The sequence below is a fragment of the Brevundimonas sp. SPF441 genome, assembly GCF_009661015.1.
Classification (GTDB): domain Bacteria; phylum Pseudomonadota; class Alphaproteobacteria; order Caulobacterales; family Caulobacteraceae; genus Brevundimonas; species Brevundimonas vesicularis.
Genome location: NZ_WJWX01000001.1, coordinates 55,537 through 111,862, shown reverse-complemented (window position 1 = coordinate 111,862; position 56,326 = coordinate 55,537). Strand labels below are relative to the sequence as shown.

General features: G+C 64.3%; 54 protein-coding genes, 3 tRNA genes and 1 riboswitch (2 of these 58 running past the window's edge). Of the genes, 28 read left to right on the top strand and 29 right to left on the bottom strand.

Translation table 11 applies throughout. The features are described from left to right. From GGC30_RS00540 to GGC30_RS00505, 8 genes are all read left to right on the top strand, one after another. A protein-coding gene (locus GGC30_RS00540; protein ID WP_194943492.1) for a thiamine pyrophosphate-binding protein crosses the window boundary here: on the top strand, positions 1–1,585 show its 3' portion. Its footprint begins 164 nt before the window's first position; 1,585 of the gene's 1,749 nt are visible here — the last part of the coding sequence; the start codon falls outside the window, past its left edge; its stop codon occupies positions 1,583–1,585. A gap of 16 nt (positions 1,586–1,601) precedes the next feature. Continuing rightward, on the top strand, positions 1,602–2,843 hold the full coding sequence (locus GGC30_RS00535) for a CaiB/BaiF CoA-transferase family protein (protein ID WP_228763508.1): 1,242 nt from the start codon (positions 1,602–1,604) through the stop codon (positions 2,841–2,843). Beyond that, positions 2,840–3,745 (top strand): CoA ester lyase, encoded by a 906-nt coding sequence (locus tag GGC30_RS00530; RefSeq protein WP_153921780.1) that lies wholly within the window; start codon positions 2,840–2,842, stop codon positions 3,743–3,745. Before GGC30_RS00535 ends, GGC30_RS00530 begins: the two co-directional genes overlap by 4 nt. 67 nt (positions 3,746–3,812) lie before the next feature. After that, complete coding sequence (locus tag GGC30_RS00525; RefSeq protein WP_153921777.1) at positions 3,813–6,674, top strand: TonB-dependent siderophore receptor; 2,862 nt, start codon at positions 3,813–3,815, stop codon at positions 6,672–6,674. A 62-nt stretch (positions 6,675–6,736) separates the two neighbouring features. After that, a complete protein-coding gene (locus GGC30_RS00520) occupies positions 6,737–7,681 on the top strand; it encodes a ThuA domain-containing protein (RefSeq protein ID WP_153921774.1) in 945 nt (314 codons plus the stop codon). A gap of 33 nt (positions 7,682–7,714) precedes the next feature. Beyond that, entirely contained in the window at positions 7,715–9,688 is a 1,974-nt protein-coding gene (locus GGC30_RS00515; protein ID WP_153921771.1) for a PQQ-binding-like beta-propeller repeat protein, read from the top strand. Positions 9,689–9,759: 71 nt separating this feature from the next. Then, positions 9,760–11,046, top strand: a complete 1,287-nt coding sequence (locus tag GGC30_RS00510) for an MFS transporter (RefSeq protein WP_153921768.1) — start codon at positions 9,760–9,762, stop codon at positions 11,044–11,046. Next, positions 11,043–11,609, top strand: coding sequence for a cytochrome c (locus GGC30_RS00505; protein ID WP_153921765.1), 567 nt, complete (start codon positions 11,043–11,045; stop codon positions 11,607–11,609). The genes GGC30_RS00510 and GGC30_RS00505 overlap by 4 nt, the downstream gene beginning before the upstream one ends. Before the next feature lie 487 nt (positions 11,610–12,096). On the opposite strand, the gene GGC30_RS00500 is transcribed toward GGC30_RS00505, so the two are convergent. The 6 genes from GGC30_RS00500 to GGC30_RS16395 all read right to left on the bottom strand — a co-directional run bounded on the left by GGC30_RS00500 (position 12,097) and on the right by GGC30_RS16395 (position 18,767). Next, positions 12,097–12,891 carry an acyl-CoA thioesterase gene (locus GGC30_RS00500; protein WP_370451802.1) on the bottom strand — a complete coding sequence of 265 codons (795 nt, stop codon included), beginning with the start codon at positions 12,889–12,891 and terminating at the stop codon, positions 12,097–12,099. Continuing rightward, entirely contained in the window at positions 12,888–13,949 is a 1,062-nt protein-coding gene (locus GGC30_RS00495) for a methionine synthase (protein WP_153921762.1), read from the bottom strand. Before GGC30_RS00495 ends, GGC30_RS00500 begins: the two co-directional genes overlap by 4 nt. Positions 13,950–13,978: 29 nt before the next feature. Continuing rightward, positions 13,979–14,965: a DUF1852 domain-containing protein gene (locus GGC30_RS00490; protein ID WP_153921760.1), complete on the bottom strand. Its 987-nt coding sequence runs from the start codon at positions 14,963–14,965 to the stop codon at positions 13,979–13,981. A 107-nt stretch (positions 14,966–15,072) separates the two neighbouring features. Further along, positions 15,073–15,281, bottom strand: a riboswitch (cobalamin riboswitch). Between the two features lie 74 nt (positions 15,282–15,355). Continuing rightward, entirely contained in the window at positions 15,356–17,869 is a 2,514-nt protein-coding gene (locus tag GGC30_RS00485; protein ID WP_153921757.1) for an ABC transporter permease, read from the bottom strand. Next, on the bottom strand, positions 17,866–18,558 hold the full coding sequence (locus GGC30_RS00480; RefSeq protein WP_153921754.1) for an ABC transporter ATP-binding protein: 693 nt from the start codon (positions 18,556–18,558) through the stop codon (positions 17,866–17,868). The genes GGC30_RS00485 and GGC30_RS00480 overlap by 4 nt, the downstream gene beginning before the upstream one ends. Positions 18,559–18,599: 41 nt before the next feature. After that, on the bottom strand, positions 18,600–18,767 hold the full coding sequence (locus tag GGC30_RS16395) for a hypothetical protein (RefSeq protein ID WP_228763507.1): 168 nt from the start codon (positions 18,765–18,767) through the stop codon (positions 18,600–18,602). Positions 18,768–18,798: 31 nt separating this feature from the next. Between GGC30_RS16395 and GGC30_RS00475 the strand changes: the two genes are divergently transcribed. Further along, on the top strand, positions 18,799–19,338 hold the full coding sequence (locus tag GGC30_RS00475; protein ID WP_370451801.1) for an arylesterase: 540 nt from the start codon (positions 18,799–18,801) through the stop codon (positions 19,336–19,338). A 708-nt stretch (positions 19,339–20,046) separates the two neighbouring features. Here the strand turns inward: GGC30_RS00475 and GGC30_RS00470 are convergent. After that, positions 20,047–20,706 (bottom strand): HPP family protein, encoded by a 660-nt coding sequence (locus GGC30_RS00470; protein ID WP_153921752.1) that lies wholly within the window; start codon positions 20,704–20,706, stop codon positions 20,047–20,049. A 232-nt stretch (positions 20,707–20,938) separates the two neighbouring features. Here GGC30_RS00470 and GGC30_RS00465 point away from each other — a divergent pair, with 232 nt between their 5' ends. The 3 genes from GGC30_RS00465 to GGC30_RS00455 are packed head-to-tail and all read left to right on the top strand — an operon-like array spanning position 20,939 to position 23,445. Then, positions 20,939–21,322, top strand: coding sequence for a DUF305 domain-containing protein (locus GGC30_RS00465; protein WP_228763506.1), 384 nt, complete (start codon positions 20,939–20,941; stop codon positions 21,320–21,322). A gap of 3 nt (positions 21,323–21,325) precedes the next feature. Beyond that, positions 21,326–22,765 (top strand): YncE family protein, encoded by a 1,440-nt coding sequence (locus GGC30_RS00460; protein ID WP_153921745.1) that lies wholly within the window; start codon positions 21,326–21,328, stop codon positions 22,763–22,765. Positions 22,766–22,776: 11 nt separating this feature from the next. Next, entirely contained in the window at positions 22,777–23,445 is a 669-nt protein-coding gene (locus tag GGC30_RS00455) for an MBL fold metallo-hydrolase (protein WP_153921737.1), read from the top strand. 149 nt (positions 23,446–23,594) lie between these two features. On the opposite strand, the gene GGC30_RS00450 is transcribed toward GGC30_RS00455, so the two are convergent. Next, the gene (locus GGC30_RS00450; protein WP_153921733.1) at positions 23,595–23,819 is read right to left on the bottom strand and encodes a hypothetical protein; all 225 of its coding nucleotides are present in this window, start codon (positions 23,817–23,819) and stop codon (positions 23,595–23,597) included. Between the two features lie 713 nt (positions 23,820–24,532). Here GGC30_RS00450 and GGC30_RS00445 point away from each other — a divergent pair. Next, on the top strand, positions 24,533–24,766 hold the full coding sequence (locus GGC30_RS00445) for a helix-turn-helix domain-containing protein (protein WP_153921730.1): 234 nt from the start codon (positions 24,533–24,535) through the stop codon (positions 24,764–24,766). Positions 24,767–24,772: 6 nt separating this feature from the next. Here GGC30_RS00445 and GGC30_RS00440 read toward each other — a convergent pair whose 3' ends face one another. The 6 genes from GGC30_RS00440 to GGC30_RS00415 all read right to left on the bottom strand — a co-directional run bounded on the left by GGC30_RS00440 (position 24,773) and on the right by GGC30_RS00415 (position 32,553). Further along, a complete protein-coding gene (locus tag GGC30_RS00440) occupies positions 24,773–25,210 on the bottom strand; it encodes a hypothetical protein (RefSeq protein WP_153921727.1) in 438 nt (145 codons plus the stop codon). A 25-nt stretch (positions 25,211–25,235) separates the two neighbouring features. Then, positions 25,236–27,557, bottom strand: a complete 2,322-nt coding sequence (locus GGC30_RS00435) for a hypothetical protein (RefSeq protein ID WP_153921724.1) — start codon at positions 27,555–27,557, stop codon at positions 25,236–25,238. Then, positions 27,554–29,029, bottom strand: a complete 1,476-nt coding sequence (locus GGC30_RS00430) for a site-specific integrase (protein ID WP_153921721.1) — start codon at positions 29,027–29,029, stop codon at positions 27,554–27,556. The genes GGC30_RS00435 and GGC30_RS00430 overlap by 4 nt, the downstream gene beginning before the upstream one ends. Next, positions 29,029–30,000 (bottom strand): site-specific integrase, encoded by a 972-nt coding sequence (locus GGC30_RS00425; RefSeq protein WP_194943491.1) that lies wholly within the window; start codon positions 29,998–30,000, stop codon positions 29,029–29,031. The genes GGC30_RS00430 and GGC30_RS00425 overlap by 1 nt, the downstream gene beginning before the upstream one ends. Before the next feature lie 418 nt (positions 30,001–30,418). After that, positions 30,419–31,219, bottom strand: coding sequence for a DUF1365 domain-containing protein (locus GGC30_RS00420; protein ID WP_370451800.1), 801 nt, complete (start codon positions 31,217–31,219; stop codon positions 30,419–30,421). Beyond that, on the bottom strand, positions 31,216–32,553 hold the full coding sequence (locus tag GGC30_RS00415; RefSeq protein ID WP_153921715.1) for an NAD(P)/FAD-dependent oxidoreductase: 1,338 nt from the start codon (positions 32,551–32,553) through the stop codon (positions 31,216–31,218). Before GGC30_RS00415 ends, GGC30_RS00420 begins: the two co-directional genes overlap by 4 nt. Before the next feature lie 79 nt (positions 32,554–32,632). Between GGC30_RS00415 and GGC30_RS00410 the strand changes: the two genes are divergently transcribed. Genes GGC30_RS00410 through GGC30_RS00400 form a run of 3 tightly spaced genes read left to right on the top strand, consistent with a single transcriptional unit; the run spans position 32,633 to position 34,736 of the window. Then, complete coding sequence (locus GGC30_RS00410) at positions 32,633–33,298, top strand: sigma-70 family RNA polymerase sigma factor (protein WP_228763505.1); 666 nt, start codon at positions 32,633–32,635, stop codon at positions 33,296–33,298. Then, positions 33,295–33,933: a ChrR family anti-sigma-E factor gene (locus GGC30_RS00405; RefSeq protein WP_066551554.1), complete on the top strand. Its 639-nt coding sequence runs from the start codon at positions 33,295–33,297 to the stop codon at positions 33,931–33,933. The genes GGC30_RS00410 and GGC30_RS00405 overlap by 4 nt, the downstream gene beginning before the upstream one ends. Next, complete coding sequence (locus tag GGC30_RS00400; RefSeq protein WP_153921712.1) at positions 33,933–34,736, top strand: DUF1295 domain-containing protein; 804 nt, start codon at positions 33,933–33,935, stop codon at positions 34,734–34,736. Before GGC30_RS00405 ends, GGC30_RS00400 begins: the two co-directional genes overlap by 1 nt. A 7-nt stretch (positions 34,737–34,743) precedes the next feature. Here GGC30_RS00400 and GGC30_RS00395 read toward each other — a convergent pair whose 3' ends face one another. The 9 genes from GGC30_RS00395 to GGC30_RS00355 all read right to left on the bottom strand — a co-directional run bounded on the left by GGC30_RS00395 (position 34,744) and on the right by GGC30_RS00355 (position 40,047). Continuing rightward, on the bottom strand, positions 34,744–35,700 hold the full coding sequence (locus tag GGC30_RS00395) for a rhodanese-related sulfurtransferase (RefSeq protein ID WP_153921709.1): 957 nt from the start codon (positions 35,698–35,700) through the stop codon (positions 34,744–34,746). Between the two features lie 27 nt (positions 35,701–35,727). After that, positions 35,728–35,804, bottom strand: a tRNA-Arg gene (locus tag GGC30_RS00390). Between the two features lie 19 nt (positions 35,805–35,823). Continuing rightward, entirely contained in the window at positions 35,824–36,129 is a 306-nt protein-coding gene (locus GGC30_RS00385; RefSeq protein WP_039245189.1) for an ETC complex I subunit, read from the bottom strand. 77 nt (positions 36,130–36,206) lie between these two features. Continuing rightward, positions 36,207–36,283 (bottom strand) — tRNA-Pro (locus GGC30_RS00380). A gap of 45 nt (positions 36,284–36,328) precedes the next feature. Then, entirely contained in the window at positions 36,329–36,808 is a 480-nt protein-coding gene (locus GGC30_RS00375) for a DUF192 domain-containing protein (protein WP_052689615.1), read from the bottom strand. Between the two features lie 21 nt (positions 36,809–36,829). Continuing rightward, complete coding sequence (locus GGC30_RS00370; RefSeq protein ID WP_045811719.1) at positions 36,830–37,369, bottom strand: cold-shock protein; 540 nt, start codon at positions 37,367–37,369, stop codon at positions 36,830–36,832. A 221-nt stretch (positions 37,370–37,590) separates the two neighbouring features. Next, positions 37,591–37,665 (bottom strand) — tRNA-Glu (locus GGC30_RS00365). A 78-nt stretch (positions 37,666–37,743) separates the two neighbouring features. Further along, a complete protein-coding gene (gene recJ, locus GGC30_RS00360) occupies positions 37,744–39,558 on the bottom strand; it encodes a single-stranded-DNA-specific exonuclease RecJ (protein WP_153921703.1) in 1,815 nt (604 codons plus the stop codon). A 39-nt stretch (positions 39,559–39,597) separates the two neighbouring features. Beyond that, complete coding sequence (locus GGC30_RS00355) at positions 39,598–40,047, bottom strand: hypothetical protein (RefSeq protein WP_153921701.1); 450 nt, start codon at positions 40,045–40,047, stop codon at positions 39,598–39,600. 84 nt (positions 40,048–40,131) lie between these two features. Between GGC30_RS00355 and phaC the strand changes: the two genes are divergently transcribed. Further along, on the top strand, positions 40,132–42,072 hold the full coding sequence (gene phaC, locus GGC30_RS00350) for a class I poly(R)-hydroxyalkanoic acid synthase (protein WP_153921699.1): 1,941 nt from the start codon (positions 40,132–40,134) through the stop codon (positions 42,070–42,072). Beyond that, a complete protein-coding gene (locus GGC30_RS00345) occupies positions 42,069–42,446 on the top strand; it encodes a hypothetical protein (protein ID WP_153921696.1) in 378 nt (125 codons plus the stop codon). The genes phaC and GGC30_RS00345 overlap by 4 nt, the downstream gene beginning before the upstream one ends. On the opposite strand, the gene msrB is transcribed toward GGC30_RS00345, so the two are convergent. The 4 genes from msrB to rplM form a co-directional block, all read right to left on the bottom strand. Further along, a complete protein-coding gene (gene msrB, locus GGC30_RS00340; protein WP_153921693.1) occupies positions 42,443–42,946 on the bottom strand; it encodes a peptide-methionine (R)-S-oxide reductase MsrB in 504 nt (167 codons plus the stop codon). The two genes, GGC30_RS00345 and msrB, sit on opposite strands and share 4 nt — an antisense overlap. Before the next feature lie 39 nt (positions 42,947–42,985). Beyond that, a complete protein-coding gene (gene argC / locus GGC30_RS00335) occupies positions 42,986–43,936 on the bottom strand; it encodes an N-acetyl-gamma-glutamyl-phosphate reductase (RefSeq protein ID WP_153921690.1) in 951 nt (316 codons plus the stop codon). 101 nt (positions 43,937–44,037) lie between these two features. Then, positions 44,038–44,532 carry a 30S ribosomal protein S9 gene (gene rpsI / locus GGC30_RS00330; protein WP_017503896.1) on the bottom strand — a complete coding sequence of 165 codons (495 nt, stop codon included), beginning with the start codon at positions 44,530–44,532 and terminating at the stop codon, positions 44,038–44,040. Positions 44,533–44,534: 2 nt separating this feature from the next. Then, the gene (rplM, locus tag GGC30_RS00325) at positions 44,535–45,011 is read right to left on the bottom strand and encodes a 50S ribosomal protein L13 (RefSeq protein WP_017503897.1); all 477 of its coding nucleotides are present in this window, start codon (positions 45,009–45,011) and stop codon (positions 44,535–44,537) included. Between the two features lie 261 nt (positions 45,012–45,272). Between rplM and GGC30_RS00320 the strand changes: the two genes are divergently transcribed. Continuing rightward, the gene (locus tag GGC30_RS00320) at positions 45,273–46,658 is read left to right on the top strand and encodes an alkaline phosphatase PhoX (protein ID WP_153921686.1); all 1,386 of its coding nucleotides are present in this window, start codon (positions 45,273–45,275) and stop codon (positions 46,656–46,658) included. Here GGC30_RS00320 and GGC30_RS00315 read toward each other — a convergent pair. Further along, positions 46,627–47,727, bottom strand: coding sequence for a COX15/CtaA family protein (locus GGC30_RS00315; RefSeq protein ID WP_153921683.1), 1,101 nt, complete (start codon positions 47,725–47,727; stop codon positions 46,627–46,629). The two genes, GGC30_RS00320 and GGC30_RS00315, sit on opposite strands and share 32 nt — an antisense overlap. A 134-nt stretch (positions 47,728–47,861) precedes the next feature. Between GGC30_RS00315 and GGC30_RS00310 the strand changes: the two genes are divergently transcribed. The 8 genes from GGC30_RS00310 (at position 47,862) to GGC30_RS00275 (ending at position 54,757) form a co-directional block, all read left to right on the top strand. After that, positions 47,862–48,113 (top strand): transglycosylase, encoded by a 252-nt coding sequence (locus GGC30_RS00310; protein ID WP_153921681.1) that lies wholly within the window; start codon positions 47,862–47,864, stop codon positions 48,111–48,113. Next, positions 48,113–48,307, top strand: a complete 195-nt coding sequence (locus GGC30_RS00305) for a DUF2842 domain-containing protein (RefSeq protein WP_017503901.1) — start codon at positions 48,113–48,115, stop codon at positions 48,305–48,307. Before GGC30_RS00310 ends, GGC30_RS00305 begins: the two co-directional genes overlap by 1 nt. A gap of 288 nt (positions 48,308–48,595) precedes the next feature. After that, positions 48,596–50,038 (top strand): site-specific integrase, encoded by a 1,443-nt coding sequence (locus tag GGC30_RS00300; RefSeq protein ID WP_183217307.1) that lies wholly within the window; start codon positions 48,596–48,598, stop codon positions 50,036–50,038. A gap of 57 nt (positions 50,039–50,095) precedes the next feature. After that, positions 50,096–51,517, top strand: coding sequence for a GrpB family protein (locus GGC30_RS00295; protein ID WP_153921674.1), 1,422 nt, complete (start codon positions 50,096–50,098; stop codon positions 51,515–51,517). Positions 51,518–52,106: 589 nt separating this feature from the next. Beyond that, positions 52,107–52,916, top strand: coding sequence for an AAA family ATPase (locus GGC30_RS00290; RefSeq protein ID WP_221233698.1), 810 nt, complete (start codon positions 52,107–52,109; stop codon positions 52,914–52,916). After that, entirely contained in the window at positions 52,903–53,373 is a 471-nt protein-coding gene (locus GGC30_RS00285; protein ID WP_153921668.1) for a hypothetical protein, read from the top strand. The genes GGC30_RS00290 and GGC30_RS00285 overlap by 14 nt, the downstream gene beginning before the upstream one ends. Continuing rightward, positions 53,373–53,876, top strand: a complete 504-nt coding sequence (locus GGC30_RS00280) for an HORMA domain containing protein (RefSeq protein WP_152950375.1) — start codon at positions 53,373–53,375, stop codon at positions 53,874–53,876. Before GGC30_RS00285 ends, GGC30_RS00280 begins: the two co-directional genes overlap by 1 nt. Then, positions 53,873–54,757: a CBASS oligonucleotide cyclase gene (locus GGC30_RS00275; protein WP_153921665.1), complete on the top strand. Its 885-nt coding sequence runs from the start codon at positions 53,873–53,875 to the stop codon at positions 54,755–54,757. The genes GGC30_RS00280 and GGC30_RS00275 overlap by 4 nt, the downstream gene beginning before the upstream one ends. Here GGC30_RS00275 and GGC30_RS00270 read toward each other — a convergent pair whose 3' ends face one another. Continuing rightward, positions 54,758–55,708 carry an S-4TM family putative pore-forming effector gene (locus GGC30_RS00270; RefSeq protein WP_153921663.1) on the bottom strand — a complete coding sequence of 317 codons (951 nt, stop codon included), beginning with the start codon at positions 55,706–55,708 and terminating at the stop codon, positions 54,758–54,760. It abuts the gene before it with no gap. A 186-nt stretch (positions 55,709–55,894) separates the two neighbouring features. Here GGC30_RS00270 and GGC30_RS00265 point away from each other — a divergent pair, with 186 nt between their 5' ends. Then, on the top strand, positions 55,895–56,326 hold the 5' portion of the coding sequence (locus tag GGC30_RS00265) for a GcrA family cell cycle regulator (RefSeq protein WP_153922254.1). The gene runs 180 nt beyond the window's last position; the window shows 432 of its 612 coding nt (coding positions 1–432); it begins with the start codon at positions 55,895–55,897; the stop codon falls past the right edge of the window.

The following is a 56,326-nucleotide window of genomic DNA, read 5'->3' as shown; positions in this document are numbered from 1 at the left end:
CGTCCATGCCGCGGACGCCTATTACCGCGTCTCGAAGAAGCTGGCGGTGATCAATGTCCACCTGTCGCCAGGCCTGACGAATACGGTCACTGGCGTGGCGTCCGCCGCAATGGACGGCACACCCATGGTGGTGATCACCGGCAATACGCCGAGCTACCACCATCCTCGCGAAGCCCATCAGAGCATGAGGCTGCATGCTGACGCCTCGCAGGGCGACATCTTCAAGCCCATCTGCAAGCGGGTCTGGCGGGTTGATGACGCCAAATTCCTGCCCGAGGTCATGCACCGGGCCCTGAACATCGCCCAGACGGGCCGCCCCGGCGCCGTGCTGCTCGATATCCCGATGGACGTCTTCTCGCAGAAGATCGAGGCCGAGCCGGTCACGCGCTCGCGTCGCCCCAACTTCCCGCGCTCGATGGGCGACGCGCAGGGCGTCGCCGAGGCGGCCAAGCTGCTGTCCGGCGCCGCCAATCCCGTCATCTTCGCGGGCAACGGCGTGGCCATGTCGGGCGCTTTTGACGAACTGCGCTTACTGGCCGAGCGGCTGCAGGCCCCGGTCGCGACCACCCTGGTCGGCAAGGGCGTCTTTCCCGAAACCCACCCCCTGTCCGTCGGCACGACGGGCATCTGGGGCGCGCGCGTGGCCAATGACACGACCCGCAACGCGGATGTCATCCTGGCGGTCGGCACCGCCTTCGGCGAGGCGGACTGCAGCTCCTGGCGGTCGGACCACACCTTCGACATCCCCGGCTCGACCCTGATCCAGATCGACATCGATCCTCAGGAGATCGGCAAGAGCTATCCGGTCGACATCGGCATTCTCGGCGACGCCAAGGCCACCCTGGCCCAGCTCGCCGAGACACTTGGCGCCTCTCCCCGCGCGGCGGCGGTCGTTAAGGCGCAAGCCGACACGATCGCCGCCAGAAAGGCGGCATGGCGTGAGGAGTTGAAGGACACCCAGCTGGTCGACACCAAACCGATCCACCCGGCCCGGCTGTTGATGGAGTTGTCGAAGGCGGCGCCCGCCGACGCGGTCTTCGTGACCGACGTCGGCTGGAACAAGAACGGTGCCGGTCAGCAGCTCGAGATCGCCAGTCCGGCAGGCTTCCTCACCTCAGGCGGCATGGCCACCATGGGCTATTCGCCCGGTGCGGCCGTGGGCGCCAAGATCGGCGCGCCGGATCGGAAGGTGCTGGGCCTGGTCGGCGACGGGGGCCTGATGTCGGTGCTGGGCGCGCTGACCACCGCGGTGGAGCTGGATATCCCAGTGCTTTGGGTCCTGTTCAACAACTTCTGCTACTCGACCATCCGCACCGTCGGCACGACCTATTTCGACAACAAATACGGCACCGAGTTCCGCACGCCGGACGGCGAGCTCTACAATCCAGACTTCCAGATGCTGGCCAAATCCTTCGGCATTGCTTCGGCTCTGATCGAAGAGCCGGACGATCTGGAGGCGGGCATAAAGGCCGCCCTGGCCAAGGACGTGCCGTTCCTGCTCGAAGTCCGCACTCGCGGCGACGTGCCCATGCCGCGGACCGGCTATTGGGACATCGCCGACTTCCTGGCCAACGGCAATGACTGAGGCGCGGGCGCCCTCGATGCTTCGGCGTCGCGAGTATCAGCCCAAGGCCGTCGGGCCGCTCGACGGCGTGCGTGTTCTGGACCTGTCCAGGCTGTTCGCCGGCAATGTGTTGACTCAGGTGCTGGGCGACTTCGGCGCCGAGGTCATCAAGGTCGAGCCGCCTGCGGGCGATACGCTGCGCGGCTGGAAGACCCAGGGCGTCTCGACGCATTGGAAAATCTACGCTCGGAACAAGAAGAGCCTCTGTCTGGACCTGCGCTCCCAGCGCGCCAAGGATCTGCTGCTGGGTCTGGTCCCATCCGCAGCCATTCTGGTCGAGAGCTTCCGGCCGGGCGTTCTGGAAGACATGGGGTTCGACGCCGACGCCCTTCTGGCGCTGAACCCCAAGCTCGTCATCGTTCGCATTTCCGGCTGGGGCCAGGACGGTCCCTACCATCAACGCCCCGGCTTCGGCACGGTCATCGAGGGTATGTCCGGTTTCGCCGCGATCAACGGCTTTGAGGATCGCGAGCCGGTTCTCCCGCCGATGTATCTGGCCGATGGCGTCGCCGGTCTCTACGGCGCCTCCGCCGCCATGATCGCCCTGCGCGAAGCCGAGCGACCGGACGGCCGCGGGCAGGTGATCGATTTGCCGCTCTATGATCCGCTGTTTGCACTGCTTGGTCCGCAGGCGGCGAACTATCGGCTGACAGGGGAGGGCCGTAAGCCGACCGGCAGCCGGTCAAGCAACTCGGCGCCGCGCAACGCCTACCGCTGCCAGGACGGCAAATATGTCAGCCTGTCCGGCTCGACCCAGAGCATGGCCGAACGCATCTTTCGCGCCATCGGACGGCCGGAGCTGATCGCCGATCCCCGGTTCCGCACCAATGATGACCGGTTGAAGAACGTCACAGCGCTGGACGCCATCATCGGGGGCTTCATCGCCACTCACGATCAGGCGGACCTCGTCGGGCTTATGGAGCAGGCCGAGGTCACGGTGGGCCCCATCTATGACATCGCCCAGATTCTCGACGATCCGCACGTCATCGATCGTGAAATTCTGGCGGACTATCCCGACCCGGAGCTGGGTCGACTGCCGATGCACCACGTCGTGCCGCGCCTGCAGGAAACGCCCGGGGCCATCCGCGCCGCCGCGCCGGGTCTGGGACAACACAACAGGGCCCTGCTGGGTGAGCTGGGCATCGGGCCTGCCGATTACGACGCCTTGATCGCACAGGGCGTGGCGTTCGAGCCCCTGACCGCCGAGGTCGCGCCGTGATCCCCGCCTGGCGCTCGCTGCTTTATGTGCCGGCGCATATCGACAAGTTCGTCGACAACCCCCGGCTGGCGGAGGCCGACGCCGTCATCCTCGATCTGGAAGACAGCGTCCCGGCCGATCGCAAGGCGCAGGCGCGGGATCAGTTGGCCGGCGCGATCAGCAAGGTGGCCGCCGCCGGGCCGAACGTTCTGGTGCGCATCAATGACGGCGCGCTCGCCGAGGACGATCTCACGGCGGCCGTACAGCCGGGCGTTTCGGCCCTCGTTATCCCCAAGGTGCGATCCGCCAGCCAGTTGGGTCGTCTCGCGGACCGTGTGTCCGACCTTGAACGTCGCGGCGGCCTGGCCGAGCGACAGATCCGCTTCGTGGTGCTGATCGAGACTGCCGATGGCTTCATGGCCATGCGCGACATTCTCTGCGCCAGTCCTCGGACGTTGGGCGTCATCCTGGGGGCCGAAGACTTCGCCGCGGATGTCGGCATGGTCGCCGATGGGCCCACCTTGCGCGGCCCGCGCCAACAGGTGGTGATCGCGGCTGCGGCGGCCGGCGTCACGCCCTTCGGTCTGATGGGGGCGACGACCGGTTTCGCCGACCTCGCCACCTATCGCGCGTTGGCCGAAGAGTCGAAGCGGTTCGGCTACGTGGGGTCGACCTGCATCCACCCCAGCCAGGTCGAGGTGCTGAACGCCGCCTTCTCGCCCGGTCCGGACGAGGTCGTCTGGGCGCAACGGGTCTGCGCCGCCTTCGAGGCGGCGGCGCGCGACGGGCGCGGCGCGGTCGCCTTGGACGGCCGCATGATCGACGCGCCCGTCGCCGCGCGCGCCGAAACGCTGCTGGCCCGGCACAACGCCATCCAATCCAAGACCGCCACGAAGCAGGGAGGGTTGGAGCGCGCGCGCTGACGGAGGGCAGCGACGACGGGCCCTGCGCAAGCAGGGAGACAAATCAAAAAATCAGGGAGGAACGAGAATGCTCAGGACGAATGACGTTCATGCCGCCGAGGCGGCTCACAGGAATCGCAAGCGCTGGCTGCGCGCCGGATTGTTGACGACGGCCGCGCTGGCCGCGGCCCTGCCGACGCTGGCCGCCGCCCAGACGACCGCCCGCACGCCGGCTCAGGTCCAGGCCGAAGCCGAGGCCGAGGCTGAGGCCGAAGGTCAGGTCGATCCCGCAGCCCAGGCGACGGAAGTCGATGAGATCGTCGTCACCGGCACCGCGATCCGCGGCGTGGCTCCCGTTGGGTCCGCGACGGTCGGCATCACGCGAGAGGATTTGGTCCAGGCTCCGGTGCGCGAGCCCAGCGCCCTGGTCGCCTCGCTGCCCCAGGCCTCGAACCAGGGCACGAGCCTGACCTCCACGGGCGGACGTGCGGCCGGGGTGAACCTGCGAGGGCTCGGCAACAACGCCACTCTGGTCCTGTTCGACGGCAAGCGCGTCGTGCCCCAGGGCGGCAACGCCCAGGTGTCGGATCCCAACCTCATTCCCTTCTCGGCCATCGACCGGGTCGAGGTCGTCACCGACGGGGCGTCAGCCATCTACGGCTCGGACGCCGTCGCCGGGGTGGTCAACTACATCCTGCGCCGCAACTACGACGGCGCCCAGGTCACCGCGCGCTACGTCGACTCCCTGTATGACCAGGTCGTGCTCGACGGCGTCGTCGGCAAGACCTGGACCGGCGGCAGCCTGATGGTGGCGGGCTCCTATGACGCCAACGACCGCGTCGGTCGCGACGTGCGCGACTATATGCTGCTGGATCTGCGCCCCTTCGGCGGCAACAACAACAATCTGGTGGGCACGACCGTCTATCCCGGCGACAACGGCGCCCTGATCATCGGCAATACGGTCTATGGCCTGCCTGAAACCAATGGCGCGCGTCCCACGGCGGCCCAGGTGCTCGCCCTGCAAGGCAATCCCGAGCTCTATGACCAGTCCTATCTCTACGACTTCTACACCGAGCGCGAGCGGTTCGCCCTGCTGGTCAAGGGCCGCCAGGAACTCGCCCCCGGAGTCGAGGTCGGATACACCGGCATCTATAATCGCCGCACCAACGACTCGCGCGCCGGCGACGGTTTCGAGCGCATCGCCATCCGGGTCGATCCAAGCAGCCCGTACTACATCCCCGGCCTGCCAAATCCGACGGCGGCCCAGACGGTCGTCTACAACTATTCGCTCAACAATCCCGGCACGTCGCGCGATCAGTCGAACCTTGAGGAGACGACCAGCCACGCCATCGATCTGACGGCTGAGTTGCCGATGGATTTCCGGTTCAACGGCCTGATCTCCTACGGCAAGACCGACAGCTGCAACGTCTGCCAGCCGCAGGTGAACACCACGCGGGCGGCGGTGATCGCCAACCAAGCCAGCTACGGCTTCAATCCCTACCAGCTTGGCCGCCAGACCGCGGCGGACGCCCTGGTCGGCGGCTTCATCCAGCAGTATGACACGACCCTGTTCGACAGCGTCGCCAAGATCGACGGGTCGTTGTTCTCGGTCCCCGCAGGCCCCATCCGGATCGCCGCCGGCGTCGAATATTCGCGCTACAAACTGTATCTGAAGGCGCAGAACACGCTGAACCTGACGAACACCTACCAGACCTCGCGCTACACCAAGAGCGACCGCGAGGTGAAATCGGCCTTTGCGGAAGTCTACGTTCCGATCGTCGGCGAAGAGAGCGGCGTGCCGTTCATGCAGTCGCTCGATCTGAGCGCGGCGGTCCGCTACGACAGCTATTCGGATGCCGGCGAGACGACCAATCCCAAGATCGGCCTGACCTGGAAGGCGACGGACGAACTGATCTTCCGCGGCAGCTGGGGCACCTCGTTCCGCGCGCCGACCCTGATCGAGGCCAACCCGCAGACCGTCGGCCAGACCAACCGCGTATTCGTCAGCAACGGCGCCGGCGATCCCGCCATCCCGGTCACCAACGTTTCGACGGGACAGAGCGCCGTCCTGTCGCGGACCGGCAATACCGCCGGCCTGCAACCCGAGTCGGCCAAGATCTGGTCGTTGGGGGCGGACTACAATCCCAATTTCGCGCCCGACCTGCGCTTGAGCCTGACCTACTACAACGTCGACTATACCGACCGTATCGAGAACCTGCCGAACCAGACGCTGATCCTTTCCAGCCCGGCCAATCTGGCCCTTCTGCGCGACTTCTTCATCACCGCGCCCCAGCCGTCGACCTGCGTCAACGGCAACTATTCGACCTATAACCCGGCCTATATCCCGTGGCTGACGGATCCCAATGCCGTCTATTCGCCCTCGACCATCAACGACTGTTCGCTCGTGGGCATCATCAAGGGCGGACGTCTGAACCTGGGCGACGTCAAGCAAAGCGGTCTGGACTTCGCCGCCAACTACCGCCAGCAGACGTCCTTCGGCGATTTCCGCTACAACCTGACCTTCTCCAAGATCCTGAAGCTGGAGAAGAGCATCGTCGCGGGCGGTCCTCTGTTCGACGCCCTGGACACCTACGGCTTCCAGGTCAGCGAACGCGGGCGCTTCAACGTCGGCTACAGCCGCGGACCGATCTCGGCCAATCTGACCGCCAACTACGTCGGCTCCTATCTGAACAACGCCACGATCACGGTTGCGGGCGTCAAGAAGCCCGACACCCAGATCCCAAGCTGGACGACCTTCGATGCGGGCGCCGCCTATGAGTTCCAGGACAACGCGCCCCGCGGTCTCAGCGGCGTGCGGGTGTCGGTCTCGGTCCAGAATCTGACGGATAAGGATCCGCCGATCGTCCTGAGCGGTACGACCGCTGTCGATCTGGGCAATCACAACCCCTTCGGCCGCGTCGTCAGCTTCGAGGTCACCAAACGCTTCTGATCCCGTCCCCCGTCCGCCCGGGCTGCGTCGCCCGGGCGGATCGCCCTGCAAAGTGAAACACCATGCGTAATCTTGTCAGATCCTTCGTGTCGGGAACGATCCTTGCGGCGTCGCTCGCCCTGGCGACGGCGGCGCTCGCCCAGGCCTCGGGTCAGGAGTCAGGCCAGGCGTCAGGCCAGACGCCGGTTCCGTCCGCGCCGCCCGCGGCGACGTCCGGGCCGCCGATGCGGGGACTGCCCGACCCCTATGTCGGCAAGAAAAAGCTTCTGGTCGTCGCCGATGTGCAGACCGGTTTCCAGCACAACTCCATCAATCATGCGATGGCGACGATCGAGCGGTTGGGGCGCGAGAGCGGTTTCTACGTCGCCTTCCTGAGAACGGATTCCCAGTTGATCACGCGTGAGCCCATCGTGGGCGTCGGCGCGCGCTACAGCGGTCGCTCGGTCAATGCGCGCAATCTGAACGACTTCGACGCCATCTTCTTCCTGGGCAGCGGGGAGGGCACGCTCAGCGACGCTCAGAAGGCGGACCTTCTGGCCTTCGTCAGCGAAGGCAAGGGTTTCATCGCCGGGCACGCCGCCACCGTCGCCTTCTACAACTGGCCCGAATACGGCGAGATGATCGGCGGCTTCATGGATGGCGAGTTTCCGGTCCAGCCGACCGGCCTGATCGTGCAGGACCGGGCCTTCCCGGGAGCCGAACAGTTTCCGACCGAGTTTTCCGACCAGTTTCCCTATCTGAAAGCGCCCTATGACCGGGGCGACGTCCACACCATCATCCGCCTGGATCCCGCGCGCCTGACGCCCGAACAGCTGGCGCGCCGACCCGACGGCGACTTCCCGGTCGTCTGGGCCAAGCCCTACGGCCAAGGCCGTGTCTTCGTCTCGTCCCTTGGCCATCTGGACGAGCCCTGGGACGATCCCGCCGTCCAGGCCCTCTATCTGGGCGGCATCAAATGGGCGCTGGGCCTCGTCGACACGCCGATCCCGCTGGATCCCCGGTCCTGATCAAAAAATAGAAAAGACAGAGGAAACGACACCATGACGACCGCCGCAATGACACGCCCATGCCGTATCGCAGGGCTCGGCCTGGCCGCACTGCTGATGTCCGGCGCCAGCGCTCTGGCCCAGACGACCGAGCGCGATCAGTGGCGCAGCTACGGGCAGAATCCGGGCAGCACCAACTTCTCGCCCCTGACCCAGATCACGCCGGACAACGTCGCCACCCTCAAGCGCGCCTGGACCTTCAACTATGGCGGCGGAACCGACGACAACGGCGACCGCGGCCTGGATTATCGCTGGGAGGTCACGCCGCTGATCATCGATGGCGTCATGTATGTCTCGACCCCGACCAATCCGGCGAAGCCGGATCTGAAGTCGACCGTCACGGCCCTGGAGCCCGAGACCGGCAAGGTGCTCTGGAAATATGAGTCGCCGCGCAACATCCACGGCCGCGGCCTAGCCTACTGGCCCGGCGAAGGCGATGTCGGACCGCGCCTCTTCTTCGCGACCGACCAGGGCTATCTGATGGCCCTGGACATGAAAACCGGCCAGGTTGCGGCGGGCTTCGGCCAGGACGGGGCGATCGACGCCTATGAGGGCGTCGCTTCCGAGACCGTGGGAGAAAGCCGACGCGACACCTGGACCATCCCGAACCCGGCCTCAATCTACAAGAACCTGGTCATCACCGGATCGCGTCCCGGCGAAGCGGGGCCGCCCGGGCCGCGCGGCGACATCCGGGCCTGGGACGCCAGGACCGGGGCGCTGGTCTGGAGCTTCCACACCGTGCCGCAGCCGGGCGAAGCCAACCACGAGACCTATACCGGCGACGAGTGGAAGGATCGCAGCGGCGCCAACGTCTGGTCCACCATGACGGTGGACGAGGCGAACGGGATCGTCTTTGCGCCCGTCGGCGATCTGAACGGCCGCGCCGCCGGCCCCGAACTCTATTCCAACAGCCTGCTGGCCCTGGATGCGGCGACCGGAGAGCTGAAATGGTTCAAGCAGATCACCCATAAGGATCTGTGGGACTGGGACATGCCGACGCCGCCGGTGCTGGTGGACTTCAAGGCGGCGGACGGAACAACGACGCCCGCCATCGCCCTGACCGGCAAGCAGAGCCTTTTGTTCGTGTTCGACCGCTTGACCGGCCGCCCCCTGCATGAGGTGACCGAGCAACCGACGCCGCGCAGCGACGACCCCAACGACCAGGCCTGGCCGACCCAGCCGATCCCGGCGCGCCCCGGTCCTTTGGCGCGCACGACGATGACGCGCGACGAAATCCCCAACATCACGCCCGAGCAGTACGCCTACTGCACGACCTTCTGGGACCAGAACACCATCAAGGTCACCGGCCTTTACGGCCGTCCGTCGCTGACGACCGGCACCCTCAGCTTCCCGTCTACGCTCGGCGGCCCGAACTGGGGCGGCCCGTCGTACAGCCCGCAGTCGGGTCTGTTCATCGTCAACGTCCAGAACATGGGGCAGTACCGGGCGGCCGGCCCGGCCGGCGCTGGCTTCATGCCGAGACCGCGCGGGGCCGCGCCGGCTCCGGGCGCCGGCGGCGCCGCAGCGGTTCCCCCGGCCATCGTCCAGTCGGGCTTCAACTACCGCGTGGACGCCAATACGGTCCTGCCGTGCACGCCGACCCCGTGGGGCGAGCTGGTCGCCGTCGACATCAACAAGGGCGAGATCGTCTGGCGCGCGCCCCTCGGCTCGACCCCCGGCCTGGGCGACGCCGGCGCAGAAACCGGATCGCGCAACCTCGGCGGCAACATCCAGACCGCCAGCGGCCTGGCCTTCATCGGCGCCAGCAACGACCGCCAGTTCCGCGCCTTCGACACGCGGACCGGCCGCCAGCTCTGGTCGGTCGAGCTGGAGGCCAGCGCCCATTCGACGCCGATCACCTATCTCGGCAAGGACGGCAAACAATACGTCGTGGTGGTCGGCGCCGGCGGGACGGCGGTCGGCTCCAAGCACATGTCCGACACCCTGAACGCCTTCGTCCTGCCCTGATCGCCGGCGCGCGCCATCGTCGGATGGCGCGCGCATCCGGACCCGCCCGGGTCCCATCGAAAGGATTACCCATGGACAGCTCCGCTTCGGTCGTCCCGGCCCGCAAGACCTCGGTGAGATACGGCGTCCTCGCCCTGATCGCCACCGGGACGATGATCAACTATCTGGACCGCTCGCTGCTAAGCGTCGCGGCTCCCTCGATGACCGCCGAGCTGGGCATCGGGGCGGCGACCATGGGCATTCTGTTCTCGGTCTTCTCGTGGAGCTATGCGCTGGCGCAGATCCCGGGCGGCATCTTCCTGGACCGGTTCGGCGTGCGGGTGACCTACTTCCTGTCCGTCGGGCTCTGGTCGCTGTTCACGCTGCTGCAGGGCTTCGCCACGGGACTGGCCACGCTTCTGGGCTTCCGCTTCCTGCTGGGCGCGGCCGAGGCGCCCTGTTTTCCGGCGAACAGCCGCATCCTGGTCAGCTGGTTCCCCCAGCATGAACGCGCGCGGGCCAACAGCGTCTACACCGTCGGCATGTATTCCGGCATCGCCTTCCTCAGTCCGGTCCTGTTCTGGATCACCGCGTCCTGGGGCTGGAGAAGCCTGTTCATCATCGCCGGCGCGGTCGGGCTGGCCTTCGCCGGCCTCTGGTACATCGTCTATCGCGACCCGCATCACAGCCGCGCCGCCAACCAGGCCGAGCTGGATCACATCACCGCCGGCGGCGGCGTGGCGCCGACGGAGCGGTCGCCCTTCTCGTGGAAGGATGTCGGCTGGCTGTTGAGCAAGCGCCAGATCCTGGGAGCCTCGATCGGCCAATTCGCCACCAACGCCACGCTCGTCTTCTTCCTCACCTGGTTCCCCACCTATCTGGCGGTCGAGCGCGGCATGCCCTGGCTTAAAGTCGGCTGGGTCGCAGTCCTGCCCTTCATCGCCGCCTCGGTCGGCGTCCTGATCGGCGGGCAGTTGTCGGACTATCTTGTCAAAAAGAGCGGTTCGGCGACCTTCGGCCGCAAACTGCCCATCGTGGGCGGGCTGCTGCTGTCGTCCACGATCATCCTCGCCGCCTTCATCAAGAGCGACGCCCTTGTCGTCGCCGTGATGTCGGTCGCCTTCTTCGGGCAGGGGATGTCGAACCTAGGCTGGACCCTGATTTCAGACGTCGCGCCCAAACGTCTGGTTGGCCTGACGGCCGGGGTGTTCAACTTCTGCACCAACTTGGCCGGCATCATCACGCCGATGCTGATCGGCTTCATCGTCGCCGCCACGGGGTCGTTCTTGGGCGGCCTGGCCTTCATCGGCGTCATGGCCCTGCTGGGGGCCGTGTCCTACACCTTCATAGTCGGTAAAGTTGAGAGGATTGAAGGATGATCGGCATCCAAACTTCCGTCGGCCGCGTCATGCCCGTGACGATCATCGCGCTAACGACCGCCCTGACCCTGGCAGGATGCGGACAGTCCGAGTCCGCCGAGGCCAGGAACCGCGAGGCGGCGGTCAACGCTTACAACAATCACCCGGCGCCCCCTCCCGCCGCAGTGCCTGTCGAAGTCGCCGCGACGCCGGCGGCGCCGGCCGCAGCCGAGACCATAGCCACCGAGTTGCCGACCGCAATGTCGACCCCGGCCGTTGCGGCGCCAACCGCCGCGCCTCAGGTCAAGGGGGCGACGCCGCCGCCCGCGCCGGCGCCGCAATCCCCGGCTTCGCCGCCGCCTGCCGCGATCGTGCGCGCGGGACTGCCGGCCGGGCCAGGGCGCGAGACGGTCCAGCGCGTTTGCACGAGCTGCCACGCGATCGGGATGGTTACGGCCAAGGGGCGGACTGCGGACGGCTGGTCGGAGATCATCGGGCGGATGATCGGTCTGGGCCTCGAAGCCAGCGATGAGGACCTGCAGACGGTCCACGCCTATCTCACCCGCGAACTGCCGCCGCGCTGATCGTTTCGGAGTTTCGCCATGGGGTATGATGTCTCGCCTAGACCGGCCCCTCCTCAGGCCGAGAAGTGGAGCGACCAGGAAGTCGAACAGCTGGCCCGTCTCGCGGGCAAGCGATGACGCGCGAAGGCGATCGCCGCGGAAATGGGGCGCACGGAGGCTGGGGTACGCGGCAAGGCCGCCTCGCATGGCATCGCCCTGGTCAGCGACCGAACCCTTGGGCCGATCACGCTTCGCCGGCTCTCGGCCTAGGCTCTGCTAGCCTGCCGCGCTCGAAAGCAGTGCCGCGCGGTCGGGGCGATTAATCTCTTGGTGCCCGACGCTCGCGCAACCGGGAGAAATCGCGGCTAACCTATTGGAAATGTCAAAATGCCCGCGACGGAGATGTGGCGACTTTTGACTCGGATGCGGACCTCGGCCCAGTACCAATTTTTCGACATGCGCCAACGTTCGCGAATGTCCCATGCCGACGGACTACCAATGTCGGCTGTTAGCGCATCCGAGACCACCGTCTATCGCCGCCAACCACATCTGAAGTCGACTTGCTTTTGATCGCCTTTGGCCTTCCCGCGTCATCGACGGCCACCATGACGAACTCGGCCGTGGTCGAGCGTCGCCGTTCTCCTGTCAGGAGGCGTTCTGCCCAGAGTTGCACCTCGACCGAGAGGGCGCTTCGCCCAACCATCTTCACGCGCGAGACCAGTTCGACCATGTCGCCGCCGTCGATCGGGGCCTTGAAGTCGATACGGTTGGTCGCTGCCATGACCATGACTTCGCGCGCATGGCGGGTCGCCGTGACGAAGGCGGCTTTACCCATAAGCTTGAGTGCATCGCCGCCGAACAGGGTGCCGTAGTGGTTGGTCGTGCCGGGAAAGACCATCTCCGCGGTCCTCAGCCAGCCATCGTCCGCCTCGCCTGCCTTATCGAGGGGCGCCAACGGTTGATCATCGTCCGCCGGCCTCAGCGCGACCATGTTGAAGGCCCCGCGCGTGCACAAACGGCGCTCGCCGCTGAGCAGGCTTTCGGCGTGCAGTTCGACTTCGACGCCCAGAGAGGACCGGCCGATCCGAACGACGCGGCCGACCGCCTCGACCATCTCGCCGATACGGGCCGGCGCCGCGAAGTCGATCCGCTCGCATCCCGCCGTGACGACGGCCCGTCGCGCATGACGGCTGGCGGCCAGAAAGGCGACCTTGTCGAGATGGGCCAGACCGACGCCGCCGAACAGGGTGCCATGGTGGTTGGCGTCGCCGGGGAACACCATGTCGATCAGGCGAACCCTCACGGCTCGCACCTTTCCGCGCCGTAGTAGAGGTCGCGGGACAGCTCCTCGCGCACGATCTCGGCGCCGGCGCTCAAGGCGCGCAGCTTGCCATTAGCGACCCGGCGCGACAGGGGCGCCATGCCGCAGTTGGTGGCCGGATAGAGCTTGTCGGCGTCCACAAACTGAAGCGCCTTTCGCAGGGTGTCGGCCACCGCTTCGGGCGTTTCGATCGTGTCGGTCGCGACGTCGATGGCGCCGACCATCACCTTCTTGCCCCGGATCAGTTCGATCAGATCCATCGGCACGCGCGAGTTCTGGGCCTCGAGCGAGATGATGTCGATGCTGGAGGTCCGAAGCTTGGGGAAGGCCTCTTCGTACTGCCGCCATTCCGAGCCGAGCGTCTTCTTCCAGTCGGTGTTGGCCTTGATGCCGTAGCCGTAGCAGATGTGGACCGCCGTTTCGCACCTCAGCCCCTCGGCCGCCCTCTCCAGGGTCGCCACGCCCCAGTCGTTCACCTCGTCGAAGAAGACGTTGAAGGCGGGCTCGTCGAACTGGACGATGTCGACGCCGGCGGCCTCCAGTTCGCGGGCCTCCTCATTGAGGATCTTGGCGAACTCCCAGGCCAGTTTTTCGCGGCTGCCGTAATGGTCGTCATACAGGGTGTCGATCATCGTCATCGGCCCGGGCAACGCCCATTTGATCGGCTGGTCGGTCTGGGCGCGCAGGAACTTGGCGTCCTCGACGAAGACCGATTTCGGACGGCTGACGGCGCCCACGACCACCGGGACGCTGGCGTCATAGCGATTGCGGATTCGCATGGTCTTGCGGTTCTCGAAATCGACGCCGTCGAGGTGTTCGATGAAGGTCGTGACGAAATGCTGGCGGGTCTGTTCGCCGTCGCTGACGATGTCGATGCCGGCCCGGCGCTGATCGTCCAGCGACAGGCGCAGGGCGTCACGCTTGGCCTCGATCAGGTCATCGCCTTGCAGCTTCCAAGGCGACCAGAGCGTCTCGGGCTCGGCCAGCCAGACGGGTTTGGGCAGGCTGCCGGCGGTCGAGGTCGGGAGAAGGGTTTTCATGAGGGGAGACTCTGAAATCTGGAAACTGATCAGGCGGCGGCGAAGGCGGCCGACCATTGGTCGAGACGGGCGCGGTGCGGCTTGATGAACCGCTCCTCGACGAAACGGCCCTGCTCGACGGCCAGCCGACTGCGCTCGTCGCGGTCGTAGACGATGCGGGTCAGCGAATAGTCCTGCGCCTTCAGGCTGGGCTGATACTGCTCGGTCGCCGGGGAGTTGGCGTTGTAGATTTCGGGCCGATAGATCTTCTGGAAGGTCTCCATCGTGGCGATGGTGCTGGCCAGTTCGAGGTCGGTGTAGCCGCCGGTCAGGTCGCCGATATGGTACAGGGCGAACGGCGCCACGCTGCCCGGTGGCATGAAGTAGCGGACCTTCATCCCCATCTTCTCGAAATACCGGTCGGTCGGCGAGAAGGCGTCGTTGGCGTATTCCAGGCCCAACACGGGATGGTCGAAGCCGGTGCGATGATAGGTCTTGTTGCTTGAGACGCTGAGGCAGATGACCGGTGCCTTGGCGAAGTTGTCGCGATAGGCGCGCGACGTCAGAAAGTGCCGGAACAGCTTGCCGTGCAGATCGCCGAAATCATCCGGCACGCCGCCGTTCGGATGCGCCTTCAGGTGTTCGGGCAGGACTACGCTGAAGTCGTAGTCACGGACATAGGAGGAGAAGTTGTTGCCCACGACCCCCTCAATCCGCCGGTTCGTCTCCTTGTCGATGATCGTCGTTTGCAGGATTTCGATCAGCGGAAAGGCGTCGTCGCGCTCCGAGCAAAGACTCAACTCGACCGAGACGATCTGAAGCTCCAGTGCATAGCGATCGCCCCTCGGATTGTCGTGGTGCGCCAGCGAGTTGAAGCGGTTGTCGATCATCCGCAGGGTGTTGCGCAGATTGTCCCGGCGGCTCTCGCCTCGCGCCAGGTTCGCGAAATTGGTGGTGATCCTCGTCGTCTCGGCGGGCCGATAGTCTTCGTCGAGCGCGGTCCGCTTGATCCTGAATGTGAAGTCGGTGCTCGCCATGGTCTCTGCCGTTGATGCTGTGGCGAGACAGCGGACAGGGACGCGCGACCGCTCGCGCGCAGTCGTCCCGTCGCGGCGTTCATGCGACCTGACCGGACACCCCGCCGGAGGACGTTATCTGTCGGGGCAGGTCTCCTGGCTCACGGGTCACGGCTTCGGGCCCGGCCTTCCCAACGTCCGAAGACGTCAGTGACACGAAATGGACCTTCGGCTCGCCGCTCACAGTTGCGGGGGCAGCGCCGGCATCACACCGGCTTCCCTCTTAGCCCCGCATCGCCCGGAAGCGACGCGCAGAACCTCGACCTGTTCATGAGACCCGCACTCGACGCCGAAGTCAAGAAACCCATAAGGATATCCTTATGTGTTTGGCCGGCGTTCGCCTAGCCGTCGTCAATCCGACCGAAGAACCGGCGCCGGGCGTCGCGACAGGGCGTGCAGGGCCGCCACACCGCCGCCCAGAGCCGCGACGCCCGTGGCGCTGGTGAGAAGAAGAACGACGCCGGTCCAGTCCACACTCCATGTCGCCTTGAACGCGAGGATCACGACAGGCCAGGCGCCGGCGGCGCCGAGAAGGAGGCCGGCCAGACCGGCGATGGCGCCGACCAGGCTGTATTCAACGAGGTAGGCGCTCAGGATCTGGGCGTGGGAGCCGCCCAGCACCTTGAGGACGGCGGCCTCGCGCGCCCGCTCGCGCACGCCCGCCGCAATAGCTCCGATAAGAACGAGCAGGCCCGCGAGACCGGCGACGGCCGCGGCCCCGCGAATGGCCAGGGCGAGGCGGTCGAACAGGGTGGCGGCGGCCTCAAGCTGCTCGCGGACGCTGATGATGTTCACCTCTCGGAAGTCTGCGCCCAGCGCCTGGGTCAGGACTCGTTCTTCGGCGCGGGAGGCGCGGGCGATAGCGACGCTGCGCGGATTGGCGCCCTCGATGGCGGCGGCGTTGAGGACGAGCATGAAGTTGGTCCCGAACCCGCCCGGCTCGGTGCGACGAAGGGCGGCGATGCGCACGTCCATCTTGCGGCCCAGCAGTTGCAGGGTCAGGCTGTCGCCCACCTTGAGATCGGCGGCCTTGGCCAGATCTTGCGAGAGGGCGATCTGAGGCGGACCGGCGTAGTCGGCGGACCACCATTCGCCGGACACGACATTCGCATCGTCCGGCGCGCCGGCCAAGGCGGAGAGAAGAATGTCCTGATCGAAGGCCCAGCGTTCGCCTTGAGGCAGGGCGTCCACATCGACCGGCGCGCCCTTCAACCGCACGATCCGCCCGGTCAGCAGGGGAAGGCGCCGATAGCGATCCGGTCCGGGCGTCGCCATCACCTTCGCCACCGCCGCATCGAATGCGGCGCCGCGATCGGCGGGGATTTCCGTGAAGACGATGGATGGGGCTGATCGTGGTGCGACCTCGGTGATCTGGCCCAGCAGGCTGGACTGGATCAGGACCACCATCGCCAAAAGCGCGACACCCAGGCCGATGGCGGGGGAGGCGGTGCGCGCCGCCGAGCGCGGGCCGGCGAGATTGGCCAGCCCCAGCCGCACCGCGCCGCCGGCGTGTCGTCTCAAACGCCCGGCCAAAAAGGCCGCCGCACGGCCGAGCGCCCACAGAAGGGCGAAGGCGACGACCGTTCCGCCGATCAAGGCGGCCGCAGCAAGTTTCGACGGTGCGGTCCAAAGAGCCAGACCCGCCAGTCCGATCGCGGCCAGGACAGCAAAGACCAGTTCGACGCCGAGGACGGGTCGGTCGGTGAGCTGGCGACGGAACAAGGCGGAAGGCGGTGTGGCGCGGGCGCGGGCTAGGGGCGCGAGCGCGAAGGCGGCGGCCGCCAAAAGGCCGAATGTTCCGGCGTTAACCAGAGGCGCCGGATAGACCGCAAAGAGGGCGGGGATGGGCAGGCTGTCCTTCGCCAGCACGCCGATGACCAGCGGTGAGACGGCCCCGATCAACAGCCCGATAGCGACCCCGACGGCGGCCAACACGCCGATCTGGATCAGATAGATGTCGCGGATCAGCCCGCCCTCGGCACCCAGAGCCTTCAGCGTCGCGATCGACGGTTTGCGCCCCTCAAGATAGGCCGAGACAGCGCCCCCGACACCGAGTCCTCCAGCCACCAGGGACGCCAGACCGATGAAACCCAGGAAATACTCCAGCTGATCGATCAGCCGTCCAGCGCCGGCGGCGGCCTCCGACCGATCCCGGGCTTCAAGCCGACTCTGTGGAAACTGTTTTTCGATGCTTGTGATGGCGGTCTTGGGATCGACGCCGGCGGGAAGGGCGATGCGCACCGCCTCGCCAAACAGGCCGCCGGGCGCGAGCAGGCCGGCCTGTTCGATGGCGGGAACCGTCGTCACCACGCGCGGCCCGAGCGCAAAGCCCCGGCCAAGTCGGTCAGGTTCGGCCAGAAGGACGGCGCGGGCGACGTACCGCGCGCCGCCGACGGTGAAGGTGTCGCCGAGCTTGAGATTCAATCGGTCCAGCAGGCCCTGTTCGACGACGGCCCCCGCTATGCCGTTCTCGACGCGCAAGGCCGTGGCCAGATCAGGGGCGCCCGACAGTTTGACCGCGCCGACCAAGGGATAGGCGGCGTCGACCCCGCGCATATCGACCAGACGACGCTGGCCGGTTCCGGTTTCGGCCATGCCGTTGACTCGCACAGAATAGGCCACGGGCCCCAGGGCGGCGAAGGCGGCGCGTTGGTCAGGGCTGAACCGGCCTTGGTCGAGGCTGAACACCACGTCGCCGCCGAGAATCTCCCGCGCCTGACTGGCCAGCCCTTGGCGGAAGGCCTCTGCGGTCGATCCCGAGGCGGCGATTGCCGCCACGCCCAGCGCCAGACAGGCCAGAAAGATACGGAATCCCGCAATTCCGGAACGGAGTTCGCGGCGGGCGAAGCGGAAGGCGAGCCTCATGCAGAGGCCTGCGCCGGGGCGACGACCTGGCCGTCGCGCATCGTCACGATCCGATCCGCACGCGCGGCGAGACGGTCGTCGTGGGTCACCATGACAAGGGCGGCGCCGCTGTCGCCAACCAGGTCGAACAGCAAGTCGGCGACCAGGGCACCGTTGGTCCCGTCCAGATTTCCGGTCGGTTCGTCAGCGAAGAGAAGCTCCGGGCCGATCGCCAGGGCGCGGGCCAGGGCGACGCGCTGCTGCTCGCCGCCGGACATCTGATGAGGATAATGCGACCGCCGGGCGCCCAGGCCGACCCGCTCCAGCCAGCTGCGCGCCAAGGCCACTGCCCCCGGTCTGTTGGCCAACTCCAGCGGCGCGGACACATTTTCCTCGGCCGTCATATTGGGCAGGAGGTGGAAGCTTTGAAAAACCAGAGCGGCGCGCCCCAGACGCAGGCGGGCGCGGCCGTCCTCGCCCAGCGCGGCCATATCCTGACCGAACAGCATGGCTCGGCCTCGAGTCGGGGTTTCCAGCCCTGCGGCGATGGAGATCAGCGAGGATTTGCCCGATCCGGAGGGGCCGACGATCGCTACCGTCTCGCCCGGCGCTACGACCAGGTCCACGCCACGAAGGATTTCCACGGGTCCTGCCGCCGAGGGCAGGGTGAGGACGACGCCGTCGAGGACGAGCGGAGCGGCTGAAGCCATCGATATGTCGCCTGCTGGATTGGGAGGAGGAAAGCTGGTCCCTATATGGGGGTGTAGATCATGACTCCAAAGCCCAGTTCGCCCATGCCGCCCATCCGCCGCCGCACGCTCTTGACCGGAGGGGTGGGGCTAGTCCTTGCCGGATGCAGCGCCTCGAAAGAGGACACGTCAAAGGTGCCGGCTGAGCCCTCGGTGTCGCCTTCACCCACGGCTGCACCTTCGGACGGACCCGAAAAAATCGTGACCCTGTTGGGCGATTCCATCACCGCCGGCTTCGGCCTGCCTTCGGCCGAGGCTCTGCCTGTGCGCCTGGAACAGGCGTTGAGGGCAAAGGGGCTCCGGGTGAGGGTTCGCGGCGCCGGGGTTTCGGGCGACACGACCGGCGGCGGACTGGCCCGGGTCGGCTACAGCGTCCAGGACGACACCGACCTGTGCATCGTGGCCCTGGGGGGCAATGACATGCTCCAGGGCGTCGATCCCAAAACGGTCCGATCCAATCTGGAGGCGATCATCGCCTCGCTGAAGGCGCGCGATATTCCCGTCCTGCTCGCGGGGATGAAGGCTCCGCCCCAGTACGGCGCCTACACCGCCGAATTCGACCGCATCTTCGCGGACCTGGAGCGCAACGAAGATGTTCCGACCTATCCCTTCCTACTGGAAGGGGTTGCCCTGGATCGCCGTTACAACCAGCCCGACGGCATCCATCCCAACGCCCAAGGGGTGCGCATCATCGCCGACGGCTTGGCGCCGGTCGTGGCGGCTGCACTGTCTGGGGGTTAAGGCAGGCGGCGAAGGTCATGGGATCGCCCTTGAACCCCCAGTCTCCCATCGCCATTCGGGTTTGTCCTTCCTGGGCGTTTCCTCCCAAACAGGCTTTCGGCCTCGTCGCCCTGTGCGACGGGGCCTATTTTTCTCTGAAACGACTCATGTCCGAGCAACCTATGCTCAAAGCCAACGACACCTTGCATCTGCGCTTCACGCTGAAGGGCGAAAGCGGCCCATTCTGGCAGACGAATGCGGATTGCTTCAGTCGGCGGCGGCAAGGCTCTGCTCGACGGCTTGGATCGCCAAATCGCCGCGCGCATGACCGATCTTCGCCGAGCGGGAAACGAGCGTTGGACTCTCGACTTCGAGGTGCGAGCCCGGCCATGATGGCACCACATGGCCCGTTCTATTTCGCAGATGGCACGAGTTCGGCATCTGTTGCACGAATAACATGCTGTAGCGAATAAGATTTTCGCCGCTTCTTGCCTAGGCGGCCGTTGCGATCTCTGACCCCATTAGTGTTGCAGAGGCAGTAGCCCACGGTGTTGGTTGTTCGTCCGATTTAAGGTCCCAATCGCTTCTGTGGATAACTCAGCGGCGTCAGTGCGTCGGCTCATGACTCCTTTGAGACGTTCGAAAGGTCCGCTTCATCGAGGCAGCCTCGGTTCGAGGCTGCCCTTCTTCAAAGCAGACGCGTGCAGCGTTAGGGAGTTGACGGACGTTTCACCTGCGACGTCGCGCGTGCTCGGCAGCCAATGTTGCAATGATGCGGAGGTCGCCTGGATTTACGTCCAGAGGCTCGTGCATTTGCGAGAGTGCGTAGGCGATGTCGTCGTCGTTGATTGAGAATGTTGGTGCTGTCGCGACTTGGACGACCCTCGGGTAACGGTGCCCCGAGAAGCGGTGGAAGAGCCAGGCGAAGCCAATCAAAAACGCGGCGTTGAGCGCGACCGGCAAAAAAGGAAACAACCACGTCGCCGCTGGTGCGCCGACGCCGGCAATAACCGGGATCAGAGCCGTTCCCCCGCCTGGCGGATGTAGACAGCGAAGAAGCGACATCATCGCGATGGCCGCTCCGACCGCGATTCCTGCACCGAGCATGGGGTCGGCGAGCAGGTGGGCGACCGCCACGCCAACGGCGGCCGAAACAACATTGCCGCCGAGCACAGGCCAAGGCTGTGCAAGAGGGCTTGCGGGAACGGCGAAGACGAGAACGGCGGAGGCTCCCATCGATGCGACCATCACCAAGGATGCTGGGCTGTCCGGTCCCAGTATCCATCGAGCGGCGAGCCCGGTCGCCCCTATCCCGATTAGGGCTCCGATGCAGGCGACAACACGATCGATGATGGTCGTGCCGGGCAGGATGGGTCGGAATAGCTGCATGGCGACTTCCTGCGTTCGTTGGGCGTTTCACACAGGGATTGCCCGTCTGCAATGCTTGACCTCGGTCATGGCGAAGATGCGGAGTTGATCCAGGGTCATGGGCGCAACCTAGCCCGCTCGCGCCGGAAAAACAGATGGATCGTTCGGCGGTCGCGAACGTTCTCAGCAACAATCTCCGTTGGATGGTCGATTGTCCAACCGTCAGGATGGCGATGAACCGAAAGTCCCGATGATGACCTCCTCCTTGAAACTGACCGGCCTGTTGGCTGTCGCCGCCCTCTTTGGCGCAGGACTTATGGCCTTCGCCCAGACGCCACGCTCCCCCTTCGATACGGAAATGGCCGAGGCCATGTCGCGCATGCACACCGCCATGACGATCGCGCCGACCGGCGATCCTGACCGCGACTTCGCCGCCATGATGATCCCTCACCATCAGGGCGCGGTCGACATGGCGCGGATCGAACTCGCCTACGGCAAGGACGAGCCGATGCGCCGTCTGGCCCAGGGGATCATCGTCGAACAGACCCAGGAGATCGCCTTGATGCAAGCCTTCCTCGACCGCTCGGCCACCCGCCCGACGTCCAACGCGCCCGCCGCACCTCATACCGGACACTGACCCATGACTTTCGTTTCGAAGACGCCCTTCGTCCTGGCGCTTGCCCTGATGGCATCCCCGGTCTTGGCCGATCAGGTTCCCGGCGCGGCGGCGGCGCCCGCCATCCCGATCAGCGGCCAGGATCGGTTCTATTCGGCCGACCAGTTCTCCAACACCGTCTCGGTGGTCGATCCCTCGACCAACAGCCTTCTGGGCGTGATCTCCCTCGGCGAGCCGACCCCGGCCAACCTCAGCCCGCTCTACAGGGGTCAGCTGCTGGTCCACGGCATCGGCGCGGCGCCGGACGGCAAGACGATCGCCGTGGTCTCGATCGGGTCGAACTCGGTCAGCTTCATCGACACGGCCACCAACGTCGTCAAACACACCACCTATGTCGGACGCTCTCCGCACGAGGCCTTCTTCACGCCTGACGGCAAAGAGGTCTGGGTCACGGTGCGGGGCGAGGCCTATATTTCGGTGCTGGACGCCGCGACCTATCAGGAAACCGCCCGGGTCGAGACGCCCAACGGGCCAGGCATGACCATCTTCTCGCCGGACGGCCGTTACGCCTACATCTGCTCCAGCTTCAGCCCCGAGACAGTCGTGGTCGAGACCGCGACCCGTCAGATCGTCGGTCGGGTGGCCCAGGCCAGTCCGTTCTGCCCAGACATCGCCGCCACGCCCGATGGGAACCAGGTCTGGATGACGCTGAAGGACGTGGGCAAGACGATGGTGTTCGACGCCCGTCCGCCGTTCGCCGTGCTTCAGACGCTCGACACCGGCCCGCTGACCAATCACGTCAACATCGTGCGAAATCGGGATGGTCAGTTCGCCTATGTCACGGTGGGGACCGAGAACGTTGTCAAGGTTTTCCGCACCGACACCTTCGACCCCGTGACCGCGATCGCGGTGGGGTCCCTGCCGCACGGTCTGTGGCCCTCCGGCGACGGCTCGCGGATCTACGTCGGACTGGAGAATGGCGACGGCGTGGCGGTCATCGACACCCTGGCCAATCGCGTGATCGCCACCGTGCCGGTAGGTCAGGGACCGCAGGGCGTCACCTATGTGCCGCGTGCGGTCACCGAGGGTGACGGCAGGGCCAACCTCATGCCCCTGGGCACCGCTCGCGCCTCGCATCAACTCGTTCTGACAGGCGAGGACGACGCCCGGTCGCAGGCGACCCTGTTCGAGCAGGGGCAGGTGCAGATGCTGCAGATCGCCGCCGCAGGCCTCGAACCCGGCAAGCCCTATGTCCTCGCCTTCGCCGAGACGGCGGACGGATCGGGGACGCTGCAGCCTCTGGCGAAGTTTATGACCAATCCGGCCGGGTCCGCGGTCGTCAATGCCGTGGGCCCGATCCGTCAGGTGGTCGCCGCCGACGCCGGCGCACCCCGCCGTTGGCTGGTCATCGCCTCGGGAACGCCCGAGGCGATCGGCCCGGTCGTCCAGAGACAGTCGGAATAGGACCGGCCGCCATGCGTATCGACAAGTTCGTGCATAGCTGCCTGCGCCTGACGATCGGCCAGGAGCGACTGCTCTTCGATCCGGGCAAGTTCTCGTTCGTCGACGGACGGGTCGATCCCGCTGTCTTTTCGGACGTCTCGACGATCGTCCTGACGCACGGCCATCCGGATCACATCGACCCTGATGCGTTGGGCAGGATCGTGCATGCGAGTGGCGCAACGCTCGTCGGCAACGGCGAGGTCGCCAACAAGCTCAGCGAGAAGGGCCTGTCGGTCACGGTCTTCGAAGAGGGTGAACGGATCTTCGGCGCGTTCCGACTGCAGGCTCAGGCGGTCGCGCATGAGCCCATCCTGTCGGACGAGAGCACGCAACTGACCGCCTTCCTTGTCAACGACGTTTTCCTCAACCCGGGCGACAGTTTCGACAGCCGTCTGGATCGATTCGTCGGCGTGGAGGTGCTGGCCCTTCCGGTGATGGCGCCCTTTCTGACCGAGCTCACCGCCCATGCCTTCGCCAAGCGGATGAAGCCGAAATCTGTCGTGCCGGTCCATGACGGCTACGCGCGCGACTATTTCCTCAAGCAGCGTTACGACGTCTACGAGCCCTATCTGGACAAAGTCGGGATTAAGCTGCACCGGCCGATGACGCCCGGAGACGGGTTTGAGGTCGCCGACCAATGACGATTGACGCAGCCTGAGTCTCCATCGGCTTCGCCTGACCACGCAGATTTATCTTGGTCAGTTGCACATGGGATGTCGCCTTCCTGGCGCGAGTTCAACTTCCGCTTCTGGCGCATTAGAGCCCAGCGCTTGGACCGCCGGCGGATACCTCACTCGTCCACCGGCTGATCAGGATCCGGAATGTACCGGATGATCCGATCGCCCATGTAGACCAGGACGGCACCCACCATGAAACCCACCGCGATCTGATGGTCCATAAATCTGGCTCCCATCAGCGCCAAGACCCCGATCATTACGAAGGCCACGCCCGCATAGCTGAAGTTTCGCGCCCACATGGTGATCCATATCGCTTGTTGATGAGGGGCCAAACGCATGCGCAACCTTTCACTTTCGGGGGGACGATTGGGGTATGATGGGAGCGCGAAGAGAGATTTTCGCGGCCATGGCCAGCGCTTCCCTTGAAAGGGGCAAACCAAGCGGTGGGTCCCCACGGCCTAGGCGCTCCGCCAAGGACGTAACGGCCAACTGGAAAATCTCACGCGTAGTGAGGCTCTGACCGGCGAGGGTCTTCAGGAAGGCGTACTGGAAGCCCGTGACTTCGAACTGGATGCCATAAATCCGGCCGTGCCCGCGCTCGGTTCTAAGATAACCGGACAGTGGCTCGTCCCGATCTATCATCGCTAAGGGGCATGCAAATAGGTTGTCGGCCAGCACACCGGAGAGCAAGACCTGCTCAGCAACATCTAGCCTCGCCGCTTGCGATCTCAGTTCGTCCCAAGCCGCCCGCGATATCGTCGCATTCACGGTCCGCCTCATGCGCCGCGGTGGAGGCCAGGTAAGATCTCTCCGCTCCAAGTGCGCCAGAAGGCGGCCCGCGGCCTCCAGTCGTCGCCGGACTGTCGCCTGGAGGTCAGGGTCGTGCATGCTCGAACGTTCCTGTTCCAGCCGGGCAACGACGTCCGCGTCAGCGACGATCGCAACGGGGACGTCTGACAATGAGAATGGTGGGGCGATCCCCGGTGCACCGATCATGAATGCTACTTAACGTCTGTCGACGTAAAGTCATCACCTCTCGACCACTGGCGGGATGGCAGCGGGTGAAGCGAGTAATTTACGGGACGTCCTGGCGCGAAACGTCCGCATTCTTCGTCAGGAAAGAAAGCTAAGTCAGGAGCAGCTCGCAGATGCTTCAGGGCTCCATCGGACCTATGTGGGATCGATCGAACGTAGCGAACGGAACGTTTCGCTGGACAGCTTGAACGCCTTGGCCACCGGCCTTTCTACCGAGGTCTGGAGCTTGCTTCAGCCAAAGCGAGACTAGAAGTCGCTACCGATTGGAATCCGGCTCTTCGACGGGTGCAATCCGGACGATTTCGGCTTCTGGAAGCGCGCCTAGTTCCTTCAAGTCTTGAAGGGCCCCGCTGTATTCAGCGAAGTACTCTCTCCAAGCCTTCATCCCGCCAACCCTCCCTATGGCAAGGATTGCGGCTCGATGGCCTGCTACGAGGAGATCCCGCTGACGCTTTAACGTTTGCACCTCCGCCTGGGCCGCTGCGAGACGTTCGGCCAGAAGGGAAGGGGAACTTTTCGAGAATTTGGCAGCGACCTGTCTTACTGCCTTTTGACGACCTTGAGCCGCCTCGACGGCTGCACGCAGGTCGAGCCTTCGAGTGAAGGTACTGGCGTGAGCAAACCAACCTTCGGAGCGCTCCGCGACCCCTCGGAAGGTGACGTCGATGTCCTGTTCGACCATGGTCTGGAGCAAGTGTTCCAGAAACTCTTGCTCAGACCTAGCGGGCACGACCGACCTCCGCATGGAGACTTGACCCTTCGGGAAACACGGGCGGCCCAGGCGCCTGCGCAAGGGCGGCCTTCACGCCGGCCAGCCTCTCTTCGGCATGGGCAAGTTGAGTGATGTAGTTCGGAGCCTTGCTCGGCTTCGTCCTGAGCCGCTCGATGTGGATCTCGTATCTCCGGCTGAGGTCGGTCAGGTTCTTTTGTTCCTCTGGGGCATCCGTTCGAACAAGATGGCTGCACCGGTTGAAGCACTCGAGGTGTTTCACGCAGGGGCTAGCCGCGAAGCTGTTCAGGCAGAACCCATACGGTGTGAAGTGAAGAGCGCCCGCCTCGGCGTTTAGAAACTCAAAGGCCGCTTCATCACCCTCTTCCCGCTGAATGCGCTGAAACGTGCTCACGACCGGACCTGTGATCCTGCCGCCCCGGATCAAGTCGAAGGCCTCGCGGGCCTTCGGACCAAGCATCGTTTTGGCCAAACGCGCCTTTTCAGGCTCCATCTCCTCGAGATGCTCGGCCAACTTTCTGTGGTCGTAGACGTAGCTCTGATCTGTATCTTTCCGGTTGAACCTTTTCGAAATAACGGTGTCGGCGACCCCGCGGCTGAACAACTCCGTATTTTGCAGATGTCGAAGTGAGTGCGGATTGATTTTGTGGCCACGTTCATCATCCGAGTCGCCATACCGCTGGAATAACCGTCCGCCTCCAATCCCGCCAAGCTGCTGCTCAAGGTCTGCGGTCGAAGCGTATTGGACCGAGAAGTACCGCTCGATGTCGATGATTGCGTCATGCTTTGCTTCGGCGACGGCGCGACCGGGATAAAGGAACAGGCGATCCTCAAGCCCAATCTTGCCCCGGTCGGAACGGCTCAGGCGCAGTTCCGGAAGTTTGGTCGGAAGGGCCTCACGGATGTATTCTTCGAGTTCTCCGACGCGTACGAAAGGAGTCCGCCCCGCCAATCGCTCTCGCTTCTCGAGGAGGAATTCAGAGCCCTCACTGTCTCTCAGTAGGCTTCGGCCTTGGCGATCGATCTCGACCCTGCGGAAGTAGTCCCGCACCCTTGGGCTAACAGAAGACGACACCAACGCCCGAGCTTGGTGCTGACGGATCGCATTCAGAGCAACCACGTCATAGGCCTCGCGGTATGCGTCCTTGAGCGACTGGGGGATCTCGCTGACAGTCACCTGCATCATCCCGGACGCCCGCGTGTACGCCTCAGTCCAAGAGATCAAAGCCTCAGGTTGAAGGTCTGGGAACAGCGAACCGGTCGCCCGCTGAGCCATGGCCAGTCGCCGTAGCGGCTCTGTTGCCCTGAGGACCGTTGAAACGGTCGACATTACGGTTGGGACGAGGAGGGGAGGGACGTGCTGGATTGCTTCCACCAGCTCGAACCCGCGGCCTGCAGGCATTTGCTTTTCGGCATAGTGCCTCAGCATGACGATCGGGGTCAGAGGGCCGAACAGGCGCGGATTGGTAGGAGCCGGCTGCTCAACTATGAGGCAGTTGCTCGGAAGAGAAACGAGTTCTCCGACACGGAAACCGGTCGCGAGGAGAATCCGCGCCTGATGAAAGCGGATCAGGTCGCTGAACGTGTGAGGACTGGCGCTGAACACGATGCGGATAAGCTCTGCCAAAGCAGCTTCGTTCGGAAGCTTCTCGGCATAATGAACTTGGCTCAGGTCGCTTCGAAGGGCGTCAGGTCGCTTGCTGTCGACCTGTCGACGAAGGGTAGTTTCGATCCTCTTCTCTCGCTCGAGCGCCAAGGTATTGCTCGGATCAGGAGTGCAGTATTGAGCAAGCGGCCGCTGATCGGCAATTCCGGTTCCGTCTAACCAGTTTGCGATCAGCGCCTTCAGTGTGCTGGCGCGCTTCGCAGATGGACTGGCAATCAAGGCTGCATTGTAAGCAGCCGAGACAATGCTCGCGGAGAGTAAGGGCGGTGGGGTGTCTCCGGCGCATATCGCGAGGATTCGGAGCGAGTCTGAGATATTGTTCGTAAAGTTGGCTGGGGTCCGTCCCTTCACGAACAGGTCATGGAGCGCCGTGGCTTTGAAAAAGCTGATCCATGCCGGCGTCATGACGCCCGAACAATCGCGCCCAGTGACAGAACCCACCGCTGCAACCGCCGCATAGTTTGCGGCAAACGTCGAGATCAACTTTCGGGAACGCTCGACCTTTCCGGCAGCGGTGCCGAGATCCCACCAATGCGTTTTGGGAATGGCTCCGGTGTGAGGATCGTACGGTGCGTCCCACGACAAGCCATGGCGTCCCGCGAGGACCTTTCCGTCCTCAATGAACTGGTCGAAGGCGGACGTCATTCGCTTGATCCTCCCATCTCGGAAAGGACGCTGCCGACAGCTTCAAGAGTGACGCGCAGCTGCATCATTGCGGGCGATACGCGGTCGATGCGCGATGGCTGGTCGAAGGAGCGCACCACATGCCGCAGATCCGAAAGGACCTGCTGGTGGATCGAACTGTCGGAGACCGGCAAAAACTTGTGGCAGGTGTAGCAACTGAGGACAGGGTTCCGTGTGCAGAGCGACTGGCCGGCCGTGCACGCCCCTACGCCGGACACTGGAATGCCATGAGGGATTCCCGCGATCTGCTGATCGGGAGGCCTTCCGAGAAGGTCAGCGAGGGTTATCAAGTCGCCGCGCATGGCCGCAGCGATGGATTGGTAGGTGGGAGACTCACCCAGCGCCGCGTTCACCAGCATGTTTTGGGCGGGCGAACTTTCGATGTAATGGTCAGCGGCAGTCGTGTCGGTGTGACTGAGATAAGCCGAAACCTCTTCCCGAGACGCTCCACTGTCCGCGAGACGTTGCGCGCCTGTGTGCCGGAACATGCCCGTGGCATAGGGGGTACCGGTGACACGCTTTGATAAAGCACTGACTATTCCAGTAATCTCGCTGGGGACCATCTGGAAGAACTTGTCTCCGGACTTTGATTTCAGTCCCTCGGACCAGCAACAGAACAAGGGAGTCCACTCAGCTTGCATCCTGCGATTGACGCGACTGCCGACCTTCTGCGACCGCTGCTTGATAATAGTTGGACGAATATGGACTGTGTTTGCGTCCAGGATGCGGACGTCACTTACGTCGAGCATCGCAATCTGCTTTGATCGCAATCCGTGCTGATAGGCCACAGCGAGAATTGCCCCATCTCGCGCAGCTTCCGAAGAACATCGTCCCGACGCTGCAAGTCCGCTGAGTTCATCGAGGTATGAGACAATCTTCGACCTAGCCTCGTGGGGCAGGATCGACGACCGATCTCTGACGCCTGCATACTTCCGATAGGCGTGGCCGGGCAGGGCGCGGACGAGGGCGGCGTCTGCGCTTCGCCACTGCCCCACCTCCCAGCGGCAGAGCCAATGGAGTAGGTGCCGGAACGCGAGTGCTTGATGACGGCTGAGTTGTTCAACGGCCTGCATGGTCCACCAGGACCGAAAATCGAGAGGGCTCTGCTGTATCGCGTTGACGACCCCCTCATAAAGGCAGTCCGTGGGCGACGCGACCCAGCAGCGCCAATAGTTCGCAGCTGTCGCGGTGGCGTTGCCCACGAGCGTCTCAGCAAGCACACGTTTAACGACACTGCGGACCGGTTCCGGAATGCAATCAAACCCGAAGCAATCTACCTTGCCATTTCGGTGAATATTCCATGTGTCCTCATGGAGGTTATCCAGCCGCCGGTCGACCCGATCAAAATCATCATAGTAACGGATGATACTGGGAAGGGGCGGCAGCTGCGGAGGAGGGCGCGCGCTTGCGAAGAGTGACAGCTGCTCATTCATCAGCAGAGTCCAGCGCGAAGAGCGGTCAAGCTCCTCTCAAAGGTCTCGTCCCAGACCTTGCTATGGCGAGGGGCGAAATATGCGCCAGCATAGTGGAAAGGCATGTCCGATGACCGCTTCCAGCCGAAGAATGGTCGAAGCCTGTGGAGCGCCTCATCCAACTCCATACCGGCGTCCATGAAGCGCTGAATTCGAATGACCGCCGAGGTGTGCCGGAAATCATGCGGCGAAACTTTGAAGATGCCTTCGTGCTGGAGTGCCGCAAGCGCCTGCGGGGACATGTGGCGCGTAGCGACATCTATGAGGTTACCCAACGAGCTCAGGGCTAGCGGATGGCCCTCAGCCGAGGAGAACAGAAAGGCGTGATCTACATCAGGTCGGAACTGGCTCACGTATGTATCGATTGCGACTGCCAAGACTTGCGGAACGGGCAACTGACGAACAGCATGCCGGTTCTTCAAAGCTGGCTTTCTGGACCGCCTGTCGACGTTCTGATCGGCAGTAGAGACATCAAGCCAATGACGCACCTCGCCCACGCTGGGATCGAATTGCTGCTTCAGGGAATCCACCGTGAGACTCAAAGCCTCGCCGCGGCGCAGACCCAGCTGTACAAGTACGAGAAAGATCACGAAATTTCGCCACCGACTGGACAGCGTTCTGAAGGGGTTGCGGAGAGAAGTTGGATCGAAGATTTCGTAGAGATCTTCAACTGCCAGCCAAGGCAACGAACGGCCCGGGTTGGAGGGTCGCCTGGGGCGGACGCGAAGCTGGGCAAAGCGCTGGCGCATGACCCGCAGACGCTGCTTCATCGTAGGATCATCAATACCAACCAAGTTCTCGAGGATGGAAAACGTGAAGCGGCAGGCGAGCTGCCAGTGCCGGAGATCTTGATCGGCCTGTCGGGCCAGCAGGCAACTCGAGAGAACGCGTTCGATCTCCGAGAAATCTGGCGCTAGCAATACAGCGTCCAAGTCGACGCTTGGGACCATCGAGGCCGCTTGCCGGTACAGACTATTCGCAGCGCTGGCGTATCGGTCACGTGTTGGTGGAGTGAGATGGCCGTTCAGCACGTCGATCCATATCGTCGAGCAGTATCGAGGTATGCCGCGATGATCGGCACAGAATGGGCCCGTGAGAGGCTCGGGAAGATTGGGGTGCATTGGGGTGCATCGACAGAAAGACACGCTGGTAGATAGCCGGCGTGTCCCGTAAGGCAGAGCTTGAATCAAGTGAAAAGCGGTGGGTGACGACCGCTCAAAGCCCCGCTGCTGCGCGTTTTGATAGCTGCGCCGCGCGGCTTTGAGCTCCAGCGGATATCAGACCTGCAACACTTTCGAACTTGGGCGGCCTTCATATAATATATCTTAGGCGATAAAGCGAATGCGTCGCTCAAGGCCGCAAACGGCTCTCCTGAGCCTGGCGTTGAATGGTCACTGGCGTACCTGCCGGTTTGGGCTGCTGTGTCAGGCCGATGCCCTTGAGCCACAGCTTCAGCGCCTCCCAATGGATCGCCGCGACCACCTTGAACGTCATCAGCGGGATCGCTGCTGTCGCAGCGGCGATGCTGCGATCCTCCAGGCGTTTCCGCCTAGCCGTCATAGCGGCCGTGATCAGCATGCCTTCGGCATCTAGCGCATCGATCGTCATGTCGAGGCGATCGCCCGGCGTATGACCACGGAACTGGTAATCCATCTCCATGCCCATAAATGGCGACACATAGAGCGCCTTGGCCGCGCCCTGGCGAATAACGCCTGCGGCCTGATCTTCGATCGGGATCGGAATGACATAGGAGTGGCGGATGCCGAAGGTGCTGGTCACCTCGTACACCATGGCGGCCAACCGTCCGTCGGGCCAATGGCAATAGTAGATGCTGATCGGGTTGAAAACGTATCCGAGGACGCGTGGCATGGTTAACAGGCGGACAGTTCCGCCCTTTAAGTCGATGCCGGCTTGAGCCATCCACGTATCCACCTGAGGACGCAGCGCGCCAGAACCGTCTCCGTAATCCTTGTCATGAAAGGACAACAGATTGAATCGATTGCGCGAAAACAGGCGCAGGCGCGCGTCCACATCATCGATTTCCGACAGGTCGAGCAGGAGCCAGAAGACGCGATAGTTCAGCTTATGGATCTTGGGGCGAAGGCGTCGGTGCATGACCCGGCCGCGATAAAGGGCCGAGCTGAGTGTCACGCGGCACGTTCCAGTTGTGCGCCCATAGGCGTCGTCAAATGAATGCGCCCGCTTTCGTTCGCGACGGACCAAGGGCGACGCACGCCGCCGAGTTGTTCGGCGACGGCGAGGCCGGATTGCAGGCCATCCTCGTGGAAGCCCGCGCCGAAGTGGGCCCCGCAGAACCAGACGCCCCCCTGCCCTTGCAGGCTCCACAACTGCTTTTGAGCCTGTATGGCGGCGGGATCGAAGATGGGGTGCTCGTACAGTTCGCTGCGTAAAATCGTGTCGGCCCGCGGCGGACGTTTCGGGTTGAGCGTCACGAAAAGGTCGTCGCCCGGCAGACCTTGCAGGCGGTTCATCCAATAGGTGACGCAGAGGCCGTCGTCCGCGCCGATATAATTCCAGCTGGCCCAGGCGCGACGACGATGCGGCATCAGGCTGGCGTCGGTATGCAGGACGGTCAGATTTCGGCTGTACCGGAAAGCGCCGAGCAGCGCCTTCTCCCGCGCCGTCGGTTCGGCCAGCATCGCCAGAGCCTGATCGGCATGGGACCCAATCACAACCTGGTCGTAGCGCTCGATTCCGCCTTGGCTGTCGTGAACGAAGACGCCTTGATCGCTACGCCGCACGGAAGTGACGCCGTGGTCCAGCCGAATGTCTTGGATGGCACGAGCGAGATGTTCGACATAGACGCGGCTGCCACCCTCGACGGTGCGCCACAGCGGCCGCCCCACCAGTTTCAGCAGGCCGTGATTGCCGCAGAAACGGATGAAGGACTCGGCCGGATAGTCCATCAGCGTATGCGCCGGCGATGACCAGATCGCGGCGGCCATAGGCAACAGGTGATCGTCGCGGAACGCCTCGCTGAACCCTTCCCGCTTTAGATAGTCACCGAGCGTCAGCGAGGAATCGGACATCGCAGCCAAATCCTTTGGCGCGTCGCGATAAAAGCGCAGGATTTCGCTCAGCATCGACCAGAAACGAGGACGCAGGGCGTTGCGACGCTGAGCAAACAAGCCTGGCGCGGCATATTCGAACTGTCCGTCATCCAGTGAGACAGCGAACGACATATCCGTCGCGCGTGTCGGGATCCCCAAATGCTCGAACAGGGCGATCAGATTGGGATAGGTCGCGTCATTGAAGCAGATGAAGCCAGTGTCGACCGCAATGTCGCCGGAAGGCACGCTGGCCATCACCGTATTCGAATGCCCGCCCAGGCGGTCGCCCTTTTCGTAAAGCGTCACGTCATGGCGTTTCGACAGAAGCCAGGCCGAAGACAGCGCGGCGACGCCAGATCCGACCACAGCGATCTTTTGACGTTCGGCAGAGGGCGTCGCGGACGACAGAGGCATGAAAACTCCGAAAGATACGCCGCAGCGCAATCGCTAGGGCATGAACGGATTACGGGTCGCCGTCATGTTCGGATCGCGATTGATCCAGACATTTCCGCTGAGCGTACTAGTGTTCATGCATGCCGAGCCGTTATCCTTCGCATCAACGCCATGTCGGTCAAACCGCGTGAAGGCGCTCGACAGCTTGCCTGATCCGCTGCTCCACGATCGTCTGATCGAACAGATCGCCTTGAGGCGAGATCGTGAGGCGTTCGCTGCGCTCTTCGTCTACTTTGCTCCCCGGCTGAAGGCCTGGCTGATCAAGTCGGGCGCGACGCCCGGCGCGGCCGAAGACTTCGCGCAGGACGCCATGCTGACCGTGTGGCGCAAGGCCGATCTGTTTGATTCGTCAAAGGCGCGCGCCGCCACGTGGATTTTCACCATCGCTCGCAACCGTCGGCTGGACATGCTGCGCCGTGACGCGCGGCCATTGCCAACGCCCGAAATCGAGCTGGCGGGGGACGACGTCCGCCGGCCCGATGAACTGCTGTCGATGTCTCAAGACGCGGATCGCGTGCGCGACGCTCTGGCGCGGCTCAGCGCCGACCATGTCGAGGTTCTGCGTCTGGCCTTCTTCATGGACAACTCTCATTCCGAGATCGCCACACATCTCGGCCTGCCGCTCGGCACCGTCAAATCCCGTATTCGTAACGCCATGACCAAGCTTCGTTTGATCCTCGCGCCGTCTGAAGAGGCCGCGCGATGAAACCTCAGCGCAATCCGTCCGAGGAACGTTTGCTGGCCTATGCGGCCGGCACGCTCAGCCCGCCCGAGGCTGTGGTGATGGCGGCGCATCTGGCGATGCGGCCGGCCAATGACGCCTGGGTGCGCGACCTGCAATCCGTCGGCGGCGAGTTCTTGAACGAGACGCTCCCCTCCCCCTTGTCGAATGATGCGCTCGCCTTGGCGATGGCGCGGATCGAGACGGATGCCGGCAAGGCCAGACACAGCCCGCCGTTGAACGACATGCCCGAGCTGCCCGAGCCGTTGCGACGCTATGCGCTTGGCCCATGGCGCTGGGTCGGGCCCGGCATGCGCGTGCGCGACGTCCATGCGCCGCGGGATGGGGATTGCCGTGTCATTCTGCTGAAGATTGAATCGGGTCGTGAGACGCCAAAACATACGCATGGCGGCGTCGAGCTGACCTGTGTCATCTCCGGCGCGTATGCGACCGAAACCGAGCGTTTCGACGTCGGCGATTTCGAAGAGGCGGATCCGGAGGTGCTGCACCAACCCCGTGTCGTGTCAGACGAGCCGTGTCTGTGCGTCGTCGCGCTTGACGGTCAGATTCAGCTGGATGGGTGGGTCGGCAAGCTGATCCAGCCCTTTGTTCGCCTGTGATGGCTCTCGCGACCATTTGGGGTGTCGCCGCCCTGTTTCTTGTCGTCGTCATGTCTACGGCGTGGCTGGTCCAGAAACGAACGGGCCAAGGCGGGTGGGCGGACGCTTTCTGGTCGCTCGGACTGGGAGCAGCCGGCGTCGGCGTCGCGCTGTTTCCGATCGACGGCGCCGCTCCGTCATTGCGCCAGTATCTCGCAGCCCTGCTGATTGGCCTTTGGGGGTTGCGGCTGGGGTCCCACATCGCTTTTCGCGCCGCCCACGAGGAGCTCGAAGATGCTCGCTACGCGCGTCTGCGAGAGGACTGGGGCGCTGGCTTTCAGATCAAGATGTTCGGCTTCCTGATGCTGCAAGCTGGAGCCGCCGCCTTCCTGGCGCTCAGCGTGATGGCGGCGGCGCGCAACCCGGCGCCGGGCCTGACGCTTCAGGATGCCGTGGCGACACTGATCTTTGTCGGGGCCCTGGTTGGAGAAGCCGTTTCCGATCGCCAGCTGGCGGCCTTCAAACGCAATCCGGGCAATAAGGGTGGCGTCTGCGATGTCGGTCTGTGGGCCTGGTCACGCCACCCCAACTATTTCTTCGAATGGGTGAGTTGGTGCGCTTGGCCGGTGTTCGCCGTCAATCTGAGCGGTGAATGGCCGTGGGGTTGGCTGGCGCTGACCGGGCCGGCCTATATGTACTGGCTCCTGACCCAGGTGTCCGGCGTGCCCTTGCTGGAACAACATATGCGACGGTCGCGACCCAAGGCGTTCGAGGCCTATGCCGCCCGCACCAGCGCCTTCTTCCCTCGCCCACCCCGTCGTTGAGGCGATCTTAGTCCTTCTGAGCTGACCCCAGATGCGTTTCGCCCCGCTCGCGGGCTATCTGCATCTGCCTGTGACGCTCGGCATATCGCTGCCGCTGGACCGCGTCGCGGGCGTCGTGACAGCGCTCGCAGCATACGCCTTCGACATAATGCGGCGAAGCCCGACCGGCCTCGTCCACGGGCAGACGACATCCCCGACACAAGGAGTGGGGACCTTGGCTCAGGCCGTGCCCGACCGAGACGCGTTCGTCGAAAACGAAACACAACCCACGCCATAGGCTCTGATCCTCATCCACTGTCTCAAGATAGCGGAGGATGCCGCCCTCCAGATGGTGGACGTTTTCCACACCCTCAGCCTTCAGGAAGGCGGTCGACTTTTCACATCGAATGCCGCCGGTGCAGTACATGGCCACGCGCTTGGCGCCAGTCCGCTCAATCAGGGCGCGACCTTCGCTCCGGAACCAGTCGGGAAAATCGCGAAAGCTGCGAGTATTGGGTTGAACGGCCCGCTCGAACGCGCCGATCTCGCCCTCATAGTCGTTGCGCGTATCGATCACCAAGGTCTCGGGATCGGCGATCAGGGCGTTCCAGTCCGTGGGCGCAACGTAGACGCCTGCCTGATTCGCAGGGTCAAGATTCGGCTGTCCCATGGTGACGATCTCGCGTTTGACGCGCACCTTCATCCGGTGAAACGGCAGGGCGTCGGTCCAGGCGTATTTGAGTTCGAGCGTCTCGAAGCCTGGCATGGCGTGGATCCTGGACAGCACCGCTGCGATGGCCGCCTCTGATCCGGCGATGGTGCCGTTCAGACCTTCCGGCGCGACGAGTAGGGTCCCTCTCACCTGCCCAGCGTCGCAGACCGCCTGAAGCGTCTGGCGTACGGCTTCGGGGTCGGCCACCGGCGCGAACCGGTAGAGTGCGGCGACACGGACGGCTTGATCGGACGAGGTCTGATGGTCGGTCATGGATCAGCCCCTCGAAGGCGCCGGAGGTGGCGCGCCCAGCAGGACTCGAACCTGCAACATCCCGCTTAGAAGGCGGGTGCTCTATCCGGTTGAGCTATGGGCGCTCTGGCAAGACGTCAGGCGTCAGTGCGTCCAGGACTGCTTGCGGTTGGTGGCGAAATTGTCGGCATAGGCCTTGATGATCACCGGCGGATCGTTCGGCTCGTGCAGACGGAAGGCGATGCCGTGACGTTCGGCGTATTCGATCGCCTCTTCCTTCGATTCGAAGCTCAGACGAACCTGGCCGTTCATGTCGGTGGAGCTGGTCCAGCCCATCAGTGGATCGATGGTGCGCGCCGACGCCGGTTCGAATTCCAGCCGCCAGTCGCGGCTCTTGGCCTTGCCCGACTGCATCGCAGTTTTGGCCGGGCGGTAGATGCGAGCCAACATGGCGAAATCCTCAGTGACGGCGGGGTCTGTGACCCTGCCATAACGCGCGCCGGACATATGATCCAGCGGCCTTCCGTTGGTCGGGGCGAGAGGATTCGAACCTCCGACCCTCTGGTCCCAAACCAGATGCGCTACCAGGCTGCGCTACACCCCGGACCGAACGGAGCGCTCTATTGGCACTTCGCGACGCGATCCGCAATCAAGGCTTGAAATAAGGATGTAAAACTTTGTCGCCGGGCTTGGCGTTGATTTCGGCCGCCCGCCCTGCCCGCAGTTCCAACACGCCGTTGGCGGCGCCATTGGAAGGGATCGGCGCCTCGGAGAACGGCGTGGCGTGCGAGGCGATGGAGACGATCCGGCCTTGCGGATCGATGTACAGAATGTCCAGCGAACTCGGCGTGTTGCGCATCCAGAAGCTTTGCTCGCGCGGCGCTTCGCCCGGCCACTGAAACAGCATGCCGCGGTCGGCCTCGAGCGGCGGACGGAACATCAGCCCCCGTTGACGTTCGGGCTCTTCATCGGCGATTTCGACCCAGAACTGATGCTCGCCCGACGTGGTCACGACGGCCAGCTTCTGCAGCGGCTCGCCATTGGGGCCGACCGGCGCCTTGGCCGCGCATCCGGCGAGCGCGAGCATGATAAGCCCGGCCATTGCAAAACGTCTCGTCGCCTTGATCATACGCCTCTCCTGGGCGCTGGATCAGTCGCCCGTTCTGATGTCCGCCACCACCAGACCTTTGGGCCCGTTGGCGAATCGCACCCGCACCGCATCGCCAGGAATCAGATCATCCAGGCCGCAGCGACGCAGGGTTTCGATGTGGACGAAGATATCGCCCGGCTCGCGATCACGCACGACGAATCCGTAGCCCTTGGTGCGATTGAACCATTTGACCAGAGCGGTCTCCAACTGTTCGTCACTTTCGGCGACCGGCCGTGGCGGCGGCGAAGTCACAGGGCGACGCACGGCCGGCGTCGCTTCGCCCTCGCCCAGGTCATGGATCTCGATCGTCTGCCAACCCTTGGCGCGCTTGACGCAGTCGCAGGTGATGGTCGCGCCTTCATCGGCCGCGTCACGGCCGAGATCGCGCAGGCTGCTGATATGCAGCAGGACGTCTCTCGTTTCGGTCAGGGTCGGATCGTCAGGGACGATAAACCCATAGCCCTTGACGGCGTCGAACCACTTCACGCGCCCAGTGACGCGAACGGTCTGCGCCGTTTCCGTCTCTCTAAAGTCAGACACTCAAAAACCCCCGCCCGCGCCTCCAGCGGACTCGTTTTATATTTAACACCGTTCCGCGAAATTTTGAAAAGCGGAAAATGCGCGTCTATGCAGAAGCTTGCGTTTTGTGGGAGTGCAGACGCGCGTCGTGGACGCCGGCGAATGACCGCCTGTTTCGTCTGCAATTTTGATTAGGCTGTTTCTCGGGAGCCTCAAAAGGCTCAACCATGGTCCTGCCCGCGTGGCAGTCCCTAGGGGAGTCGAACCCCTCTTTTCAGGTTGAAAACCTGACGTCCTAACCGATAGACGAAGGGACCGCTGCGCGGGAGAGCCGGCGATATAGCCGCGCCCTCGGAGCGGTGCAAGCGTGGATTTTCAGTTTTTTGAAGCCGTCGTCAGATCATTCGAGGATCGGCGACATCCTCGATATCGAACTGCACGCCCTTGCGGCCATTCCAGTCGTCAGCCTTCAGCCGGCCCACGACGCTCAGCCCGCCCTGCCCCGACAGCAAGGCTTGGCCCGTCGGCAGATCGGCGCAGCGCCAGGCGATGGCCTTGACCGACGCGCCATCCGGACCGACCAGCCGGCACCGCACATGACCGCCATTCATGGCGACGGGTTCGCGGGCTTGAACGCCGCTCAGGGCGAAGCTGGGTTCCGGGTTGGCAGGGCCGAATGGGGCCAGACGCTCGAACGATTCGAACAGATCGAGCGTCGCCGCCGCCGGGTCGATCAGGGCGTCGATCTCAAGCACGTCCTGTGCGACAGCCTCGATCCTTTCACTGGCCAGTCTTTCGTTCAGGAAGGCGGTCAGCTCGGACACGCGCGCACCGTCCATCGTCAGGCCTGCCGCCATGGCATGACCGCCGCCAGCGAGAAGGATACCACTCTCCCAGGCCGCCTGGATCGCGCGTCCCAGGTTCATGCCTGGCTGTGACCGGCCCGAGCCCTTTCCAAGACCGGTTACGGGATCGACGCCGATGACGATCACTGGCTTGCGCCAGCGCTCGCGCAAACGGCCGGCGACGATGCCGACGACGCCGGGGTGCCAGTCCTCGCCCGCGACCACGACGACGGCGCTTTCGTCGGCATGGGCGCCGGTCGCCTCGACCCGACGAACGGCGGCGTCGGTGACGGCCCGCTCGACATCGCGGCGCGAGAGATTCAGTGCATCGAGTTCGATCGCCAGGGCCTCCGCCTCGGCCGGGTCGTCCGTCGACAGCAGCCGTGCGCCCAGATCGGAGCGACCGATGCGTCCTCCCGCATTGATGCGCGGCCCCAGGATGAAACCCGCATGATTGCTCTTGGCCGGTCCCGCTTCGGCGCCGGCCGCCGCCAGCAGCGCGCGCAGACCCGGATTACGCCAGTCGCTCATGACCTTGAGACCAAGGCCGGTCAGCGCGCGATTGAAGCCGGTCAGACCGGTCACGTCGCAGATCGCGCCCAGGGCCGCCAGATCCAGCCACTGACGAATGTCCGGCTCGGGCCTCTCGGCGAACAGGCCCCGACGCCGCCCCTCCCGGTTCAGCGCCGCCAGAAGCACGAACACGACGCCCGCCGCCGCCAGATTTCCTTGACCCGAATTGCAGCCCGGCCGGTTCGGGTTGACGACCGCCAACGCCGTCGGCGGCTCGCTGCGCATCAGGTGGTGATCGATCACGACAACGTTCAAGGCGATGGCGGCCGCATGGGCCAGGGCTTCGTTCGCCGCCGCCCCGCAATCCACCGTGATGACCAGATCGGCGCCCGACGCCTTCAGCGTATCGAAGGCCTTGGCGCTGGGGCCGTAACCTTCGGTCATCCGGTCCGGAACATAGATGGAAAGCGTATGCCCCATCGCCCGGAACCAACGCACCAGCAGCGCCGCGCTTGAGGCGCCGTCCACATCGTAGTCGGCGAACACATGAATGTTCGCCTTGGCCTGAAGCGCATTCAGGATCGCATCGGCCGCTGCGTCCATATCCATAAAGCTGGACGGGTCGGGAAACAGGGCGCGCAGGGTCGGGGCGAGGAAATCTCGGCCCTGGTCGGCGCGAACGCCCCGCGAGGCCAAGGCCCGGGCCAGCGGTTCTTCCAGGTTCAGGGTTTGCATGTGCGCGCGCGTCGTTGCGGCGTCGGCCTGACGTTGACGCCAGGAGCGCCCGGACAGGGACCGAGACACGCCGAGGAATGCGTTCAGTGTCTTTGCGCCGCCGTCGTCGTCTGCCATCAGCGTATTATCGCGGGATTCTGCATCCCGCGCGACCGGTCATCGCGTCGGGCGGCGGTCGAGCGGCGGCGGAGCCTTGGCCTTGTCACGCAGGCTTTGGGCGAAGGCCTCGATATCCGCCTGGGTTCGGACGGCGTCGGGCGACACCGGAACAGCGTTCACGGCCGCGCGTGTTTCGGCGGCGAGCGCCTCGGCGTCGCCGAGCGTCCAGTCGATGCGTGCGATCTCGCTGGTCAGCGTCGCGCTGTCGCCCTGGAGACGATGCACATTCGAAGCGACCTGAGTGACCGGCGGCAGATCGGTCGGCGCTGCCGGAAAGTCCTCCCAGCGCGGATAGCGCCGATTGGCGTCGACCAGCTCTTGGATACGTGGCGCAAGCGGCGAGACAGCCTCCGTCTTGGAGGCGGATGCGCCGATACAGCCGCTCAGTGGCGTCGCGATCACGGCTGCGGCGATCAGGATCATCTTTTTCGAGTGCGACGCGTTCATTTCCTTGATGGTCTTATGCCATCATCGCGGTGCGCGGAAGGGTAGATGAACCACCCTCTGGCGCAGGATGCGCGAAGGACGATCATGGCCAAGACCCCCAGAACGCCGACAGACGCCCCCGACCGCCCCGCACGCAAGGCCGGACGTCCGACGTCCGCCAGACCTCGCCCGCCTCGTCAGCCCAAATCGAAACCTGCCGAAACGCGGGAAGCGGCCGCCCAAGCCCATTCCGAACCGACTCCCGAGGCGATCGCTGCGACGCCCAACCAAGCCGAGCTGATCGAAACCCTGTCGATGAATCTGGCCAAGGCGGCCATGATGGCCCAGAGCGCGATCGCCGAGGCGGCGCTGACCCAGGCCGATCGGCCGGCCGCCCTTTCCGCCGATCCCTTCAACGTCGCGCCAGCCATGACGTCAGTCATGACCAGCCTGGCCGCCCAGCCCGACAAGATGATTCAGGCCCAGGCCGACCTGTTTGGCCGCTATATGCAGCTCTGGTCATCGACGGCGCGTCAGGCGGCCGGCGAGGCGCCCGATCCCGCCCCGGTCGACAAGCGGTTCAAGGACCCGGCTTGGTCCGAAAACCCCATGTTCGACATGATGCGGCGATCCTATCTGCTGACGTCGGACTGGATGAACGGCCTGATCGCCGGGGTCGAGGACGTCGATCCGACTCTCAAACGTCGAGCGCAATTCTTCACCCGCCTGCTGACAGACGCCTTCTCGCCGTCGAACTTTTTGGCCTCCAACCCCGTCGCGCTGAAAGCCTTGGCGGAGACCAGCGGCGAATCGCTGGTGAAGGGCATGCAGAACTTCGCCGCTGATCTGGAACGTGGCGGCGGATCGCTGCGCATCAGCCAGGCCGACTACGGCAAGTTCGTCGTCGGCGAGAACGTCGCCACCGCGCCGGGCCAGGTCGTGTGGCGCGATGAGCTGTTCGAACTGATCCAGTACGCGCCGACGACCGAAACCCAGCACGAATTCCCGCTGCTTATCTTCCCGCCCTGGATCAACAAATTCTACATCATGGACCTGCAGCCGGCGAACTCGCTGATCCGCTGGCTGTCGGCTCAGGGCTTCATGGTCTTCGTCTGTTCCTGGGTCAATCCGGACAAGGACAAGGCCGGCTTCGGCTTCGACGACTATCTGGAAAAGGGCATCTATCGCGCGGTCGAGAAGACGCTGGAACAGACGGGCACGAAGCAGCTGAACGCCGTGGGATATTGCATCGGCGGCACCCTGCTTGGCGCTGGTCTGGCGCATATGGCGGCCAAGGGCGACAAGCGCATCGCCGCCGCCACCTTCTTCGCCGCTCAACATGACTTCGCAGAGGCCGGCGACCTGCTGCTATTCACCGACGAACACTGGATCGCCGAGATCGAGCGTCAGATGGATGCGGCGGGCGGCGTCTTGCCGGGCGCAGCCATGGCCGAAACGTTCAACGCCCTGCGGTCCAACGACCTGATCTGGTCCTTCTTCATCAGCAACTATCTGCTGGGCAAGGATCCGCCCGCTTTCGACCTGCTGTTCTGGAACGCCGACCAGACGCGCATGCCCAAGGCGCTGCATCTGGACTATCTGCGTCAGATGTATGGGGCCAACGCCCTGGCCAAGGGGCAGTTCGAGATCGGCGGCCTGACGGCGGACCTGTCGAAGGTCGAGATCCCGCTCTATTTTCAGGCAAGCCGAGAGGATCACATCGCGCCGATGAACTCGGTCTATCGGTCCGCCAAACTGTTTGGGGGCAAGGATGTGACCTTTACCCTGGCCGGGTCGGGTCACATCGCCGGCGTCATCAACGCCCCCGCCGCAAAAAAGTATCAGCACTGGACCAACCCCGCCCTGCCCGCGACCTTAGCCGAGTGGCAGGCGGAAGCCGTCGAACATTCAGGCAGCTGGTGGGAGCATTGGTCGGTCTGGCTCGGCGCGCGTTCCGGCGCTCAAATCCCCGCCCGTAACCCCGCCAAGGGTCCGCTCAAGCCCATCGAGCCGGCGCCGGGCAGCTATGTGAAAGTGAAGTCTTGAACCGTCTCGAACCCAACGCCCTGCTCGCCTTCAGCACAGGTGTCGCCTTGATCCTGCTGATCATGACGGCCAGCCTGTTCGGAGAACCGGGCAATACGGTCAAATATGTGATCTCGGCTGTCATCTGCGCGGCCGCCTTTGTCCTGCTCAACGAACGGATGGCGCGCGCGATGAAAAGACCGGTCGCTCAGCCGCTGATCCACGTCAGCACGCCTGGCACGGCGGTGTGGGCCGGACTGTTTCCACTGATCGTCATCGCCATGGCCTGCGCTCCCGTATTCTTCGCCGGTCACGACTATGGTCTGCTGGTGATCATCGCCTCGGTCATCTTCGGCCTGACCGTCGATTCAGCCGTGCGCGCCCGTCGCGCTTAGGCCGACACGAACTTCAGCGCCACGCCGTTGTTGCAGTAGCGCAGTCCCGTCGGACGCGGACCGTCTTCGAACACATGCCCCTGGTGTCCCAGGCAGCGGGCGCAATGGTATTCTGTGCGTGGAATGCCGATGGCCAGGTCACGCTTCTTGCCGATATTGGCGGCGATGACGTCATAGAAGCTGGGCCAACCGGTGTGGGAATCGAACTTCCACTGCGATCGGAACAGCGGCAGATCGCAGCCCTTGCAGACGAACGCCCCGCGAGCGTGCTGATCGTTTAACGGGCTGGAATAGGGACGCTCCGTCCCCTCGTTCCGCATGACGCGCCAGGAGGCGTCGCCCAAGCGTCGTCGCCAATCCGCATCGGACACCCGACGATAGGGCGAGGCTGCGTACTGCCCCTCCCCGGCTTCGGACGTCTCAGGCGAACAGGCGGATAGGGCGAGCGCGCCGGCGCCCATCAGAAGGCCCCGGCGATGCAGGATCAGGGACTGGGTCATGTCCCTGATACGATGCACGCCGCCGAATGGTTTCAGACCTCAGATCAGACCGGTCGTCTCATCCAGGCCCAGCATGATATTCAGGTTCTGCACCGCCGCGCCCGACGCGCCCTTACCCAGATTGTCGAGCAAAGCGACCAGCCGCGCCTGCTCGCCATTGCGATCGCCGAAGACATGCAGACGCAGTCGGTTGGTGCCGTTCAGGCCTTCGGGCTCGATGCCGGTCATGGCCTCGGTTTCCTCCAGGTCGGCGACCTCGACGAAACGCTGGCCGTCATAGGCCTCGACCAGGGCGCCGTGCAGCCGTTCGACAGAAGGGGTTTCCGGCAGGGCCCCCAGATGCAGCGGAACCTCGACCAGCATGCCCTGGCGGTAGTTGCCGACCGCCGGCGTGAACAGCACGTCCCGGCTCAGACCTGTGTGTTTGGTCATTTCGGGCACATGCTTGTGTCTCAGCGTCAGGCCATAGGCGCGATAGGCGGTCGTAGCGCCCCCACTGTTTTCTCGGGCCGCCTCGAACTCGGCGATCATGGCCTTGCCGCCGCCGGAATAGCCCGACACCGCATTGACCGTGACCGGATAGTTAGCTGGAACCAGACCCGCCTTCACCAGCGGCCGCATCAAGCCGATGAAACCGGTCGGATAGCAACCGGGGTTTGACACGAACTGAGAGCGCGCGATCAGCGCACGCTGCCCGGCATCCATTTCAGGAAAGCCATAAGCCCAGCCCGGCGCGACCCGATAGGCGGTCGAGGCGTCGATCACCTTGACCGATGGGGTGTCGATCATGGACACGGCCTCTCGGGCCGCATCGTCGGGCAAACACAGGATAACCGCATCGGCGCCGTTCAGAGCCTCGCGCCGTGCATCCGCATCCCGACGTCTGTCGCCCAGCAACAGCAGATTCAAATCCGGGCGCGCTTCCAGCCGCTCGCGGATTTCCAGCCCCGTGGTGCCGGCCTCGCCGTCGATGAAGATGGTATGGGTCATTTGTCTCTCCCGTCCCTTCTCCGCTTAAGGAGCAAAGGCGCAAGAAAAAGGGCGCTCCGGGTCTCCCCGAAGCGCCCCAAATCCAAACCGCGTAAACGCGATTAGCGCTTCGAGAACTGGAAGCTGCGGCGAGCCTTGGCGCGGCCGTACTTCTTGCGCTCGACGACGCGGCTGTCGCGGGTCAGGAAGCCATGCGGCTTCAGGACCTTGCGCAGTTCCGGTTCGAAGTGCGTGAGGGCGTGCGACAGGCCGTGACGGATCGCGCCGGCCTGGCCCGACAGACCGGAACCTTCGACGGTGCAGATCACGTCATACTGGGTGGCGCGGTCCGAGACGGTCAGCGGCTGAGCGATCATCATGCGCAGCACGGGACGAGCGAAATACTGCTCCTGGTCCTTGCCGTTAATGGTGATCTTGCCGGTGCCGGGCTTCACCCAGACGCGAGCGATGGCGTTCTTGCGCTTGCCGGTCGAATAGGCGCGGCCTTGGGCGTCCAGCTTCTGGACATAGACGGGCGCGTCGTTCTCGACCGAAGAGCTCAGGCCCTTCAGGGCGTCGAAGCCGGTTGCGGTTTCGGTGTTGGTCACGTCGGTCATGCTCAGACGCTCCGGGTGTTCTTGGGCGACGCCGACTTGAAGTCGATCGTTTCCGGTTGCTGGGCTTCGTGGTCGTGCGCGGCGCCGGCGAACAGGCGCAGGTGCGTCATCTGCTTGCGGGCCAAGGGGCTTTCCTTGGGCAGCATGCGCTCGACAGCCTTTTCAAGCACGCGCTCGGGGAAGCGGCCGCCCAGAACCTTCTCAGGCGTGGTCGACTTGACGCCGCCCGGGTGACCGGTGTGGCGATAGTAGATCTTGTCGGTGTTCTTCTTGCCGGTGAACACCACCTTGTCGACGTTGGTGACGACGACATAGTCGCCGCAGTCGACGTGCGGAGTGTAGTCGCCGCGGTGCTTGCCGCGCAGACGGTTGGCGATGAAGGTCGCAAGGCGGCCCACCACGACGCCTTCGGCGTCGATGTGGATCCACTTCTTCTCGACCTCGGCCGGCTTCAACGAAGCCGTAGTGCTCTTCAGCATGAGGGGGTTCCTGGAGACGAAAATCGGGTCCGGCCCCCGAGGGAACCGAATGAAGGCGCGCTGATACAGGAGACGACTGGTCGCGTCAACGCACACGACAACGCCGCACTTGCCACAACGTATTGTTCAAACACAGTTTTTCAAATACGGTATTAAAATACCCGGCGTAACTGGTGTGACAAGCGTTACGGCGTAACATAAAACGTCATCAAACCATGATTATAGGCGGGCATCGCAACCGCGACAGCTTTGGAGCCCCTCATGATCCTTCATCGTCGTGGTCTGATCGCCACGGGCGCAGCCGCCGCCTTCTCGGGACTGGCGCGTCACGCCGCCGCTCAGACGGCGGGTGAAGAGACCTACGTCAACGATGTCCATGGCTACGGCCCGCTGCTGCGCGATCCCAATCGACTGCTCGATCTGCCCGAAGGCTTTTCCTATCAGGTCGTGGCCCAGAGCGGCGACACGATGGACGACGGCCTGTTCGCTCCGGGACAGCCCGACGGCATGGCCTGTTTCCCGCTTGAAGGGTCTCGCGTGGCCCTGGTTGTCAATCACGAGCTGAAGGGCTCCAGCGGCCTGCATCGCAACCTGGGTCCAGGCGGCCTGCGGGAGGAACGGCTTGACCTGTTGGACGCCAGCCGGGGCTACGATACCTACAAGAATGGCCGCCCCCTGCCCGGCGGCTGTTCCACCATCATCTATGATCTGGCGACCCGCCAGATGGTCAGCCGGCATCTGACGCTGGCCGGCACCTCGACCAACTGCTGCGGCGGCCCGACGCCGTGGGGCAGCTGGCTGACCTGCGAGGAGACGCTGGAGACGCCGGCCGACGCCGATGTGACTAAGGCCCACGGGTGGATCTTCGAAGTGCCGGCGACCGCGACTGGCCTGGTCGATCCCGTGCCGCTCAAGGCCATGGGCCGGTTCGATCACGAGGCCGTCTGCGTCGATCCCCGCACCGGCGTCGTCTATCTGACCGAAGACGACAACGCCGGCCTCTTCTATCGCTTCATTCCCAATGCGCCCGGCAAGCTGATTGAGGGCGGCCGGCTTCAGGCGATGGCCTGGAAGGGCGCGCCCTCGGCCGACACCCGCAATCAGGACGGTCGCACCTGGGCTGTCGGCGACTGGAGGGAGATCGAATGGATCGATCTGGACGACGTCGAATCTCCTAATGGCGACCTGGCCAAGCGCGGTCATGCAGCCGGCGCGGCCTGGGTGGCGCGGGGCGAAGGCATTTGGTGGGGCGAAGACGAACTGTATTTCACCGCAACTTCGGGCGGACCCATCCGCCGCGGTCAGGTCATGCGGCTGGTTCCCGGTCTGAACGACGCGGCAGACCGGCTGCAGTTGTTCGTGGAAAGCACTGATCCAAAGACGATGAACATGGCCGACAACATCACCGTCGCGCCCTGGGGACACCTGATCCTGTGCGAGGACAACTACTCCTCGGACGTCCGAAACCACCTGAAAGGCGTCACGCCAGAGGGCAAGGTTTATACGATCGGCCGCAACGTCTTCACCGGCAACTCGGAATTCGCCGGCGCCTGCTTCTCGCCGGATCGCGAGGTGCTGTTCGTCAACATCATGTACCCCGGCATGACGCTGGCGATCAGAGGCCCATGGTCCTCGGTCCGGACATGAAGATGCGCGGTTGAGCCCGCAGCACCAACCATAGGTTCACGGTAGCCGTCGCCAGCACGATCGCGGCGCCTGCCTGGTGCAGCACGCCCAGCCACACCGGAACCGCGTGCACCAGGGTCACGATCCCCAGCAGAGCCTGGAACCAGATCACACCCGCAAGCGTGAAGGCGCCGAGCCCCATTCCCTCCGCCACGCGCCAGCGCCAGGCCTGGAAGGCATAGACGCTGACGGCGATCAGCAGACCATAGGCGACCAGTCGGTGATTGAACTGCGTCAGCGCCTGATCATGCAGGAAGGCGGTCGCGCCCAGGCTCCAGTCGGCCGGCGGCAGAACGGCGCCGTTCATCAGCGGCCAGTCGGTATAGACAAGCCCCGCATGACCGCCGGCCACGAGGGCGCCCAGCAGACATTGCAGGAAGACCGCGCCTAGCAGGAGGCCGGCGCCCCTCGCCCAACCCGACGGCGGGCGGCCGTGATCCTCACCGTTCCAGGCCTCTAGCCCCGTCCAGATCAGGGCGGCGAACAGCACGAACGCCAGGCCCAGGTGTGTCGCCAGACGCTCCGGCGCCACGCTGACACGCTCGGACAGGCCGCTGGACACCATCCACCATCCGATCAGGCCCTGAAGGCCGCCCAGGGCCAGGAGCAGAACACAGCGCCAGATCAGACGGTTGGGCATGGCCCACTGGTGGAATACCGACCGAGCCGGCGCCAGACGGCACAGCAGGAAGACGATCAGCGGCAGGGCGAACACCATACCCACCAGACGCCCGATAAGACGGTGCAGCCATTCCCACCAGAAGATGCCCTGAAACTCGCCCAGGCTCATGCCGGCGTTGACCTGCGCGTACTGCGGGATCTGCTTGTACTTCTCGAAGGCCTCGGCCCACTGCGCGTCGTTCAGAGGCGGAATGGCGCCCATGATGGGCTTCCACTCCGTGATCGACAGGCCCGAGCCCGTCAGCCGCGTGATGCCGCCGATCACCACCATCAGGAAGACGACGGCGGCCGTGGCGAACAGCCATACGGCGACGGCGCGGTTACGATCTGGATTTCCGAAACGGTTCATTCGACGCCTGACACTGACCCGGATATGGTGTCGCGTCGAACGAAGACCAGACGCGACCGGTGCGGTATGCCCGCCCCAAGCGACAAGATCGAGTCGGATTGAGTTAACGGCGCTGTCGCCGCAGGAGATCAGGGTTGCAATACGCCGATATCGCCGCCGCCGTTGCAGGCGGCCTGCTGCTGGCCTGGATCGCGGACCTTCTGACGGGCCGGCGCGGCTTCGGCGGCACAAGCCTTGTGTCCGGAATCGGCCTGGCCTGCGGATGGTTTCTGGCGGTCCGGGTCTTCGCGGTCAGTACGATGGCCACTTGGGTCTGGGTGCCGTGGGCGCTCGTGGGATCGGGCATCTGTCTGGTCGCCTTCTTCCTGTTCCGGAACAAGCGCTGATGCCGCCGCGTCTGCGTCGCTTCGTCGCCGCGATCGGTGTGCTGCTCTTTCTCGTTTTTTGGGTCTGGGGGTTGATCGCCCTGCGCGGAATGCTGCCGCCGTCGCAATGGATTGACTTCCTGTTCTTCGGCATCGGCGGGACCGCCTGGGGCCTGCCGCTCATCCCGTTGCTGAGATGGGCCGAGCGCGGCTGAGCGCCGAACCTCCCCCCAGATACGGCGATGGGGCCGCCCGCAAGGACGACCCCACCATCATCATTCTTTTTCAAGAATGGTCGGAGCGACAGGATTCGAACCTGCGACCCCTTGACCCCCAGCCTACCCTGAGGTTGTTTTCAGGACATTTCACTACTGGTCAGGACTGTTCTAACCGCTTGTTTCTGATAATGTTTTTGACGTCACCGCTTTTCACCCGTATTCTTCGAGTTGCTGCAATCTGTGCCCCATATGTGCCCCAGCAAAGGGCGCTCATCGGAGATCGGGATGCCGACTTTGAAGCTCACGGACCGGACGGTTGCGTCGGCCAAGGCCACCGAAGGCGGCCGTCTGGAGCTCTGGGATACCGCCGTGAAAGGCCTGTATCTGAGGGTGTCTTCGGACACCCGTATCTGGGGCTATAGGTATCGCCGACCGGACGGAAGTCAACCGCGCATCCGGCTCGGTCACTACGTACCGCCCGAGCAGGCGATCAGCGATACCTCGGCTTTGACGGTAGCCGGCGCGAGAGCACGGGCGAGGAAGATTCAAACGGAGGTCGATGACGGCGGCGATCCCGCGACCACGCGACAGGTCGCCAAGGCCGAGGCCAAAGCCCAGGCCATTCGTACGGTCGATGATCTGGCCGAGGCCTACTTCGCCGTCTGCGAGACGGGAGAGTACCGCCCCAGCCGCCGGCGCAAGCGCCCGCAGACGATCAAGGCCGAGCGCTATCTCTACAAGAAGTATCTCGCAGCGCTCGGCTCGATCAGGGTCGAGGCGCTCACCCGCGACGCGGTCCGTAAGCTGCTGCGCGATCTCCTGAACGCTGGTCGCGGCATCACCTCGAACCGAGTCCGGGGCCTCCTGCGGCAGATCTACGCCTGGGGCGTCCTCGAAGGCAGGATCGCCCGCAATCCAGCCGGCGAGCTCGTCGACCTGGCAGAGGAAATTCCCCGCACCCGCATCCTGACGGATGAGGAGACGCGGTCGCTGTGGAGGGCCCTGATCGATCCCACAGGCTTGCGGCGCCCCCTCCCCGGCGGCCGCGACGAACCCGTCATGGTCAGTCGGCCGGTCCGTATCGCCATTCAGCTCGCGATGCTGACGCTCCAGCGGCGGGGCGAGATCGCGGCGATGCGCATCCCTGAAATCGACTTCAATGCCGCGGTCTGGACGATCCCCGCGGAGAAGACCAAGGCCGGTCGGGTGACGGCCGTTCCGCTCTGCGCCACGGCGATCGGTCTGATCCGGGAAGCCATCGCGCTCCGATCCGAGCCCGCTCCCGGGGACGATCCATCGCCCTATGTCTTCGTGGGTCGCAGCAAGACAGTCCCCTATCTGTCGCCGGCCGCGATCAGCCATGCGATGCGAGATATCCGGGAGGGGATCGGGTCGCTCGACCTGACGACGCACGACCTGCGTCGCAGCGGCGCGACCCGGCTCGCGATCGCTGGCGTCAGTCCTTTCATCCTGTCGAAGCTTCTCAACCACGCCGGCGATCTCGGCGGCGGATCGCCGATCACCATGGCCGTCTATGTCCAGCACAACTACATGGCGGAGAAGCGCGCCGCGATCACCCAGCTGGAGACGCTCCTTCTCGCGGTCGTGGGCGCATCCGCCGACCGGGTATCAGATACCCCCGACTACGCCACGACGGCCCGCTCTGCGCTGCGTTTTTACAACCCATCCGCAGGCCCCATCGGTACAGAAATCGCGTCGGTGTTCTGAGGCCTTGGAGAAGGCGCGCGACTGGACGCCGTGTTTGGATCGCGGGACAAGAACGCGATGACGACAATTCACGGGTTGCCTAAAGTTCTCATCAATGCGGCCGGGGAGGCATGGCGCGCCATCAGCAGGCCTCGCGAGCTCCGTCAGACTCCCGTCGCACTCGTGAATCACGACACCGGATGGTCCGCCGCCTTCATGGCCGAAGCCGATCGGCTGAAGTCCGATAGCCAAGTCCAGTGCTTCTTTGATCACGTCGGAAGCACCGCAGTCGCAGATCTGCCGGCGAAGCCGATCATAGACATTCTCGTCACTCTAACGGACTGGCAAGCGGCGGACGCTGTCTCGCGATCCCTAAGGAACCAGGGCTACCGCGTTGAGGAGAAGATTGGAGGAGCTGACCCACGGCGGTTCCTTACCCGCACCGGCACGCCGGACAGCCCGGCTTTCAATCTTCATCTGGTGCCTACCGACTCCGAGTGGGGCGAGCGCATGGTGGCGTTTCGGGATGCGTTGGCGCACGACGAGGGCCTTGTTCAACAGTACGCGGCGCTGAAAACCGCTCTGGCCGAGAAACACGCGGAAGACCTGCCTGCTTACACGTCGGGCAAGGCGATGTTCGTCGAGGGCGTCCTGATCGAGATCGCCGACGCCTTCAGCAACTCCAGCCTCCTAACCCATCAGCGGGTCGAGCTGGATCGCGCCCAGCAGCTTCAGGTCGCTTCACTCTCTACTCAGTTCCTCGTCGCGGTCGTGGCCGCGGGCTCCGTATTCTTCAACGACGGACCCACCCTGCTGACCTTTGCCTTCGTCGGGTTCACTCTTGCGCTCGCCTGGTTCGAGATCGGTCGACGCGGTGGGCGGCACCGGACCGCGGGCAATCAGGCGCGCCGCGCAGTCCTGTTGGCCAGCGGGCTCGGCCAGTCCGTTTCGCCGGCCCAAAGGCTCCGCATATTCGACGGGTTCGCGCTTTCGATCCGCGGCCGCCGCCTCGTGCGGGAGGAAGACTATTTCGCGAGCCGATGCCGCCCGGGCTTTCAACGCGCGGCGGAGCTCGTCGAGGAGTCGGCCTACTGGACGGGCGATCTCCAGAAGACGAGCGCGGGCGTCGTGGCCGCCATTCTCGTTGTTATCGGCTTGGTGCTCTGCGCCGCCGCGTGGCGCGGCGTCGTCGACCTGACCTCTGACGCCCAGATCAACGCGGCTCGGGTCATGATCGCGGCGCTGGTGTTCGTTCTGTCATCCGACGTTCTCGGCGCCCTACTCGGTCATCATCAGGCCGCCCACGCCATCGCTGAAATCTTCCGGCGCATCGAGACGACTGCGGCCCGGGGCTATCCGGAGGCCGACGTTCTCCTCCTGATGTCGGACTACAACGCCGCCGTCGAGAGCGCGCCTGTCGTCCCGCCGCTCGTCTATCGGTGGCGACGTCGGGACCTGTCGCGTCGCTGGCGGGCCTACCTGGCGGCGAAGCGGTCCTGACTTCCCGCCGTCACCCTCGGCTTCAGGCAATCGAAAGCTGTGGAAGGTCGGTGGGCCAGAGGCGTGTTATTGGGGTCGCAAACGCTGTCTATTGCGGTTCAGACCCTGCGCGCCACTACATCTTGACGAAAGTTTCGACACGTGAGACGAATCGGCTCAGAGTGAAAACGGGTTAACGATCCCTTTCCCTGCGACCCGACTCAACATATCGAGTCTGTCCGGGTTGGGTTTCGGCTGTGCCAATTCCGTTGAATTCGATCGATCCGCCGACGCCGTGTTCGGGCGCGGCTCGCGTATCAGACGAAGGAGCGTGCCTGACGATGTCAGCATGAACATGGTGGGGAGAGGACGACCGTCCCGACTTGCAGGTCTTCAAAAGAAGGCCGCCCTCTCTCCGGTTACCGACTCATTCGGGTCGGCGGCGCGATCTTATGCATCGCGTTCGCGAGCACACAACCGTCGCCGCGACTGAGCGCCCTCTCGGATTCATCTCCCCTTGAATCGAAAGGACTCTCGTATGAGTTCCGGCATTGCCTATCGCTGCACCCTCCCCGATCCCGCCTTCGAGTCCGCCTGGGACTCGATCAAGATGGACAAGGCGGTCAAGGACCGGCTCGTCGCCCAGGCGACTCTGGCCCTGACCGTCCGACGCGCCGTCTCCTTCGACGTCGCTCCGCTGCACGGCCTGATCGTGCTCGCCGGCGTCCCCGGCACGGGGAAGACCACGCTCGCCCGCGGGCTGGCGACCAAGGTCGCCGCGATGCTGTCCCCTTCGAAGGTGAACTTCATCCAGGTCGATCCGCACGGGCTCGCCAGCGCGTCGCTCGGCAAGAGCCAGCAGCAGGTCACGACCCTGTTCAACCAGACCATCCCGGAGGCGGGAATGGGCGGCTTCGCCGTAGTCCTGCTGGACGAGGTCGAAACCCTCGCGGCCGACCGCAAGAAGATGAGCCTCGAAGCCAACCCCGTGGATGTTCATCGTGCGACCGACGCGGTCCTCGCCAGCCTCGATCTCCTCACGCGCCAGCACAAGAATATCCTGCTCATCGCCACGACCAACTATCCGCAGGCCGTCGACAGCGCCTTTCTCTCGCGGGCGGATCTGATCGAGTACATCCCGCCTCCGAATAACGAGGCCCGGGCGGAAATCATCCGCGACACCCTCGAAGGGCTGGGCCGCCAATGGCCGTCGATCCGCAACCTTGCGAACGACATGAGCCTTTTCGTCGCCGCATCGAGCGGGATGGACGGCCGCCGCCTGCGCAAGGCCGTGGTCAGCGCCCTGGCGGGCTCCATCGCCACCGCTCGCGACCCCAACCTCGTCACAAGCCAACAGGTGCTGGCGGCCCTCAAGGCCTCGACCCAGGCGAACAAGGAGGTCGGCCGTGAAGCTGCGTAGAGATATCGCGTCCGTGCCGGTCCGCACGGGAGCCGAAACCTGGTCCGAGATCATCGCTCTGATCACGCGGCCGGATTCGATCGACGCCGGCCAGCTCACGGCGGCGGCGAGCGTCATGGCCACTCTGCTTTCCGAGGACCACTACGCCAAACATCCGCTGACCCTGAAGGGGGACGGACATCGCCTGGTGATCTACGGCGCCTACGGCGCGGACGCGGTAGCCCGCGGCGCCGAGGTCGCGCCTCTCGATTGGAACCCCACCGGCAAGGCTTGGACCCTCCATGTGCCCTGTGACCCGGAGGATCTCGACTGGGTGACGCAGACGTTGAAAACACGGGCTCCTCGCCTCGCGGTCCACGTCCTCGGCTCCGGTCCCACGGACACCGAACAGGACGCCTCGACTGCCGCCAACGACACATCGGCGGCTCTCAGCATCAACTGGGGAGCTGCGAGCTGATGGCTGTCTCGACCTTCACCTATACCCGCACGCACACCGCCGCCTTCGTGGCGGATCACATGCGCAACCAGCTGAAACGCATCGTTCAGGCTGCCGGGCTATCGCCGGAACAGTTGGCGGACGATTGGACCATCGTCGGACCGGCCGCCCGGACCTGGCTCGAGAGCGGCCATCTCGAAGTCGTGACCATCGAGTTTTTCAAGCCGGGATCGAGCACGTTGCAGTTGCGTTGGGACTTCCCCGTCACCTACGACGGCAGCGGAGTCGACGATGACATGTGGGTCGACCGGGACCACGTTCAGCGCACGATCGACAAGGTCGGTCGCCCGCCGACCGGATGCACCTATCGGATCATCCTGAGCTGCAAGCGAGGCCGACCGGAAGTTCCGGGAATGTCCAGCACATCGCACCTCTCGACGGCCGGCCTCGTCAGCCGGTCCACCGGCACGGCGATCGCCACCCACGACATCACCGCCGGGCTCAACTACTGGAGGCCGGCATGACCAAGGTCAGCGACGCATTCGCCACATTCAAAAGCCGGCTGGAGCTGACGCAGACCGAGAAGGATGATGCAAGCCGTCGGCAGAAGGATGTCCGCGCCACCGTGCAGGAAGCCTTCCACGTCGACCACGACTTCCTGACCGGCTCCTACGGGCGACACACCAAGACAAAGCCGCTCAAGGACATCGATATCTTTGTCTGTCTGGGGTCAAAGGAGGACCACCGACGCAAGGCGCACCCGAAGGCCGTTCTGGACGACCTCGAGACGTGCCTCGTTGATGCGTACGGGCGAGGTCAGGTGGAGCGCGACCGTCGGTGCGTGACCGTCTGGTTCGAAAAACGCCACCAGACCCAGCATGAGGAAGGCAAGGTCGTCAGCCTGGACGTCGTCCCGGCGTTCCAGTCGGGATCGGATTACGAGATTCCCGACGAGGATCTCGGCAAGTGGATCAAGACGAACCCCGCGACCCACAACGACCTGACGACGGCGAAGAACAAGACGCTGAGCGGAAATTGGGTGCCGCTCGTAAAGATGCTGAAAAGCTGGAACCGGGCCAACGGCAAGCCGATCCAACCGTCCTTCCTTGTCGAAGTCATGGCCCTCGATCTGGTTGACGGTCCGTTCAACAGCTTCCCCGACGAAGCCCGGCGATTCTTCGCCGCCGCTGCGGCCAGCATCGACGACACCTGGAGCGATCCGGCGAGACTGGGGCCGCCGGTATCCGACGAGATGACGGCCGCCAAATGCGCCGTGGCTCGCCAGACGTTGAGAGACGCCGAGATGGCCGCAACGCGCGCCTATCGTGCCGAGGCGCAGGGCAGCGAGACAGAGGCCGTGCGGATTTGGAAAGGCGTCTTCGGCGACTTCTTCCCGGCGGCCTAATCAGTCGGGTGTAGAGCCGGCGGCGCGCAGCCTCGCAGCGACGCCGGCTTTCATATGTCTTTCCAGGTAGGCGCGCCGGGCCTCATAGAGGCCCGGCATGACCAGAGGACTGGACACCCGACGCGCATATAGGGCGTTCTGAATATTGCGGCTGGCGTCGCGGGCGTCGTCTGCTGAAATCGCCTCCGCCTCCACCCTCGCCAGAACAGACTCCAGTTCGCTCTTCGTCTGGTCCTGGCTTTCGGCCGTGTCTTTCTGTCTGAAGTGCTCCCGAACGGACCAGACCAGCACCGGGGCCACTGGCATCCAGGTCACGGCGACGTCGCTCAGCGGCAGCCGGACGACCCAGCAGGCAATGAGAAAGGCGGTTGGGATGCCGATCGCCAGCACCAGGGCAATCGAGCCGTTGAAGCGCCGAAGGGTGACATCGTACCAGAGACTGCTGCGCTGACAGAGCAACCGCCCGGCTTCCAGACTCGTGCTGCCGACTTCGGCCGGGTACCAGTCAAGGATGCCTTTGTCGCTGTGGCGTTTCGACCAGGCTTCTGCTGCAGCCTCTATGATCTCAGGATCGATACGTCTTCCTGCGCTCAAGCCGTTCCAAGGCAATTGCAGCACGGAGCAGTCGAAGCATTCGGCGATTTTTGCGCCGCTCCGCACGAAACGGCGCTGGGCGCGATCCAGAATAGTGATGTCCAGCAAGGTGACTACGAGGCTGAATGCCGCCACGCCCGAACGCGCTTCCTCGACGAACAGACCTGTGGCCGCTCCGACCACCGGCAGAAAGACGGTCAGGATCAGCTGGAGGATAAAGATGAGCTTAGCGCGGTGGAACATCTCCTGGCGCGCCCGCATCAGCTGGAGATTCTCGGGTCTGTTCTGGCGTGCCGGGATATCGTTCATACGGGCTTGTCGCCTGACCATCGGCGCGATGGAAGCGGCGATCCGCATCCGACCGGTCGCCGGGCGTGTCTATCCCGCTGCCGTCTTCAAGTGATGACGCGGTGATGGTCGCCCTGGACTGGTGCTCGATCAGACGTGATCACGGCGCGACCTTGAAATCGACGGCACATTCTGTTTCCGCGACGCGGCAGTGACGCCCTATCGATCGGCCCCTATATTCGCTATATGAATCGCATGGCACCAACGCCTTTCGATCTGAGTTTCGAAGACCTCGTCGAAGCCGGGGCCCGAGCGTCCCGCGCCGCCGCCGATGAGGCGAAGCGCGCCGACGTTCCTCTTGCTGCGTTTGAAGCCGAACCTGCGACCCCGCCGCCGTGGGACGACGCACGGCTCGATCTGCTGAAGACGCTCTGGCTCGACGGATTGAGCGCCACCCAGATCGCGATGCGGCTCGGTGGGATCACCCGAAATGACGTCATCGGCAAGGTGCATCAGCTGGGCCTGTCCGGCGGACGGCCATCAACCCGCCCGGCCTCGGCCCGCGTCCGACTAATGGAAGTGGCGGACGGCACCGCTACGGTGCTCACCCTCGGCGCCCACATGTGCAAGTGGCCGATCGGTGATCCGTCTTCACGCGAGTTCACCTTCTGCGGTCGTCGGGCATCC

What these genes read in the sequence shown, in the direction of transcription:
- GGC30_RS00400 (WP_153921712.1), top strand. Translation starts at nt 33,933, where the DNA reads ATGGCTCTCGCGACCATTTGGGGTGTCGCCGCCCTGTTTCTTGTCGTC.
- GGC30_RS00470 (WP_153921752.1), bottom strand. Translation starts at nt 20,706, where the DNA reads ATGCAGCTATTCCGACCCATCCTGCCCGGCACGACCATCATCGATCGT.
- GGC30_RS00450 (WP_153921733.1), bottom strand. Translation starts at nt 23,819, where the DNA reads ATGCGTTTGGCCCCTCATCAACAAGCGATATGGATCACCATGTGGGCG.
- GGC30_RS00435 (WP_153921724.1), bottom strand. Translation starts at nt 27,557, where the DNA reads ATGACGTCCGCCTTCGACCAGTTCATTGAGGACGGAAAGGTCCTCGCG.
- rplM (WP_017503897.1), bottom strand. Translation starts at nt 45,011, where the DNA reads ATGCTGAAGAGCACTACGGCTTCGTTGAAGCCGGCCGAGGTCGAGAAG.
- GGC30_RS00275 (WP_153921665.1), top strand. Translation starts at nt 53,873, where the DNA reads ATGACCAAGGTCAGCGACGCATTCGCCACATTCAAAAGCCGGCTGGAG.
- GGC30_RS00270 (WP_153921663.1), bottom strand. Translation starts at nt 55,708, where the DNA reads ATGCGGATCGCCGCTTCCATCGCGCCGATGGTCAGGCGACAAGCCCGT.
- GGC30_RS00535 (WP_228763508.1), top strand. Translation starts at nt 1,602, where the DNA reads ATGCTTCGGCGTCGCGAGTATCAGCCCAAGGCCGTCGGGCCGCTCGAC.
- phaC (WP_153921699.1), top strand. Translation starts at nt 40,132, where the DNA reads ATGGCCAAGACCCCCAGAACGCCGACAGACGCCCCCGACCGCCCCGCA.
- msrB (WP_153921693.1), bottom strand. Translation starts at nt 42,946, where the DNA reads ATGACCCAGTCCCTGATCCTGCATCGCCGGGGCCTTCTGATGGGCGCC.
- GGC30_RS00520 (WP_153921774.1), top strand. Translation starts at nt 6,737, where the DNA reads ATGCGTAATCTTGTCAGATCCTTCGTGTCGGGAACGATCCTTGCGGCG.
- GGC30_RS00295 (WP_153921674.1), top strand. Translation starts at nt 50,096, where the DNA reads ATGACGACAATTCACGGGTTGCCTAAAGTTCTCATCAATGCGGCCGGG.
- GGC30_RS00460 (WP_153921745.1), top strand. Translation starts at nt 21,326, where the DNA reads ATGACTTTCGTTTCGAAGACGCCCTTCGTCCTGGCGCTTGCCCTGATG.
- GGC30_RS00465 (WP_228763506.1), top strand. Translation starts at nt 20,939, where the DNA reads ATGACCTCCTCCTTGAAACTGACCGGCCTGTTGGCTGTCGCCGCCCTC.
- GGC30_RS00375 (WP_052689615.1), bottom strand. Translation starts at nt 36,808, where the DNA reads ATGATCAAGGCGACGAGACGTTTTGCAATGGCCGGGCTTATCATGCTC.
- GGC30_RS00515 (WP_153921771.1), top strand. Translation starts at nt 7,715, where the DNA reads ATGACGACCGCCGCAATGACACGCCCATGCCGTATCGCAGGGCTCGGC.
- GGC30_RS00385 (WP_039245189.1), bottom strand. Translation starts at nt 36,129, where the DNA reads ATGTTGGCTCGCATCTACCGCCCGGCCAAAACTGCGATGCAGTCGGGC.
- GGC30_RS00490 (WP_153921760.1), bottom strand. Translation starts at nt 14,965, where the DNA reads ATGGCGAGCACCGACTTCACATTCAGGATCAAGCGGACCGCGCTCGAC.
- GGC30_RS00455 (WP_153921737.1), top strand. Translation starts at nt 22,777, where the DNA reads ATGCGTATCGACAAGTTCGTGCATAGCTGCCTGCGCCTGACGATCGGC.
- GGC30_RS00405 (WP_066551554.1), top strand. Translation starts at nt 33,295, where the DNA reads ATGAAACCTCAGCGCAATCCGTCCGAGGAACGTTTGCTGGCCTATGCG.
- GGC30_RS00525 (WP_153921777.1), top strand. Translation starts at nt 3,813, where the DNA reads ATGCTCAGGACGAATGACGTTCATGCCGCCGAGGCGGCTCACAGGAAT.
- GGC30_RS00305 (WP_017503901.1), top strand. Translation starts at nt 48,113, where the DNA reads ATGCCGCCGCGTCTGCGTCGCTTCGTCGCCGCGATCGGTGTGCTGCTC.
- GGC30_RS00355 (WP_153921701.1), bottom strand. Translation starts at nt 40,047, where the DNA reads ATGAACGCGTCGCACTCGAAAAAGATGATCCTGATCGCCGCAGCCGTG.
- GGC30_RS00510 (WP_153921768.1), top strand. Translation starts at nt 9,760, where the DNA reads ATGGACAGCTCCGCTTCGGTCGTCCCGGCCCGCAAGACCTCGGTGAGA.
- GGC30_RS00445 (WP_153921730.1), top strand. Translation starts at nt 24,533, where the DNA reads ATGGCAGCGGGTGAAGCGAGTAATTTACGGGACGTCCTGGCGCGAAAC.
- GGC30_RS00320 (WP_153921686.1), top strand. Translation starts at nt 45,273, where the DNA reads ATGATCCTTCATCGTCGTGGTCTGATCGCCACGGGCGCAGCCGCCGCC.
- GGC30_RS00290 (WP_221233698.1), top strand. Translation starts at nt 52,107, where the DNA reads ATGGACAAGGCGGTCAAGGACCGGCTCGTCGCCCAGGCGACTCTGGCC.
- GGC30_RS00315 (WP_153921683.1), bottom strand. Translation starts at nt 47,727, where the DNA reads ATGAACCGTTTCGGAAATCCAGATCGTAACCGCGCCGTCGCCGTATGG.
- argC (WP_153921690.1), bottom strand. Translation starts at nt 43,936, where the DNA reads ATGACCCATACCATCTTCATCGACGGCGAGGCCGGCACCACGGGGCTG.
- GGC30_RS00485 (WP_153921757.1), bottom strand. Translation starts at nt 17,869, where the DNA reads ATGAGGCTCGCCTTCCGCTTCGCCCGCCGCGAACTCCGTTCCGGAATT.
- GGC30_RS00430 (WP_153921721.1), bottom strand. Translation starts at nt 29,029, where the DNA reads ATGAATGAGCAGCTGTCACTCTTCGCAAGCGCGCGCCCTCCTCCGCAG.
- GGC30_RS00300 (WP_183217307.1), top strand. Translation starts at nt 48,596, where the DNA reads ATGCCGACTTTGAAGCTCACGGACCGGACGGTTGCGTCGGCCAAGGCC.
- GGC30_RS00480 (WP_153921754.1), bottom strand. Translation starts at nt 18,558, where the DNA reads ATGGCTTCAGCCGCTCCGCTCGTCCTCGACGGCGTCGTCCTCACCCTG.
- GGC30_RS00495 (WP_153921762.1), bottom strand. Translation starts at nt 13,949, where the DNA reads ATGAAAACCCTTCTCCCGACCTCGACCGCCGGCAGCCTGCCCAAACCC.
- GGC30_RS00415 (WP_153921715.1), bottom strand. Translation starts at nt 32,553, where the DNA reads ATGCCTCTGTCGTCCGCGACGCCCTCTGCCGAACGTCAAAAGATCGCT.
- GGC30_RS00505 (WP_153921765.1), top strand. Translation starts at nt 11,043, where the DNA reads ATGATCGGCATCCAAACTTCCGTCGGCCGCGTCATGCCCGTGACGATC.
- GGC30_RS00395 (WP_153921709.1), bottom strand. Translation starts at nt 35,700, where the DNA reads ATGACCGACCATCAGACCTCGTCCGATCAAGCCGTCCGTGTCGCCGCA.
- GGC30_RS00280 (WP_152950375.1), top strand. Translation starts at nt 53,373, where the DNA reads ATGGCTGTCTCGACCTTCACCTATACCCGCACGCACACCGCCGCCTTC.
- rpsI (WP_017503896.1), bottom strand. Translation starts at nt 44,532, where the DNA reads ATGACCGACGTGACCAACACCGAAACCGCAACCGGCTTCGACGCCCTG.
- recJ (WP_153921703.1), bottom strand. Translation starts at nt 39,558, where the DNA reads ATGGCAGACGACGACGGCGGCGCAAAGACACTGAACGCATTCCTCGGC.